We start from the raw sequence: 55461 nt of genomic DNA, 5'->3' as shown, positions 1-55461 counted from the left end.
AGAGCTGATTTGATTGCTTCTCCTGTATTTGAATTGATTACTTGGAAGATAGAGTTTAATTTCTTACCCTCTTCATATTCTTCTACACTTGGAGAGGCAACAATTTCAGCTTGAACCTTGTTGATAGTAATTTCGATTGTACTATTTAAAACATAAGGTTCATGGCCTCTGAAGGTTAAATTATAGTTGCCTGCATACAAGAAATTCTCAAGAATATTATCATTATAAAAAGTGTTGTTGTTTTTAATCACAATAAATCCGTTTTCATCAGTTGTGAAATCCTTTGAACCGAAATTGTATGATGAGTCTCCTGTTTTAGTAACAAAGATTACTCCACTAACTGTAATGGTTACATTTGATAAAATCATAGTTTGAGTACCATTATCATAAGCATCAAATACTTGGAATTTAAATTCACCATCCTGATAATCTGCTGAAACGTTTATAGGAACAATATAAGCTTCAACAATTCCTTTTAATGTTACAGTTTTATTAGTTTCATTTAAAGTACCATTTCCATAGATGATAGTTAATTTAGTACTGTTTAACTGTTCGTCAGTAATAAGGAAACTAATAGTATAATTACCATTATCGCCATTCAATTCAAAATCAGTGATAGTAAGATTATCAGTTCCATTATTATAAGCCAATACTAAAACAATGTTATCTTGTGTGAGATTCAATACAGTTACATTAGTACTGTTCTTACCATCATAACTAATGATAGTAGTATGATTTACACTAATAGGAATAGTCACATTATGTGTGTGATTGTTCACATTTATAGTGCCATCAGCAATAATGGTGTTCTTATCAACAATCTTAATGATATTACTTGTTTCATTTAAAGTGCCATTAGCATAAATAACAGTTAATTTCACATCTTTAAATTGAATAGTATCATTTGCAAAACTAATTGTATAATTGCCATCTTCACTGATGAAATCAAAATCATCAATGTAGACAGTTTCATAATCAGTTCCATTATAATAAACTAACTCTAAAGTAAAGTTTTCTCCAGAAAATTCTATTGCATTTCCGTTATTATCTATAACAATAGGAATAGTAATGTTTTTAGTTTGGAAATCTACACTTACATCACCAAAAATTATAGTGTTATTTTCAAGAATAGCAACAGAAACTGTGGTATTAGATGGATTACAATTCTGATTGCCTGTATATTTTATTTTAATAATGTAATTGCCAAATTCCTGACTAAAATCGATTAATTTTATGCCACCACTAACTTTAGTGTAGTTAATTTTCTCTTCGATATCATCGTGAACCAAATAAACTTCCAACCTTGTTTCATTGTAGTTTAGAGTCTTATTGGATTCAACATACATGACAAGAGGAATTATTACATCATCCCCGATCTGAACTTTCACATCACTTGCATTGATTCTAGTATCAGATGGGGTGATATTTAAGGTAATGTTGGTTTCTGACTCTCCATAAGCAAAACCGTCTCTTGTTGCACCTTTAAATCCAATATTAATAGTATAATTGGCTACAGGAAATGTCTTATTTGTTGCAAAGGATATCACTATTTGAGATTCATTATTTAAAGTGAAAGTTATATTTGTAAAGTTTTCATCAGTTCCATTTTTGTAGCTAACCCATAAATCAGATTTTTCGAAATCAATTGCATTACTTTCATTATCCTTTACAGTGACATTTAATATGATATTGTCTCCAAAGGTATAAGTTTCATTATTTGATTCAATTGAAGTATCCATTGGAATAGGTTCCTTGATCTTTAAATCAATGGTAGTATTTGATTCTCCATAAGCGATACCATCTCTTGTTATTCCGTTAAATCCGATTTTTATAGTATAATTTCCTACAGGAAATGTATTTGTGGAAGAAGATATCACTATTTGAGATTCATTATTTAAAGTGAAACCTATGTCTGTAAAGTCTTCATCAGCTTCATTTTTGTAGCTAACCCATAAATCATCTGCTCCAATATCACCAATAACATTGCTTTCATTATCCTTTACAGTGACATTTAATACAATATCGTCTCCAAGGGTATAATTTTCATCATTTGATTCAATTGTAGTTTCTATTGGAATAGGATCATCATCATTGATTTCACCATCTCCCTCATCCCCATATAGTTCAGGATCATCAGAGATGATGTTATTATCTGCTTGAGATAAACCATTAGCATGATTTACATCATCATTATCAATATCCCAGACACCATCAATATCTGCTGCTAAATCAGAGCCAGCATTATCTGCAATATCTGCAGCTGATACCGCACTCATACTTAATAATAAAAATATAGATATCAATGAAATCAATAGGATATTTGATTTTTTAAATTTCATAAATTTTGTATCCTCCTTAATTAATTTCAGTCAAATACATAAATTCTTATTAGTTTGAATTAATTCATATATTTCTAATTTTCTCATATTATATAATTTAAGTGATTATTAGTTTTTGGATTTAGTCCAAAATCCTCACTTATAATTAATACATTATATAATATTTTTATAATATTATATATCATTTTTGCTTTAATACATATAAACTTAACTTAAGTTATTAATATTCTAAAATGAAAATAGTTTAAAAAATACATACTATTATAAGAAATAAAGCTAAAAGTATATTATGAAAATTACCTTTAAAACTTAAATTAATAGGTGCAAAAATGAAAGAATTCAAACTTAAATCTCCATATAAGCCACTTGGTGACCAGCCACAAGCCATTGAATCCCTTGTAAACGGCATTAAGAAGGGATATCATGAACAGACACTATTAGGTGTCACCGGTTCTGGAAAGACCTATACAATGGCTAACATCATTGAAAAGGTGCAAAAGCCAACAGTGATCATATCTCACAACAAGACATTGGCTGCACAATTATACGAAGAATTCAAGGTGTTTTTCCCTGAAAATGCAGTGGAATACTTTGTCAGCTATTATGATTACTACCAGCCAGAAGCTTATGTGCCAAGAACAGACACATTCATTGACAAAGAGGCATCAATCAATGAAGAGATAGACATAATGAGGCACTCAGCCACCCAATCACTTTTATCCAGAGATGATGTGATCGTTGTTAGCAGTGTAAGTTGCATCTATGGTATAGGTTCACCTGAGGATTATGGAGAATTTGCATTTTCCATCGCTGTAGGAGATATCTATGAACGCAGCGACATTTTAAGAAAGCTTATTTTCATGCAATATGAGAGAAATGACATTGCATTTGAAAGAGGTCAGTTCAGGGTAAGGGGAGATGTTATTGAAATCAATCCTGTTCATGGAACACCTCCAATAAGAATTGAACTCTTTGGTGATGAAATAGATGCAATCAGCTTGATTGACCCTGTTACAGGGAAAAAGGAAGAGCCACTTCAAAGATATATGATATTTCCAGCAAAGCACTTCGTTGTAGGTGCTGACAGAATGGATCAAGCTTTAAAGGACATCAATGAGGAGCTTGAAAGCAGACTTAGGGAATTGAATCTCAATGGAAAATATGTGGAAGCTCAAAGATTGGAGCAAAGAACCCGTTTTGATATAGAAATGCTTCAGGAAATGGGCTATTGTCCAGGAATTGAAAACTATTCCATGCACCTATCTGGCAGAAATTGGGGAGATATGCCTTATTCATTGCTAAAATATTTCCCAGATGACTACTTGACAATAATTGATGAATCCCATGTAACAGTTCCTCAAATTAGAGGAATGTACAATGGGGACAGGTCAAGAAAGGAAACACTTGTGGAATACGGTTTCAGATTGCCTTCTGCAAAGGAAAACAGGCCACTTAGATTTGATGAGTTTGAAGCAATTCAAAATCAGGTTCTTTATGTTTCAGCTACTCCGGGACCTTATGAAATGTCCAGAAGCCAAAATGTTGTTGAGCAAATCATCAGACCAACTGGACTGGTTGACCCTAAAATCACAATCAGACCGGTTCAAGGGCAAGTTGAGGATTTGCTTGCTGAGGTTAGAAAGAAAGTGGCAAAAGACCAAAGGATCCTCGTCACTACACTTACCAAAAGAATGGCTGAAGACTTGACCGATTACTATGCCAGAATCGGAATCAAAGTAAGGTATCTTCATTCAGAGATTGATACATTAGAGAGAGTGGAGATCATCGATGATTTAAGGCGTGGAGAGTTTGATGTTCTTGTTGGTGTTAACCTGCTTAGAGAAGGGCTTGACCTACCTGAAGTGGGACTTGTAGCTATTTTGGATGCAGATAAGGAAGGATTCCTAAGGTCTGAAACATCTCTTATCCAGACAATAGGAAGAGCTGCAAGGAATGTAGATGGTGAAGTTCTTATGTATGTTGATGACATGACAGATTCAGTGAGGAATGCTGTTGACATTACTAACAAGAGAAGAAAGCTTCAAATGGCATACAATGAAAAGTATAACATCACTCCTCAATCAACATACAGAACTCTTAAGGACAAGAAGATGTCTACCAAGAAGACGCCTTCAAGAGATGACCTTAAGGGCATGCCTAAGGATGAGCTTAAGCTATTAATCAAGGACTTAGAAGCAGAAATGAAAGAGGCTGCTAACGATTTAGACTTCGAAAGAGCAGCTGTTTTAAGAGATCAAATTGTTGCCTTGAAGAGTATTAAAAAGTTCTAAAATAATCAATAATTATAAAAAAATGTGAAAAATAGTTAAAATGATATAAATTCTATTACAATATCTCTAAAATTTAATAAAAAAAGAGTTGTAGGAACTTTCCTACGACTTAATTTTCTTCTTTTTCTAACGCTTCTATAACTGTATGCCTAAATACAAGAACAGCTTCATCATCGGGATTTAATTCCAATGCATTATCCAAGCATTTTAAGGCATCTGCATTGTGATTTAATTGACTTAAAACCATTCCTTTGTATTTCCAATATACAGGATTGTGAGGATCTGCATTTACTGCTTTATCAAAACAGGAATTCGCTTCATTGAAACGATTGACAGCAAATAAAGTCATTCCCTTTAAAAACCAGGTTTGCTCATTTTCTAAGTCAAGTTCCAATGATCTGTCAAAACATTCAATGGCTTCATCGGTTTTTCCTAAAAGACCTAAGGTACTTGCTTTCATATTCCAAGCTTCAGTACGTCTTTTATCAGCCTTCAATGCAGCTTGATAAGCATCTAATGCTTCTTCATACTTGTTTTCTTTTCTTAATTGATTTCCTTTCTCCATCAATTCATCGAATCCCATAGAATCACCTGGATAAGAATAATTTTAAATTTAAAAACTATTAATTAATATTTTTCCTGTTTTATATTTTGTTAACACGTGTTAATAAAATTTATCATTATATTTGAATTTTTAGATAATTAAATAGTAAAAAATAGTTGAAGGATTAAAAAATATTAGGAAAATAGTCAAAAAATTGAATAAAATATTAAAAAAATTAAAGAAAAAATTATAAAAACAAAGAAAAATCATAAAAATAAAGAAAAAATAGAGGAAGAATAAAAAAAGAATCTATTCCTTTGAAATTAAGATACGACCCCTTACAGGAGGTTCAGACATTGTAACAAACTTATAAACATCCTTGTTTATTTGATGCTGATAATAGATTATATCAAGCATGTCATCTGTTACATCATTTATCTTAATGAATTTCCTAAGTCTTGGTTCATCAAAAGGATTGTCAATTTCTATTTCATCTCCAGGACTGTAATTGTTTTCCAAGTGATTATCCAATATTTCTTGAGCGGAAATCATTTTATCTCTTATTTCCTCTCCTTTTAATTCACCTAATAGGAATTCCTGGTCTAAATCAAATGTTAAATATTCATATTGATCATTGAATTTTAAATTGCTACCTGTTTTCATAGTCATGTTATCACTCAAATCTTTCAATATATAATATATTGAATATGTTTAATAAATTTTTATGAATTTAGGGAAAATAAGAAATAAAAATAAAGGAAATTTAATAAAAAAAGATTAAAATTATTAAAAAATAAAAAATAAAAAATAATTAGAATAAATTAATTAAAATCAATTAATTTATTCATAAGCGCTTACAGAACGTGTTGCCCTTTTAAATTCATCAAACAAATGGTCAATATCATCATCTGATTCAGTGTCAACTTGAGAAATGTTGAGAACCAATTCTTCAGACAGTTTATCTAAACCTTTTATAATCGAATTTAAGACAAGAAGCTTATTCTTAAGCTCGTCCTCTACTTTTGTGCTGTATTCAGTACTTAATTCAAGAATATTATATCCTGCATTCAATTGGCTGTAGAAAGTTTCATGAGAATCATCAACAACTCTCTTGAATCTTGAATAAGTCAATTGAGGAGGAGCAAATCTCTTTTCAATTAGCTCCATTGTACTTTTCTCTTTTTTAGGATAAATTCTTTCCAATTCATTGAACTGTTTCTCATAGAATTTAAATGCTGAAATTACTCCTTCGCTATTTTCACTGATTGTTTCTTCTTCAATTATAACTTCTTTTACATCATTTGATTTGATATTTGATTTAATCTCTTCAGCGATTGATTTCCTAAATTTATATAATGGCTCAGGTTCAGTGGCAACCATTATGGATCTGATTATGGATACAAAGTAGAAAAGAACTGCAGCTTCAAATGCAACAAATCTGACCTGTGAAAATCCTATGCCTAAAATTCCAACTATCCAAGGAATCTCATAGAGAATTCCCTCAAGATACCAGGTTTTATTTGGAGCATTTTTACCTTTATAGACCAAACCAAGACCATTGAATAATGGAATGAATGAAATTAAGACCCATAAGGAATTGATGATGCCATCAATCTTTTCATCCAAGCTTGTTTCTATAATATTGGATTGATCCAAGTCCTTTTGAAGTGTATAATCTACCATAAAACTTCTGATAATGGAAACCAATGATGCTAAAGTACCAAAAATGAACATTGGAGTTGATACCGTAAGATTTGGCAAAGTCAACAATCCCAATATAAGAGGCAATTCATAAAGTATTCCCTCTGCAAACCATTGGGCATTTGCATATTTGTTTCCAATATAGACAAATCCCAAACCATTAAAGAATGGAATAAAGGATACCAATACCCATAAAGAGCTTGTAATCTTTGAAAAAATAGTTCGTGTCATAACCCCCACCTACAACTTTTTCAAATATTTTCTTTATTTCTTTAAATTTTTAATTAAATATTTAATTAAATTTCAGTTTCTATTAGTTTCTAATGTATTTGTTAGGATATTTTCATATCCTAAAGTTACTATAATATTTTTAGTATATAAGTTTTTGTATTTATTTTTTAAAAATGTATACTTTTTTTGAAATTTATAAAAAAATTAGGAAAAATTTATATGATTTTAGATATTTTGAATATTCATGAAAATTTTAAATAAATTTATAATGAATAAAACAATAATTTTAATTAGGAATGAAAATTTTTTAAATTCTTTGCAAATTAAAAATTATAAGAGAGGCAAAACATGAGCTTTTATCAAAACAGCAAGTTTAATTACTTTTTATCAATATTGATTATATTAGATCTAATCTTGATTACACTAACATTGATTTCAGATATAGGGGCTGACCTATATTTCAGCATAATTGTCTTTGATACAATCTTATGTATTATCCTCTTTATTGACTTTTTTACAAGATTATCTGATAGCGATGACAAGAAGCATTTCCTAATCAAGAACTGGACAGAACTGATAGCTGCAATTCCATTTGATTTGATTATGCTACCATTTGTCTTGAATGGTTCTCTATTAAGAGTGTTCAAGGTTTTAAAATTCATCAAGGTAATTGCTCTCTTTTCACAATTCTTTGAAACAATTGACTTTTTCCTTAAAAAGACTCATCTAGATGAGATTTTTGGCATAACACTGCTTGTTGTACTTGCTTCCACACTTGGATTATATCTCTTTGATCCAAGCATAAACAGCTTATTTGACAGCCTATGGTTTGTTCTTTCAACAATTACAACAGTCGGTTACGGTGACATATTGCCTCAATCCGGTGCTGGAAAGATAATTGGACTCATTACCTTGATTGTTGGAGTATTGATCTTCAGTACAGTTACAGGAGCTATCGCTTCCTATTTTGCAAGAAGAATTTTGATGAATGAAGACTTCAACATTACAGAAAACGACACCAACATTAAGAATTTAAAAGAGAATCTAAGATTTAACAAGCAGAATCTTACTGAAGTTCATACTAAAGTGGATGGTATAGACCGTGATGTTGAGCAACTTAAAAATGAGATAAATGAATTAAAAGAGTTAAATAAGCAGTTAAATGATGAAATAAAAAGCTTAAATGAAAACTTAAAGAATTAAAATAATAAAAAAACAAACCTATTTTTAAAAAGGAAAAAAGGATTATTTACTTATAATCCTTTACAGAATTTATCAAATTATCCATATTTGCAAAGAGTTCCTTTAGGTCCTCTTCTGATTTTTCATTGTCACCATCATGAATGATAAGCTCTTCTATTAGATTATTCATCTCATGATTGATTGATTCCATAATGATTATTTTGTCTTTAACGGCCTCATCCAGTCTTTCACTGTATTCTGGAGCCATTTCAATAATGCTTGTAGCAGAATCGGATTGGTGATAGAATAGCTTATGGCAATTATCTATAACTGACATGAAACGATTATGGCTTAATTCACCACTTTCGAATCGTTTATTGATTAAGTCAGTGATATTCTCTTCCTTTTTATCAAATGCTTGCTTTTGATTATCTATTTCCGTCTTATATGGCTTAAACTCTGGAATAATATCAGCAATAGCATTTTCAACTGGTTTTGGACTGATATCAGGAGCAGGTGCACTGACTACAGGTTGAGGTGACGGATAAAATGAGAGGTTATCCATTCTTTTTTCCTCAAAGTAAATCATGATTGTTCTTGCAATTGACAATACCCATCCAATCACTGCTATTGCAATGAAAAAATTTATAATTCCATCATTAACACTATATGTAATGAAATATAGAACCCATAGGAATTCAAATAATGCACCTTCTAATATCCATCTTTGAACATTTCTTCTATATCCTACAATAATCAATCCTATACCATTCAAGAACATGATTAGAGAAAATACTACCCAAAAGGAACTTGATTTTTTCCTCATTGGCCTATTATTAGTGTCAATCTCTTTCTTATAGGTGAAAATGATATATAATGTTCTCAATAGGCATATGAACATGAATAATAAGCCGAAACCTGCAAATGTAGTGGCAAGATCATCATTTTCAGCAAATAAAAATTGTAAAAACCAAGGAATTTCATAGACCAATCCTTCAATAATCCAGTTCTTACTGGATTCTTTTGACCCCATATAGACAAAAGTCATCCCATTTAAAAAAGGAATGAATGAAACTATTATCAAAAAAGTTTTTTCTAATGTGCTAAAAGCAGATTTTTCCATATGATTCCCCCTTATTGAATTAAACATATAATTATATGTTTTCAATTAATATAAAATTTTTTAAATAATATTTAATTTTTAAACAAAGATTTATAAAAAATAAAAATCATTATAAGTTAAGAATAATCAAAATAGTATTAGTAAAACAATTGAAACTATTTAAGCAATAACAAAATTTAACAATATTCATTAATTCAATAATTATCAAGGTATTAAAATGTCAACTAAAGTTAACTCACCAGATGAACTTCCTAGAAAGCCTGGAATATACATAATGAAGGACAAGAATGAGGAAATCATCTATGTGGGAAAGTCAAAATCACTTAGAAGCAGAGTGAGATCCTATTTTCAAAAAAACCTTGATAGGCCTAAGACTCAAGTCCTGATGAGTCATTTCAACAGCCTCGAGTACATTGTAACAAATACTGAAAAAGAGGCACTTATTCTTGAAGCGAACCTAATTAAGAAGCATAAGCCAAGATACAATATCAACCTAAAGGATGACAAGAGGTACCCTTATGTAAAGATAACAGATGAGGATTTCCCTAAAATAGTCATTACAAGGGATATAGGTAAAAAAGGTTCATATTATGGTCCTTTTACAGATGTTACTGCAGTAAGACAAACAGTAAAGTTCCTAAAGCAACTGTTTAGAATAAGAACCTGCAAAAGAATGGACGGACCATGCTTGAACAGTCAGATAGACTTATGTTACGCTCCATGCAATGGAAGCATTTCCAAAGAGGAATATCATGAGCATATCAAAAAGATAGACCTTTTCTTCCAAGGAAAGTACAATAAGATCATAAAGGACCTTGAATCCGAGATGAAAGAGGCTGCTTTAAATCAGGAATTTGAAAAGGCAGCAGTCATAAGAGACCAAATCAGTTCCATTGAGGAAGTCATGAACAAGCAATTCGTTGAATTGAACAATGAGCTTGACCAAGACATCATAGCCATTTCATACACCACTCAAAATGCAGTTGTAGTTGTTATGAATATCAGAAACGGCAAAATCATTGGAAAGGATGATTTCCTAATGGACGGTTCCCAACATACAACTTCTGATGAGGTCATTTCAGCATTCATCAAGCAATTCTATGGAATAAATAGGCATATTCCTAAGGAGATTTTAATCGAAGAGGAAATACCTGATGACAAGCTTATTGAAGAATGGCTAAGTGACTTAAGGGGAAACAAGGTGTCTATAAAAGTTCCTCAAAAGGGAAATAAGCTCAGATTAGTTAGAATGGCAAGCAAAAATGCTGACATTATTAAAAATCAAAAGCAAAAGATGGAAAACTCCATGATAGAGCTTAAGAAGTACCTCAAGCTTGAAAAGCTTCCAAGAGTGATTGAAGGATATGACATTTCAAACATTTCAGGTAAATTGGCTGTTGGATCCAAGGTTTCCTTCTTAGATGGAAAGCCAAATAAGAAGCAGTACAAGAAATTCAAGATGAATACACCAGGACCTAACGATTTTGCAATGATGCAGGAACTTCTTGAGAGAAGATTAAAGCCACTTAAGGAACATTACGAAAAGATAAGAATCAATGAGGAACACTTGAAAAAGAACGAAGCAGAAACTGAAAGAATCGTTCCATTAAAATTAGGAGAAGAGCCAAATCTTATCGTAATTGATGGTGGAAAAGGACAATTAGGCATGGCTGTTGATGTATTGAAAGAATATAATCTTACACATATACCTATAATCGGTCTTGCTAAGGAATTTGAAGAAATTTATATTCCAAACAGCAGTTTCCCAATAAGAATTCCTCAAGACAATGAAGCTTTGCATTTGCTTCAGCAAGTTAGGGACGAATCCCACAGATTCGCTGTTACTTATCATAGAAAATTAAGGTCCAAAAAGATTGAGGAATCTCCATTGGATAATATTGTTGGAATAGGCAAAAAAAGAAAAATAGAGCTTTTAAGACATTTTGGAGATTTAGAATCTATTAAAAATGCAAGCATAGATGAAATAAAAGAAGTTAATGGAATGAATGAAAAAGCAGCAACTAATGTTTATGACTATTTCCATGATGAAACTAATGACTAAAGCTAATTTTTAACTTGCATAGTGAAAGCTTAAGATTGACTTGAGATATAATCAAAGAATAGCTCAGCCAAGTTCTTATTGGTGAACATGACCCTATAAGAGACATCATCACAGATCATATCCACTTTTTTCCCATCAATTTTACTATCCATGATACTGTCATAACTTATTTTTATATCTACTTTTTCTTTGAATATTATCTCTTTTTTAGTTAAATAAGCATTAGTGCGGATTCTTTTTGATTCATCGTTTTTTTGAAGAAGACATTTCAAGTCAAGGTTTAAGAACCAATCTGAATTTAGGAATTCATTTACAAGCTCAGGAGTGGTATGGAACTTATTGATTCCTTTCTTATCCATAAACATGTTCAAAAGGAATCTGTCTATATTGTTCTCCTTGATGATGATTTCAGCATCATTATGGGCTTTTAAGACTTCTTTAGACGGCTTCTTAACCATTAGATCATTGTTCTTTCTTCTAAATCTGCTAAACAACATGTCTTTATCGTTTATTTAATGATTATGGGTTGGGTCATCACAATCAGGATCATCACATTCCTCAAAGTCATAAAGCTCAAGAATAGCTTCTAAAGGAAGCTCTACAGCATTTTCATGGAATGGATTGATCACAACTCCATCAAAATCATCATCTTCAATATCAGAGAGTAGCATAGCAAGGTCTTCAGTTGAAATAACTAGACCGAAAATATCGAAATCCTCTTCTTCAGCTAATTTTTCAAGCTCATCATCATCGGTGTAAATTGGGAAGAGAACATTTCCATCCTCATCTTCAAGCCTCATGATTTCTAGGTCTATCTCTTCATCCAAAGCTATTTCCTCGTCGGTTTTTCCTTCAAGAGCTTCAATATCTGAGTTCAATTCAGCTGGAATGATAAAGGTAGCTTCCATAAATGCATCTACAAAAGCTTCCAATTGCTCTTCAGTCATTTCTTCAGGTTTTGTTTTCATGATTTCCTTAAGTTCAGGATTTTCAACTCTTTCATCCATAAATATTTCTCCATAGGATTTGTAAAAAAATTCTTAAAAATTTTAATTAAATAAATAAATCATTAAATAATTAACAATTAATTATAGTTTATAATTTATCATATAAATATAATACAACTAAACACCTTTACGGAATACATTTACTATAATTTTATTAATCAATTTAACTATAATATTAAACATGATACCTAAAACTCATCCACGTTATAAATCATTATTATTAAGAGATAAAGTGAAAAATGCCTTTAAGGAAGGTTATTTGGCAGATTCCGGCATGATTGCCCATGGAAGAGGGGAAACATTCGATTACTTGATTGGAGAGAAAACAACTGAAACTGCTAAAAAGGCATGTGAAGCTGCTGTTGCTACAATATTGCTTGCTGAAAATCCTGTCTTGTCAGTGAATGGAAATACAACTGCACTGGCTATTGATGAAATCATAGAACTTGCTAAGGCAACTGATTCAAAAATAGAAATCAATCTGTTTTATAGAACTCCTGAACGTGTTGAAATCATTACAAGAATGTTTAAGGAAAAAGGTTGGGAAGACATTCTAGGTACAAATGATGAGGAATTGGCTTATATTGATAATCTTAACAGTCCAAGAGCAACAGCAAGCAAGGAAGGAAGCTATATCGCTGATGTCATGCTTGTTCCTCTTGAAGATGGTGACAGGGCAGAGGTTTTGGTTCAAAATGGCAAGAAGATCATATGCATTGACTTGAATCCTCTCTCAAGGACTGCTAAGATGTCCACCATATCAATTGTAGACAATGTTGTAAGAGCTGTTCCTTTAATGACTGAAATAGCTAAGGAATTCAAGGCATCTGGAAAAGCAGATGACAAGGAATTTTTAGAGAATATCGTTAATAATTTCTCCAACGAACAAAACCTAAAGGATTCATTGGCTGCGATTAAATTGAAATAATCTTAGAATAACTTTAATTTTTAAGATAAACTTAATAATAATTAAAAATAAAGATATATTTTTCTAAAACTGATATTTAAAAACAATTGAAAAAATAAAATCAAATGGGATAGAATGAAAGTAATAGGAGTAACTGGTTTGCAAGGATCTGGAAAAAGTATTTTTTTCGACACTGCAATGGAAAAAGGTGCACTCGTAGTTAGTATGGGTGACATAATTAGAGAAAAGGCTGCAGAAAGAGGGGAAGATACAGGTACAACTGCCAGAACTTTAAGAGAAGAATTTGGACAATATATTGTGGCTGAATTAACTGTACAAAAAATAAAAGATCTTTTTGAAGAAGACAAGAATATTAAAACAGTTTTGATTGATGGAATAAGAAGCCCATATGAAATTGAACTTTTTAAAGAAAACTTTGACGATTTCATTTCTGTTTCCATTTATGCAAGTCCTCAAACCAGATTCAAAAGAATTTCTTTAAGAGGAAGAGAAGACGATACAACTGATTTTGATGAGTTTATGGTAAGAGAAAACAGAGAATTAGGTTTCGGTATAGGTAATGTTGTATCAACTACCGATTATTTAATCGAAAATGAATGCTCTCTTGAAGAATTCAAACAAAAAGTTGCTGAATTTATAGAAAAAGAAATGGATTAAATCCATTTTATTACTTTTTTTATTTTTAATTTTATTAATTATTTATTGACTATTTTTATCTATTTTTATCTATTTTTATCATTTTTTATCTATTTAAACTTATTTTAAAAAAAGAGTATGCAATTATTCTAATTTTTTTGGTTCATTCAATAGCTTTGAATCCAATTCATCTAAAATAGTCTCTATTTTTGCAAATATTTCCTCTGGAGAATCATCTGCTGGAATCACATGCCAATTGTATAAGACCGGCTCTGCCTTTTGCCTTACTTTAACAAATGCCTCATAATTTTCAAACATCTCTTCCTTTTCATTTCTCTTCTGTACACGTTCCACTAGCTTTTCAGGAGAAACATCCAAATAGAAGAAATATTCAGAAACAGGAAGCGCAAAGCAAACAAGCTTGTAGACAGGTACGGAAATTGCCTTGTTCAAGTATGAAACAGCCAATGTATACCTTACAAAAATAACTGTATCTGCCTTCCCATAATATTTTATAACAGATCTGATTGCATCAGCCCCGTAACATAAGGTAGCTATTATCTTATTAAGCTTTCCACCCCTTTCGAGAGCTGCCTTAGAGTTACGACCAAAAAAGTTGTCTGATGTTGGATGAGAACGAATGACGACAGTTCCTTCCTTTTCATATTTCTCTTTAATGAGTCTAGCTTGCGTATCTTTACCAGAACCATCAAGCCCATCTATAGCAATAAACCTCTTCATTGTAACATCTCACAGACAATTAAAATAAATGATTATATGATTATTTAAAATGTATTTTAAAATGATTACTATTAAAATTATTAAACATTATTTTATTTTAATTAATTGTATTTTCAATCCAATTTTTTCTAAAGAATTGATATCATATATAACTCAATTAAGTAATTATATATTGATAATACATTATAAAGTTTTATAAAATTATTGGATTGGAAGAAGAGAAAATAATTAAAATAAAATATACTTAAAAATTTTGATAAAAAAGAGTAAATTAATAAAAAAATAAGCAAAAAATAAGTAAAGAAAGTAAAAAAGTAAAAAAGTAAAAAAATAAAATTAAAAAAGAAAAGGTAGATTAATCTATTCGATTATAACATCACCTAAATAGGATTCATCAGTTGCACCAATGAATACAATATCCCCATTTTCTTCATAAACGAACATGTACACAGGTTGTTCTGTTGCCATTAAGGCGGAACTGTCGGAACTGCTTTGTTGAACTAAATATCCATCTTTACCATTAATGGTTTTCTTTTCATAGTCCATATCATCTAAAACATATTCGATTATTTGATCAGTTACATTATAATTTCCATAATCTCCTACTAAAACATAAATTGCATTTTGTTTTGAAGCATCTTCATAACCAGCAGCAGACATGTAATAGTCAACTCCAGTGGTGGAGCTACTTTTTTCATTTTCCATCTTGTAATCTTCGTTTTCAGTAAAACCAGCAGGAATATTGAAGTCAATACCACCTACAGTTATTTGTTGAGGTTCACTGTCACCACCAGTTAAGAAACCTAAATCAAATGCAGATGCAGAACCTGCTAAAACAACAGTTAAAATTGCCAAAATAGCTATAATTGCAATCCTATTAAATCTCATTTTCATTCCTCCTTAATTTAATAAAATAATAAATCATAGACTTATTAGATTATTTAAATTAATTAATAATAGTTTATAAAATTAGCAATAAATAATTTTTGATATTTTTTTAGATTTTCTATAAAAATTGCAAGATTGTAAAATAAAAAATGAAAATTTTATGAAATTTAAACAAAAAGAAAAATAATTATTAAATAATATATTAATTTAAAATAAAAAAAGAAAAAAAGAAAAATAATTTTAGTGATTTAGACCACTAAATTACTTTAAATACTAAAATTAAAAATGCTTAAAATGCTATTGAACAAACCATCTAAGGAAAATCCATCCAGGGAAAATCCATTTCCAGAAGATGAACTGTCTACAAAATCGCTTATTTGCTCTTTGTATGCATTAGCATCATCTTGAACGGATTGCACTTGTTCAATGGTATTTGCGAGGTTTTCTATATCATTATCAGAAATGTTGATATTGTAAGTTGTACTGTAATCATTGATAATGTTTACAATGGTTGCATGATCTGTAATGTTTTCCTCATTAACCTTTTCCTTAACATCATCCACTAGTTTGGATAAGTCATCTGCACTGACATTTGAATTGTTTAGGATTTCTGCTTGAGTTGCAATCTCTTGATTTGCTGCCTCTTTTACATTATCCGGAATTTCCACATCAGTAGCTTCCTCATAACAATCCATAATACCTGCAAGAGCAGATTCGCCAGTAGCGCTTACTGGACTAGTCACATAGACATGTCCTCCTTGAATACCTGCAGACTTAAGTGCTGACATGTACATTTCAGGAGTGATAGTGGTAATTGAATCATCCACCTCTACGGTAATTTCCCCATTTTGGTTCAAGTCAAGAAGAGCGGATGAGAAAATTTGGTTTGAATTGTAATATTTTCCTGAAAAACCACCGGAAATCTTGTTTACATCTCCAGCAGTGATCACTTTTGATTCTACATCATTTAAATCTACATTAGTTTTGCTTGCAAAATAATTGTCAACAATTGATTTGTATTGCTGATTCATATATGCAGTTTCACCATAGGTTATTACAACTTGATCTGAATTGTCTGCAAATCCAGTTGGAATAACAGCAAATGCCAAAAATATGGCAAGGCATATAGCTAGAATTCTTTTATGCATTTTATCACCTCTTATAAATTCATAATCTTATTTTGTTAAACTAGTATATAAATGTAATCTATTTTTTACATAATCGAAAGTTTTATAAGGTAAATGGCTATTTTTTGTAAAAAATCAAAAATTTATGTAAAGTCTTTAGTGCATAGATTTGATAAAAAAATGATTTAAAAATGATTTTTTAAAAAAAAGAATGATTTAGCAAATTATTCTTTTAATCAATAAGTTTTTAAGAAAAAGACACATAAATATTACTTGAAAAAGTACAAAATATTTTCTAAAATAAAATTTATAATGTGAAAAAAATGAAATGCTCAATAAGAAAAAAGGATTATATGAAAATATATAATATGACCAATAATGCATCTCCATTAGGCAAGTTCAATTGCGGAGAATTATGCAATTCCATTTGCTGCACTGTTGAAAATGGTGAAAGAAATGATGTGATGGAAGAAATGGTTTTGTATTTGCTTCCTGGTGAAGAGGAGATGCTTGAAAATGAGTCTGATTGGTTTGAAATGTTTTATGAAACAACTGATGAGATTGAATATCCAGATTCTTGGGATGGGGAGGTCTATTATATAAAATGCACCAATCCGCCACACTGCAATAGACGATTAAGGCCAATTCAATGCAGATCTTTCCCTTTAAGCCCGCATTTCGATAAGAACAACAACTTGCATTTGATCTATGATGTGGATGACATGACATACCAATGCCCAATCATAGCTGAAAAAATGGATTTGAATGAGGATTTCCTAAAAAAGATATATAAAATGTGGGAAAGCTTAACCGAAGATAAGTTAATCTTTGACCTTGTTAAAATGGATTCTCTAAAGAGAGAAAAGAATAAAATAGATTATAAGATTGTTTTTTAAAAAATAAAAAATTTAAAGCTTATTTTAAAAAATATGGATGAAAAAATGATTTTACCATCTGTAATTATAATATGACGCATCATCAAAGGAATCATCAAAAGAGTCATCATAAGCATCTGATTCATAATATGCATCATCATCGAAATCATATTCATTGCTGTGGTATGGCTTATAATCCCTTTGAGTGATGGATGAAACCACATGAGATACTCTTGGCCCCCTTATGTGCAAATAAATCATATCATCTTCGGATGCAAAAACAAATGTCTTTACTTTATTCCTTTTATTGTAAAATCCAGTGATTCCAGAAATTGAAGTCTTATGCAATTTTAAATCATTCAGTTTAAAGTAAGCGAATCCATCCATTATGTTCTTATTAAAGCTTGTAGAATGTCTTTCCAAACTGATGTTTACATAATTTTTTCCTTTTTGAAAGTTCATGTAATTCAAATGATTAATTTCATCCCATCCTTCATTAATCAGTTTATATGAACTAGGGACATTAAATCCATATCCTCTCATATAATAAGTTTCAAAGCCCTTTGGAACATTCTCTTCAGCAGAAATTGAATCCATAATTATCACTGATGATAAAAGAATCATTAAAACAAGTGAAATAGTGAAAATACTTTTTTTAAAACCTTTTGCTATACTTACACCCCCATTAGCTATACATATAGATAATCATTCTTATATATAAATATTTGCAATTATTCATATCAATCAATTTTTATTAATGCTTTTCAATAAACTGAAATCAATCTTTATCAACCAATTTTTATTAATGCTTTACAATAACTGAAATCATTCCTTATCAACCAATTGTGCATTTGTTATATTATATGTACCATTATCATGATGCCAATCTATATCTGCATCCAATATTTCAATTCTTTTTTTAAAGATAGGTCCATCAATTACTAATGTTTCAGCCTCTCCACCTTCAAATGCAAGATGCAGATAAGTCTTTTCACTGATTTTTTCAAGTTCTGCCAATGCCTCATAGTCAATGAGTCTGCCTAACCATAATTCATCAAGCCCATCAGCAAAAACACCACTGATTATAACCTTAAATCCAGAATCAATCACCAAATTCATATATTCCTTTGGATCTGCATGCCAATATGGTGAAATGGCTTCAATACCAAGTTCATCTGCTAATCTTTCTATTCTGGATTTTTGATAAGTGGAAAACAATGCACCTGTGTAGATGGCTTCAACTCCAAGGTTTTTCAATTGCTTAAATCCCTCTTTTAAGTCTTCAAGCTCCTCTTCCTTTACACCTGCGGTTTTCACTTCTATGATAGGGATGCCAATAGCTTCTGCCTGCAAATCAGTCAAATGAATATTTGGAACGTGAAACATATAGGACTCATCATTTTGAGACTTGATTGAAAGAAGATACTTAACATCATCTCCATTGTTTATAGCATAATTTAAAGCCATTACACTATCTTTTCCACCTGAAAACAAAACAGCAGATTTCATTATTTACACCATGAATAATTTAATAAAAAAAGTAATTGAATTTCAATTTTCAAAAAAGTCAGTGAAGCCATCACTGCCACCATAACTTAAATAATCGGAATCAGAGTCATCGTAATAATTATTGGAATCTTCAATAAAATCAGAAAAACCATAACTGCTTGAACTTTCCATAAATGAAGTCAAACCATCATCAGAGTAAGGTTCACTTTGAGTTGCTTGACTTATCATACCTATAAGGGCCAGTATAATTAAAAGTAAAGCAAATGCTAAAAAGCATTTATTGAATGTTAAATTAGATAAAAAATCGTTATTTGATGAATTGGACCTATTGGTTTTTGCAGTCTTTGCACTAGAACCAGAAGAAGCAACAGTAGTTTTAGAACTAGAACTAGCAGGACTTTTTGTACTTGTACTGGAAGAACTTTCAGTGCTTGCAGATGTACTGGAAACAGAACCTTTAGCTTTGGATACACTACTATCATCTGAACTAATAGGGACAACTATACTAGAATTGTCAGAATCTTCTGATTTGACGTTGCTTTCCAATTTAGAAAAGTCAAAACCGCAATTGGAACAATAACGATTATTGTCACTGTGTTGTTCGAAACCACATTCTGGACAGAATTTAGCCATATTATCCCCCTTTAATAAAACTAATTAACGTCTCCTTCTTCTTCCTCTTAATCTTTCAGATTGGTCTTTTTTAAATCTTCTAGTGAATTTGGTTAAAGGCTCAACAAAGACTCCTGCAATAGCTACAGCCACTCCAACAAGTCCTGATATAAACATTATAATATAAGTTGGAGCCAAATGATCTTCAACATAATGAATTGTATTTTGTACAGGTCCTTCAATAGAAATTATATTGTAATCGTTTTCTTTTAGATAATCTCTGACATCCACTACATCATTAGAATTTACATGCACCTGTATATGAACATAAGCGAATTCAGAACCTACTCCTGCCCTATTGCTTAACCAATTGACAAGAGATCCTAATGTAGTAGTTGAACTTGCAGGATTCTTTAAATCCACAGCAACTGAATTGTTGGTTACTTTAAATGATTTAACCTCAGGATCAGCCCTTAAATGATTTTCAACATAAGTCTTGGTGCTGTTCTTTATGAAGCCCGTTTTAAGCTCAAAACCATTTGTGGAAACTGAATTTACACCATTCAAATTATTGATTTTATATGTTATGTCACTGATATTTGAAGTTGATGGAATATTAAGATTAATTACTTCACTATCCAATGTAAAAAGCCCTTGAGCATTACCTACAATATATGGACTTTCATCATAAATAGGGTCAATGAAGAAGTATCCTCCTATAGCGCCAAGAACAAATCCTATTAAAATTATGGATACTATTTCCTTTCTACCTACATATGGAGACAGAATACCCATTGAAAAGGCAAATACCATAATAATAAGGAATAGGATTATATATATAATTCCAGTAATTAAATCCATCATAATCAACTCTTTTAACAATTTTCCATATAAATTTACCGTAATCAGTTTATAATCAGTTAAATAAATTTATAATTAAATATTACATTAAAATAAGTCCTAATTTTTAAAATAAAAGAAATTTATCCAATTTATTTAAGTTTTTAAACAATTTCATTATAAATATTGTAAAATTAAGAATTATTTTTCTACATATTATATATAAAAAACTTAATTTATATATTTTATGAAAGAGATTTTTTATATAAAAAACTTAATTTATATATTTTATGAAAGTGAAATTTTAAAAAAAAAATTAAATGTGGATAAAAAAAATAGTTAAAAATAGACATTAAATTAATCTTTTTACTTCAATCACATTAGAATCCTCATCCCATTTTACTGCAATTTTATTGAATCCCTTTGATAAATGAATATTTTCATTTAAAGCATTATAATCATAAGAACTTGTGATTTCCTTTGAATTATCTGATAGATTCAAATTTATTGATGCAACACCCTTTTTTCCATCATTATAGAATCTTATATCCACATCTCTATTAAAATCTACAAACACTATTCTTTTAGATCCCTTACCCGATGCATAGCAAAAGTCAATGGCATCACTTATTTTAGACAATTCACTTTTAGAATTGATTGAATCTATAATATCATTGGAATAATCCATTGCAGTCAATAAAATTGGAACAGAGATTAGGCTGATAATTAGGATTACTATCATGGAACTTAAAACATATTCAAGTGATAATTGACCTTTATTGTCCATTCTAATATTTTTCATTGTCTTTACCTAAGATATTAAATTTAATTTAAAAAAATATTTTTATAAATCCTGAAATAATGGCTATAAAGTCTCCCAAGATTAAAAAACCCATATATCCAAGTGTAATGAAAGGCATGAATGGAATCTCAACCTTAATATTAAACTTAGGATTCTTGATTATATCCATTTTGTATAATGCATTTATTAATTTTATATCCTCTTTTGTCAATCCCATTCTGTTCAATGAAGAGAAATAATAGATATTCTCCTCTTGAATTGCATTCAAATTGATGTTTGAATTGCTCTTATTCCTTTCATCATTAATCCTATCATATGCAATCTGATTTTTAAAGTAATATTCATTTAACACCATACCTTCCTCTAAGCTCTCAATAGAAACTATTTTAGAAGTCAATTGACTAAATGCTAAGTTAGAATTTAAAATTGATAATCTTGTAAATGATTTAATATTTTTATTCCTTATTGCATCATAAATGATTGATATGAAAATCAATGCAAAAGCCATTAAAATACCATTTAAAAGTATGGAAATCACCTTTGGATATAAAATCAATTGATTAAGGATTGCTAGATTTAGATTTGAAAAATAATTTAAATTGATTAAATCCAAATCCAAAAAGGATAATGATAATGACAATCCAATGAAGAGCTTAAGGTCTCCACCTCCCCAAAAGCCAATATGCCATAGGAAAAATGAAATGACAGTGGTTAAAGCTGTTAAAGCTATGGAAAATATGAATATGAATGGATTGCTAAAAGATATGCCTAAGATTAAATTAAAAAATAAACCGTATATTAATAGGATTAAGCTTAATTTATTAGGAATTATTCCAAATTTCAAATCATAATAATCAGCAATCAATAGAATTAATAGTATTAAGAACAAATGTATTTGACATGATTTTATTAAAAGATGAGAACTGCTAAAATAATGATTCACTAATAAATCCAGAATATTCCCAATAAAAATACAAGCATACAAGAGGAAACCTCCAATTTATACTATTAATCTTAAAAAAACTAATTTAATTAATTTAAATTGTTTTTATAAGACAATTATTAATTATTTTTTCATTATATTTAAATATAATAGTTTTTAGAATAAAATAAGTACCAATTGATTGTTATATTTATTTTTAAATGTAAATTGATGTTAAATTAAAAAAATAAAGCCACATTGGAAAAATCTATCTAATTAAAAAATTATAATCAAAATGTAAAATAAAAAAATTTTAAAAAAAAATAAAATGAGTTATTGAAAATTAATGCTATTTAATAAAGGAATAGGCCTCAGATAGAATTACTGAAGCGTTTTCCACTACAATACCATTATTTTTAAAAATGGATTTATAATCCACATTGTGCCTTATGCTAATGAATTCATAATCTTTGGATCTTGATTCCACAATCAAACGTTTTCCATCTAGTTTATAGACATGATTATCAACTTTTGAGCATTTTTCATTATGATTATCAATTCCTCTTTTTTCAAAGAGTTCCTCATTAGAAATCTTGACTATTCTTCCTTCTTGAATAAGGTCATTGAGGATATTTAAGACCAATTCAAAATCCAATTCCAAATCAATGGCTATCTCATCTAAAAAGCAATCATTATATTTTATAAAATAGCTTAAAACTTCTTTTTTTGCATCAAAATAATTTATTTCTCTGAAATTGGCAATCTTATAAGTCTTCAACTGTTCCCTTATCGCTTCCCTTAAGAAATCTGAAATGCTTAAGTAGTCGCCATTTTCTATTAGATTTATCAATTGATTATGTATATTTATTGGAACCTTTGTAGCTATTGTTTTTCCAATTTCTTTATTGTTTTTACTTATTTCGCTCATATTACCCCTTTAATAATTTATTTAATTGAATATGTTATTAAATAGGTCTTGATTCAATATAAAATGATTTGAAATGCGAAAAAAATAAAAATATCAATTGCACAATTGCACAAAATCACAATCGTGTAAAATCATAAAAATAGTTAAAAGTATAAAAATAGTTAAAATGATAAAAAATGTTAAAAAAAGAAATTAAAAAAAGTAAGAAATAAAAATATTATTTCTTATTATCAAAAGATGCCTTTACAAATGAAGCAAACAATGGGTGAGCATTATTTGGTCTTGATTTAAATTCTGGATGGAATTGACATCCAATAAACCAAGGATGGTCTGGCAATTCCACGATTTCAACCAAGAAGTCATCTGGAGTTGTTCCTGCAATGACAAGACCGTTTTCAGTTAAGACATCCCTGTATTCATTATTGTATTCATATCTGTGTCTATGTCTTTCTTGAATGAAGTCCTCTCCGTATGCCTCTTTTGTTTTGGTGCCATCAATCAATTTACAGTCATAAGCACCTAAACGCATTGTTCCGCCCATGTTCTTGATTTTCTTTTGCTCTTCCATCATATCAATAACTGGATATTCAAGGCCATCTTTGAATTCACTGCTGTTTGCACCATCCATTCCTATTCTTCTTGCAAATTGGATTACCATACATTGCATACCTAAACATATGCCGAAAATAGGAACTTCATTTTCAATTGCATAATCAACTGCCTGTAGCTTACCTTCCACTCCCCTATCACCGAATCCTCCAGGGATAAGGATACCATCAAGCTTGGAAAGCTCATCTTGGAAAGTTTTCAATTCATCTTCATTATCCACATCCACATCAGAACTAAGGTAAACGATATTCATTTTAGTTCCGTTTTTAGCTGCTGCGTGGTGCAATGATTCTCTTATGCTTATATAAGCATCTTCCAATTCCACATATTTTCCTACAATACCAATAGTTACTACTGGATCTTGAATCTTGAGTGAATCCACAATTTCTGCCCATTCATGTAGAGTATTCTTGTCATTTTCAAAATCAATTCCTAAATTAATCCTGTCTGAAATGAATTGGCCAGCGTTTTCCCTGTCCAATACCAATGGGACTTCGTAGATTGATTGAGCATCAGGAGTGTTTACAACAGCATCAAAGTCTACGTCACAGAAGTGAGCGATCTTTCTCTTAATATCATCGTCAATATGCTCTTGGCTTCTTAAAACAATCATATCAGGGTTGATACCCATACTTCTGAGTTCTTTTGAAGAGTGTTGAGTTGGTTTTGTCTTGAATTCACCAGCAGCATTCAAGTAAGGAACAAAGGTTACGTGTACAAACATCACATTTTGAGAGCCTTCCTCATTTCTCAATTGCCTTAATGCCTCGAGGAATGGCTGACTTTCAATATCCCCTACAGTACCTCCCAATTCAACAAGGACAACGTCGTAATTGTCTTTAGCAGAGATTTCACGAACCATTTCCTTGATTTCATTGGTGATATGAGGGATAATCTGTACACAAGCTCCGAGGAAATCACCTTTTCTTTCCTTGGAAATAACTGACTGATAAACCTTACCGGTAGTGATGTTAGATATTCCTGGAAGCTCTACATCCAAGAACCTTTCATAGTGACCTAAGTCAAGATCAGTTTCCATACCATCATAAGTTACAAACACTTCCCCATGCTGATATGGGTTTAAGGTACCAGAATCCCAGTTTAAATATGGGTCAATCTTAATTGCTGCAACATTCAAGCCGTATGAACGTAATATACGACCAATGGATGCAGAAGTAATTCCTTTTCCTATGGAACTAACTACTCCACCAGTTATTATAATATATTTTGTCAGACAAATCCACTCCTAAAAAATTTAATATTGATTTTTATATGAATTTTTCATAAAATTATTATAAAAAAATCCATAATGAATACTCAATAAAATATTAGTTTAATTTATTATATAAAACTTATCTTATGAATCTAATATTTGAAAAATTTAAAGGAATTATGATTTTAGATAAGCATATAAAAAGAGCATTATTAAGGCTTAAAATTTAAAATAAAGACAAAATAAGATTTTTAAAAATAGTTAAAAAAATATATTAAAAAAAAGAAAAGAAAAAAGGTTAAAAAAAGTGAAATCATAAAATGTTGTTGAAGAATTTTCCCCATTTGATTCCACGTTTATGTGCTTGAATCTTCATTTCATAAGAATCATCAAGTGGAGAATACTCTTTTTCCAAGATTTTCTCTTTAGCTTCAAAGTCATATGCAGTATCTTTTAATTTGTCAATGACCTCCATTTCAGCAGTTACTTTTTGTAATTCTGCAGTTAAATCATTGCCAGATTTTTTCATTTCATCTTCTAATTCAGATTTTTTGATGATTAACTGTTCAAGCCTATCTTCAAGAAGCTGATCATTGCGAACTCCATATTGATCACGTAAATAGAAAATCAAGTCTATAGCTTCACCAATGCTTAATCCATTTTCTTGCATGATTTGATATCTTTTAAATTGTTCATCATTTAATTCTGCAGTAATTTCATTTGCCATGTTAAAACCTCGTTAATAATCACAAAAAATTTTTAATTTATTAATTATTTATAATGTTTATACTTTATTGTATTTAACTATGTTTAATAATTTTCATTATTTCATTGTTTTTGATGACTTTCCAAAAATGAAGATGCAGCCAAAACATTCTCCTTGAATTGTGGATTTATCTCAGTCAAGAATCCCATGAATGACTCTGCAATGTCTTCATTTTCATAGTCTATCTCATATTCCTTTTCAATGCCTAAGAAGTCATTAATCCACTCTTGGGGAACGTTTATAAATGGAAATATGATGTCCTTATCCTTTAAGTCCAAATCATAAATATTAGATAAGTCTAATTTCCTATCCCATTCAATTCCCTTTCCATCAAAGATATCATTAAGGATATGATTTACTTCCTGATTCAGGTTCAGTGGGGAAATGACTGAATCAAAGTCATCTGCACAGGTATTTTCATCATATTCAATAAATCTTATGCCATATTTTCTTGAATAAGGCTCGATCACTATGTATAAAAACTTGTTGTAATCATTATCCATTCTTGGAATGAGAATCCTTTCCTTTGGGCTTAAGGACTCTGCCAATGTCTTTGAAGACCTTGAACAGATCTTTTGAAAAAGAGATGACCTTACAACCTCCATATCGGGATAATGCTTGTTGAAGGTTTCTCTTCTTTTTTTGGAAAACTTTGAAAAGCGGAGATTTTCTATATAAAGCTTAATGTCTCCTTCATCATCAAAGAAGCTAACAAAACGGGTGTCAACACCTATTTGCTTTAAGAACTTCATAACATCCTTCTTTGAATCGGACAGTTCCTTCTCTTCATCTTTCAAAACAAAATTTGATAGAAAATCATCCATAATATCACTGAAAAATTAAAATTAAAGTTAAAATAAAAATTAAAATCAAATACCTAAAGCATCCAATAATGCCTTTTCCATAACATCCACTGGCGCTTCACGACCTAACCAGATTTCAAAGCTTCTGATTCCTTGATACAATAGCATCTTATATCCATAAACAACTTCAGCATTGGCTTTTAATGCCTCCTTTATCAAGGATGTTTCCATAGGAGTGTAAACGATATCATTTACAACAAGCTCCTCATGAAGCATATCTGCACTTGCAATTGCCTTATCATCCACATTCGGATACATTCCAATAGGTGTTGTGTCTATAAATATGTCTGAACTGTCCAATTCCCTTTTCAGATTCTCAATTTCACAGCTATTTATAGTTATATCAATACCTGCTTCACTTAAATTGGATTCCAGATCATTTGCAAGTGATACAGCTTTTTCGAAATTACGATTCAATATTGACAGCTCATCTATTCCACTGCTTGCTATCTGAAATGCAACTGCTCTTGCTGCTCCACCTGCACCTGTGATGGTAACTTTTTTGTTATTTATTGAAGTTTTTTCCTTAATTGCACGGACACATCCATATCCATCAGTGTTAAATCCTTTTGTTGTAACACTTGTTTCATTATTTTGATTGGATGACTCATTATTTTCATCAAAATTAAATTGAATGGTGTTTACTGCACCAATCATTGAAGCTACTGAATCGATATCATCAAGGTGTTTCATGACATTGGTTTTATGGGGTATTGTTACATTCAAACCTTCTATTCCCATAGCCTTTGCACCTTGAATGCATTCACCTAATCTGTCTTCCTTAACATGGAAGGGAAGATAAATGTAATTAAGACCTAATTCACTAAGTCCTGCATTATGCATAGCTGGAGAGAAAGTGTGTTCAATAGGGTCTCCAATAACTCCCAATATTTTTGTTTTTCCATCTATCACAATATCACCTATATTTAAAATCCAATTATCATCATCAAATTCAATGATTCCTTTAAAAATCCAACTGTTCTGCTATGCAAAGTCTGCACACAGAATTTGGAGTATTCATATTAGCCTCTTTAACTGGGCAATAATAGACTCCATTTTCCATAATGACCTCTAAAGAGCCAGGGAAAGGAGTTCCAATAGGATGAATAGGCTCATCAAGCACAAATGTAGTGTAAAGGGATACCACCAAATTAATTAGTGGGCTTTTGTTTTTTCTATCTGTAGAAATAGATTTGTAAATATCCTTTAAATTGTTTAGTTTTTCTACAAAGTCATCCCTATTGAAATAATCATTATAAACTGTATCATTACTTCTTATTTCCTTTACTCTATTTAGGAAAAAGTCTATATAGATCTTTTTGCTTTTTTCCTGATAGGATTCCTGAACATATTTGTTGTTTTCAATTATATCCGCAGATATTATCATCAAATCAAAAACAGACACATCAACAAGCTCTTCCTTTAAGACAATCATAAGATCGTCCTTTGATATTTTATCATCTTCACATATCAATGCATCAAACTTTTCAAACATCTTATCACAAAGTATATATGACTATAAACCTCTTATTTTTAAAAAATCATAAAGTGTAAAATTATAGGACTATATAATGCTTATTTTTAAAGAATAATCCTTAACTGCTTGCATTCAATTTAGGATCATAATCTATCTCACGTGAAATGCAGATATTGCAAACAGCTCCTTCCGTATTCTTTTGAGTTGCCTTAACAGGACAATAATAAAACTTACCTAACTTTTTTATCTTCAAATTGCCTGGGAAAGGAGTATCCAGTGAATGAATAGGCTCATTCAATATGAAAGTTGCATATAAGGAAACCAAACAGTAAATAAGCTGTACCTTATCCTTATCAAAATCCACACCATCATAAACATTATGCAAATCCTCTAATGACTTTTCAAACTGTTTTTTATCAATCCTATCCTTTTTGCCCCTGCTGTCATAATCGGTATTGTCCTTTTTAATATTGTTTATATGGCCAATGAATTGCTTGACATAAGCTTGACGGAAGTCATCTTGATATTTATCCTGTACAAACTCCACATCCTGAAGTATATACTTATTGGCATCCATCAAATCAAAAACAGATATCTTTTGAGCTTTTTCCTTTAAAATAGCCAACAGCTCATTCTTTGAAATCTTTTTATCCTCTAACAGTTCATGCAATTCTTCAAACATAATTCACACTTAATTTTTTTATAATAATTTATAGTATTTTATCATTTAAAATTTTATGTATTATTCATTATAATTTATTAAAAATTCATGTAATTTTTCTTATTCAATAATTTAGAACTTAATTAAATTTAAAAAAAGAAAAATAAATCTAAAAAAATTAAAAAAGATAGGCAAATCTAAGAAAAAATTTAAAAAAAGAAAAAGTAGTAGATGTTATTAAACATCTACCTAATGGTTATTTTTGCCTTTTTGCTTAATTTGTTGTAGTATTTGTTTCCTGCAAATTTGATGACTGCATTATATTTGCCTTTTTTGGTTAATTTAGTGATTTTAAAGGTTGCTTTTCCTTTGCTGTTGGTTGTTGCCTTGTAGGTTTTTTTGCCAACTTTCAAGGTGAGCTTGGTCTTTTTCATCACTTTCTTAACATTGTTTTTAAGGGTAACAGTGTACTTTTTGGTTTTCACATTAACCTTAAAGGTCTTTGCTTTTGCAGTCATTTTAGGAGTTGCCTTTTTGACCACAACTTTTACGGATTTTGAAGCAGCCACATAGTAAGCATTTCCAGCATAAGCGATTTTTACTGTGTAGGTTTTTGGCACTAATTTAGCTACATTTATTTTTATTTGACCGTTTTTATCGGTTGTGTATGTTTTTGCAGTACCTAAGTTTACGGTTACCTTTATACCGCTTAACACTCTGTTTTTACCATCTTTTAAAGTGATGACCAAATATTTGTTGTTGTTATAAATAGCAGTAACTGAACTTGCTATTAATTTAGCAGGGTTTTTAGCAACTGTAATTGTTGCACTTGCAGGTGCTACATTAATGTTTGTAATGCTTAATATAGCATTGTATGTTCCTACAGGCAAATTAACAACCCAACCTTCTCCAGTCAATACAGAGTAATTGCCAACAAATGTACCATTTTTATAAATGCTGATTACAGCATTTAAACCATTAAATAATTGATTGCCATCTGCAAATTTGAATGTGAACTTTTCACCATAATTATATACAGTGCTAAAGTCAGAAGCACTTAATACCGGAGTAAAGGACTTACAATTATCATCTTTCATAGTTTCACTAGAATCATTAGTGCCTTCAACTGAAGCAGAATTCAAAGCAAAAGTACAATTTTCAGCAGCACCATTGAACATTGCTCCACCTTCATTACCTGCGGTGTTGCCTATGAAAGCACAGTTGGTTGCATCAGAATAATACATTGCTCCACCAAGAGTTTTTGCATTGTTGCTGATGAAGTTGCAATTGCTTGCACTACCATATTCTATTGCTCCACCAACACCTGTGGTTGCTTTGTTTTCTGTGAAGTTACATTTGATTGCAGTACCATAAAATATTGCTCCTCCATCAGAAGCGGTATTTCCTATGAAGTTACAGTTTTTAGCAAAATTACTTGCATCATCAACCCCACGGAAAGCACCTCCAGAAGAGCTTGCTCTGTTTACTATGAAGTTACAATCGGTTGCATTACTTTTATAAATAGCTCCACCTTCATTAGTTGCAGAGTTGTCTATGAAATTACAATTGATAGCAGAGGAATTAACCATTGCTCCACCATTATCTGCATTATTATTAATGAAAGTACATTTCTCAGCATTACCCTCTAAAATAGCACCACCCTCAGTAGCAGAATTACCAGTGAAAATACAATTAGTTACATTACCTCCATAAAGAGCACCAGCTTTTTCTGAAGTATTATTAATAAAATTACAATATATAGCATTACCACAATCAATAGCACCACTATACTCTCCTGCAGAATTATCAGTAAAATTACAATTTTTAGCAGTGCACTCAGCATAATCATCAACACAAATAGCACCACCCCATTCGCCAGCAAAATTACCAGTAAAAGTACAATTTATAACAGTACCCTCACTTTCATAATAATAAAGGGCACCACCACGATCTGCAGAATTACCAGTAAAAGTACAATTTATAACATTACACTCACCATCAATACCTGTAGCAATAGCACCACCATCATATTCTGCAGAATTATCAGTAAAAGTACAATTTATAACTGTAACATTACCAAATGAACAAATAGCACCACCATAGTTGCCAGTATTTACACAATCAGAAGCATTAGCATCTACGAAATTAATGTTTTTGAATGTTACTATACAACCTGATTCAACAAAGAAAATACGTGCTTGATTATTTCCATTAATTGAATGGCCATTTCCATTAATAGTTAAATCACGATCAATGTAAATACCCTCTTTGAAATCAGTTTCATCAAATTGGTAATAATCTATAGATAAATTAACCTCATCACCACTATCCCCAATAGTCTTATTTAACATGGAAAAAGGTCTAGGAATTGGAGGAAGAGGAGGTGTATCCCCATCAGTTAAAATGTTCTCATCGCTTTCAATATCTCCAAGATCAGCATCATCGATGCTTTCCTCTAATATAGGTTCATCAATTGTATCAGCAATCACATCACTTGCTGCATCATCTGCCGCACTTACTGCAGATAGACACAGTAAGCTAACAAGGAATATCATTGCTATAAATAAAAACTTCCCACTCTTCATAAAAATCCTCCTAAATAAAATTTAGAGTTAATACTATGTTTATATAAATGATTATATAATTTTATCTAAAAAAATGGATATTATTTAGTATTCAATTAAATATCTGAATATTTTTCAAATCTTAACTGAATTAACTCCAATGGATTTAAGAAAATATTAAAATATCATTATAATATCAACAACTATTATATAAAATAAATATTAAATATAATATTGTTAAATGATTAACTATTAATAAAAATATACATTTATTATTGACACATTAATCTGATAAAAATTATTTAAAAACATTGGAGAGTCTATAATTGAATTTGAAAGACCAAGAGGAACAAGGGATTTCCTCTTCGAAGAAATGAGAGAAAGGAAACAGGCGGAAGACATCTTAAGAAATGTATTTGAAAACTATGGTTTTGGTGAAGTGCAGACACCTTTATTTGAAGACTTGAAATTATTCACTACAAAATCAGGAGAGGAAATTGTAGATCAATTATACAACTTCAAGGATAAGGGAGACAGAGACCTTGCACTCAGACCAGAGATAACTGCCCCTATTGCAAGATTATACTTAAATGAATTACAGAAAACCTCAAAGCCAATCAAGATTTACTACTATGGAAGCTGTTTCAGATATGAAAGACCACAAAAAGGCAGATTCAGACAATTTTGGCAATTCGGATGTGAATTGATTGGTGCAAAGACTCCAGAAGGTGAAGCTGAAGTAATAGCTATGTGTAACAATGCTATTGAAGAGCTTGGAATCACTACTGCAGAATTCAATGTAAACCACTTAGGAATCATTAGAGGATTATTCGCTCACTTTGATATTGATACTGCTACACAAAGAGAAATCATGGTTGTCATCGATAAGGGAGATAAGGATCTCCTAAAAGAATCATTGATTGGAGAAAACCCTATCATCAAAGACAAGCCAGAATTAAACAAAGTATTGTTCAAGCTTATGGATATGGTTGGTGACTCATCAATTATCACAGATATTGAAGAGCTCGTATCACCTTACGAAGAAACCAAGGAAGCTCTTGAAGAGTTCAAGGAACTTGTAAAGACCCTTGAAAGTTTCCAAGTCTTCAATTACAAACTTAATCTTGGAGTTGCAAGAGGACTTGACTACTATACTGGAATAGTGTTTGAGGTATATGTGGAAGGACTTGGTGCACAAAAGCAAGTGTGCGGTGGAGGAACTTACAATCTCGTTAAATTATTTGGAGGAGAAGACGTTGTCTCTACAGGATTTGCATTAGGATTTGACAGATTAATGAATGCAATCGAAGAGCTTAATGGAAAGCCAGAACTTGAACCTATAGTAAGCACTTATGTTGCAGCTATTTCAGACTCTACAAGACAGGATGCATTCAGCATAGCACAGGATTTAAGAAAGGCAGACATTCCAACTGAAGTTGACTTGTCCAGAAAGAAATTCAAGAAGATCTTGGCTTATGCAAACAAGACTGACGTTAAATACACTGTTTTAGTTGGAGAACGTGACTTGGAAGAAGGAAAAGTTACCGTTAAGGACATGCTCTCTGGAGAACAGGAATTAGTTGATATTGATAATGTAGTAGATTACATTAAAGATAAATTATACAATTAAGAAAAATATGCAATTTTAATTATTAATTTTTATTTTATAATAAAGGTGTGACAATGGAATTGAATTTCAGACTTAACATGGGTGGAGAAGATTTAGTAATCGGTATTGCACAAGATTGGCAAACAAACGAAGTCTTGATGGTGGCTTTCATGAATAAGGAAGCTGTAGAGCAAACCTTAAAGACCAAAAAGGCACACTACTACTCCACTTCAAGACAAAAGCAATGGCTAAAGGGAGAAAGCTCTGGAAATGTTCAAACCGTTAAGGAAATGTACATTGACTGTGATGCAGATGCAATCATAATGAAGGTTGAGCAAATCGGTGCAGCATGCCACGAAGGATACAGATCTTGCTTCTTTAGGCAATTGGACATAGATAAGGAGAATATTGACATTGACAATCTTACAGATGATGATATTAAAATAATCTCAGAAAGATTGTTTGATCCAAAGGAAATGTATGGATAATATTTAAAATTATTAAAATAATTGATAAACCTCAAAGGAGGTGAAAATATGGATTTTAATGAATATGAATACAATAGCGATTATAATGATGAAGATGACTTGAATGATGAAATAAAGAGAATCGTACCGGATACAAGTGCAATCATAGAAGGAAATGTGGAAAAGATAATAAATGAAAAAGGATTGAACTATCCTGAAATCATCATACCAGAAGCAGTAATCGCTGAACTTGAACATCAAGCTAACAATCAAAGACCTACAGGAATCAGAGGTCTTGAAAATATTAAGAAACTTCAGGATTTAGCTGAAATCGGCAAAATGTCCATAAGAATAACTGGCCGAAGACCTACTAAATTTGAAAAGGACAATGCAAAACTTGGAGAAATAGATGGATTAATCAGAGATGTTGCAAAGGATGAACTTGCACTACTCTTAACAAGCGATAAGATTCAGGCTAAAACTGCAGAAGCTCAAGGAATACCTACCATTTACTATGCACAGGAATACAAGGGAGCAATAGATTTAAAGATAGCTAAATTCTTTGATGAAGACACAATGAGTGTTCATTTAAAGGAAAATGTTGTACCAATGGCTAAAAAGGGAAAGCCAGGACATATTGAACTTGTAAAGCTTGCAGATGAGAAATTCACTTACAAGCAATTGGAGCTTATTGCAGAGGAAATCCTTGAAAAGGAAAGGTATGATCCTAAAACATACTTGGAAGTTGATAGGCAAGGGGCTATTGTAGTGCAATCAAGAGACCTTAGGATATCAATAGCTAGACCTCCTTTCTCTGAAGGATTGGAGATTACTGCAGTAAGGCCAGTAGCTGAAGTTTCACTTGACGATTATCATTTATCAAGTCAATTGATTGAAAGATTGACCAACAGTGCAAGAGGAATATTGATATCCGGTTCACCTGGAGCGGGTAAAAGTACATTTGCACAGGCAATAGCTAAATTCTATGATGAAGACTTGAACAAGGTAGTTAAAACCATGGAATCTCCAAGAGACTTGCAGGTTGGAGATACAATAACCCAATATGCCCCTCTTGAAGGGGATATGGAAAACACTGCAGACATATTGCTATTGGTCAGACCTGACTTTACAATCTATGATGAGCTTAGAAAGAACCATGACTTCAAGATATTTGCAGACATGAGACTTGCAGGTGTAGGAATGATTGGAGTTGTTCACGCTACAAGGCCTATCGATGCTATTCAAAGGATTGCAAGCAGAGTTGACTTAGGTACCATTCCATCAATCGTAGACACTACAATCTATATTGAAGATGGAGAGATAAGCGCAATATATGAAAACAAGCTTACTGTAAAAGTTCCAACAGGCATGGAAGAAAGAGACCTTGCAAGACCTGTAATTGAAGTGAGAGACTTTGAAAGCGGAACTTTAGTTAACGAAATCTACACTTACGGTGAACAGACTATCGTAATGGACATTGGAATGGTTGAAAAGTCCAAAAAGGCAACTAAGAAGGATAAAACACCTGTACAATTGATTGCTGAAAAGGAAATCCTAAGGACCATGAAAAGAATAGCTCCTAAGGCCGCTATTGAAGTGAGCATGGAAAACGACAGAAGGGTCAACATTTACATGAGTGAGAAATACATTCCTAAAATCATTGGAAAAGGCGGAAAGAGAATCACCGAACTTGAAAATGAGATTGGAATTAGCATGAATGTTGAACCTCTTGAAAAGGCACCTGACAGCTTTGCTGAAAGACTTTCAAAAAGGTCTAAAAAATCTAAAAAGGATAAGAAAGACAAGCATAAGAAGTCTAAAAAGTCCCAATTGAAAGAGTATAATGATAATATTGATGATTACATTATCGATGAAGGAAAGAAGGATTACAGCAAGGACAATTACTTTGACTTAAGTGAAGATTCAGATGACTACGATGACGATTATGATGAAGGAGAAACATCTGAATTTTATTATGAAGTCTTTGAACTCTATCCTGAAATAAGAAAAGACCATCTCGTATTGCCTATTGGCAAAAAATACATTGGCTGTGCTTTTGACATTCTTTTGGAAGATAAATATTTATTCACAGCAACAGTAGGAAAAAGAGGTTATGTAAAGCTTCATAAGAATCTTGACCTGACTGAAGAGATAATGGAAGGATTAGATCAAGGATTAAGAGTTGTTGCAAGAGTTAGAGATTAAAAGGATGATAACTGTTGCAAAATTAAATATTATTTAAATATTAGAGGTAAAATGATGAAATTAGGAGCTTCAGTATTCCCAAGAAAGATGATTCCTATAGAAAAATCATTGGAATACTTCGAATCAAACAGGTATATTGACTATATGGAACTCTTTCATGACTATCCTAACAGGGATATGAATGAAGAAAAGGACTTAATAGATAAGATGAACTCCTATGACTTGAAATATACTGTTCATGCTCCATTCATTGAAGTGAATCCTGCCTCTGTCAATCCGGCTCTTTCAAAAGCGGCAATTGAGGAGATAAAAAGATCAATAGACCTTGCAAATACACTTGACAGTGATATAGTTGTAATTCATCCAGGAAGAAGCATATTCAATAATGACAAGGAATACATGAAAGAAGTTTATGCCATAGCAGAAAAGAACCTTAAGACCATTGGTGAATATGCTAAGGACAATGGAGTGCATACCTGCATTGAGAACCTTCCAAGACTAAGGGGATTCATGTATCAGGACATCAATCAGCTCCATGACTCTCTGGAAAGAACTGATTTGCCTATGACATTGGATATAGGCCATGCTTATACAGCAGGATTTACTGTAGATGATGTATATTTTGATAACATCAAGCACATCCATATCCATGACAATGACGGTGTTCATGACTCCCATCTTCCTTTAGGAGATGGAATAATCGACTTTAAGAAGTTCTTTGAAATATTCTCAAAAAACAACTATGATGGAATCTATAACTTTGAATTGAGTTCAAAAGATTACATTGAAAAGAGCATCGAATATCTGAAAAGCTTAAAATTAATATAATATTTATAAATGATTAAAAATTGAGGTAAAAAAATGAAAATAGGGGCTTCAATGTTAGCAACAGAAGACAGAACAATAGAAGAAGCTTTAGAATACTTTGATAGCAATAAATATATTGATTATGTTGAAATAGTGCATGATTATCCTTATAGAGATATTAATGACAATAGTGAATTAATAGACCTTATTAACTCATATGACTTGAAATACACTGTTCACGCTCCATTCATTGACATCAATATCGCTTCCTTGAATCCAGCTGTTGCAGAATTTTCCGTTAACGAAATAGAGAGGTCTATCGATCTTGCAAACCTGATTGACAGCAATCTTGTAGTTGTTCATCCTGGAATTCTTGGATTCCATGGAAGAGGTAGGGAAGAGATTGTATATCAAATATCTGAGGAACACCTTAAAGTAGTTGGGGATTATGCAAAAGACAGTGGAGTTGATGCATGCATTGAAAATCTCCCCAACATCACTGACTTCATGTTCATGGATGTGAATCAACTGAATGATACATTAGTTAAACTTGACCTTCCTATGACTATGGATATAGGTCATGCCCATACAAATGGATTCACTCCAGATGAAATTTACTTCGACTCAATTAAACACATACATGTGCATGATAATCCTGGTGATGATGACACACACCTTGCATTAGGTGATGGGACTTTTGATGTAAATGGGTTCTTTGATGTTTTTACTAAGAAAAAGTATGATGGCATCTACATGTTAGAGTTAATGTCTGTAGATTTCATTGAAAAAAGTTTAGAATATATGAAAAATTTAGGATTAATTAAATAAAACTTAAAAAAAAATTAATTATGCAAATTAGCATATATAAAAAATAAGAAATTTAATTATAATCATAATAATTACAAAAATTCAAAAATTACACAAAAACAAAAAGGTTAGAATATGTGGAATGAAGAAATTGAATGCATGTCAAGAGAAGACATTTTTGAACTTCAGTTGAAGAAGTTGCAAGCTACTGTAAAAAGGGCATTTGACAAGATCCCATTTTACACAGAAAAGTATACCAATGCAAATGTTTTCCCTGAAGACATAGAAACCTTAAAGGATATTGAAAAGTTGCCATTCCTTACTAAAGATGATTTAAGAGCATGTTATCCATTTGGAATGTTTGCAGTTGATAAAAAGGAAATCATAGAGGTACACTCCTCATCCGGAACTACTGGAAAGCCTGTCGTAAGCGGATACACCCAAGGAGACATTGATAATTGGGGAGAAATCGTTGCACGAGGGCTTACTATGATGGGTCTTGATGAAGACGATATCATACAGAACACTCATGGTTACGGATTGTTTACAGGTGGATTCGGTGTTCACTATGGTGCTCATAGATTAGGAGCTACAATCATCCCTATTTCAACTGGACAGACCAGAAGACAAGTTGAAATCATGGCAGACTTCGGAACTACCTGCCTTATTTTCACACCATCCTATGGTATCTACCTTGGAGAAGTTGCTAAAGAGGAAGGAATAGACTTTGAAAAGCTCGGTCTTAAGGCAATTGGTTTTGGAGCTGAAATGTGGACAGCTGAAATGAGAGACCGAATCGAGGAAACATTCAAGACCAAAGCTTACAACATCTATGGACTTACCGAATTGATGGGTCCTGGAATCGGTATGGAATGTTGTGCACAGAACGGTTTGCACATTGCAGAAGATTTCTTCTATCCTGAAATCATTGACCCAAACACAGGAAACACCTTGCCTGAAGGAACTCACGGTGAATTGGTATTGACTAACCTTGAAAGGGAAAGCATGCCTATAATCAGATTCAGAACAAAGGATCTCACTGCACTTCACTATGACACCTGTGAATGCGGTAGGACACTTGCAAGAATGGAAAGGATCACTGGAAGGTCTGATGACATGATTAAGGTTAAAGGAGTGGCTGTATTCCCATCACAAATCGAAAAGGCACTTCTTAAGGTCAGTGACATCGAGCCTCACTATCAAATCATCGTTACAAGACCGGATATAATGGATGAAATTGAAATTAAAGTAGAAGCTTCAGAAGCTCTTTTCTCAGACGACATCAAAGAGATGATGGGTGTAAAACGTAAAATTGGTGAATACATTCAAAATGAGATTGGAATTGCAGTAAATGTTAGTTTAGTAGCACCTAAGAGCATTCCAAGAAGCACAAAAGGTAAAATACAAAGAGTGATTGATAAACGTAATTTACATTAATTAGGGAGTTTTAAAATGTATAAAATAACACAATTATCCATATTTTTGGAAAACAAAAGAGGGAATCTTTATAACACATTAGATTTGCTTGCTGCAAATGACATAAACATAAGAGCTTTATCATTAGCAGACACAACTGAATTCGGTATTTTAAGATTGGTTGTTCAAGACCCTATAAAAGCTAAAAAAATACTTGAAGAACACTGGTACATTGTTAAAAACACTCCAATCGTTGGAGCTGAACTCGATGATACCCCTGGTGGATTGTCTTCTGTCTTAAAGATATTGAATGATGAAGAGATTGATCTTGAATATCTTTATGCATTCACTCATGAAAAGACTGAAAAAGCTATTCTATTATTGCAAGCAGAAGATTTGGACAATCTTATAAACATTTTAACTGCTTATAAGGTTCCTCTTGTACCAGCTGAAGAAGTTTATAATTTATGATTAAATTATAAACTTATTTTTCTTTTTTTAAAATCAAATTAACCAATCCATACGAAAAATCTTTTTTAAAATATTAATTGATTAAAAATAGTCTAAAAGTAAAAAAAATAGATAAAAATAGTTAAGATAAATAAAATACTCTTTTTAAAAAAAATAGATAAAAATAGTTAAGATAAATAAAATACTCTTTTTAAAAGAATAGATAAAAAGAAATTATAAAAAAATATAGAAGTTAAAAAATTATTCTTCTTTTAGACTTTCTCTGACTTCTTCTGTAAGCTTTCCAATCTGTTCTGCAGCTGATTGGAACTTTTTAGTCTCATAATCATTCATATGAATAGGAACAATCATAGCATTTCCTTTCTTGGATAAAACAGAAGGAACACCTAAGGAAACTCCCTTGACACCAGCAATTTCACCATCCAAATACAAGCTTACAGTCAATATCTTATGGGAATTTGTAATGAGTGTAATGATCAGGTTTGAAATAGCATAGGCAGGACCATACTCAGTAGCTCCCTTCTTGGAAATGATAGTGTTTCCCGCATTTCTAAGGGTCTGAATGATTTCCTTGATGTCCAATTCCACCTCTCGAATAAAGTATTTCAATGGAATACCACCAATGGTGGTTGAACTTAAAAGAGGAACCATATTGTCTCCATGCTCACCGATAACCCTTGTATGGATTTCACTGCTGTTGATGTTCAAACGTCTTGCAAAGTAATTTTTGAGTCTTAAGGAATCCAAGTGGTTTCCTACACCAATGACCTTATCCCTATCGAAACCAGAAGCGTCCAAAGCGATAGTGGTCATTACATCCACAGGATTTGTAGCAACCAAAATAATGGCATCTGGCGCATGAATGGATATCTGCTTAGCATAATTGGAAACTATTTTAGCATTTACAAAAGCCAAATCCCTTCTGCTCATGCCCTCATGCCTTGGAGCACCTGCAGAAATCAATACAATGTGAGAATCTGCAAGATCTTCATAATTGCATGATGGGGTGAGTAAACAATCAATATCCTCAGCAGCCAATGCATCATACATGTCATAGCTTTGGCCCTTTGCCTTGTCAATGCTTTCAGGTCTTGCAAACAATACAACTTCACTTATTGTATCTGCTCTAGCCAATTTGAAAGTAACGTTTTTACCTATTACACCGGTTGAACCCATTACACTTACCTTTACCATAATTTGCCTCCTTAAGGTCAATTTTGATTAAAATAATAAATCACTTAATATAGTTATATTATTTTATTTCTAATAGAAATAGTTTACTAAAAATAAAACAAAATTAATTTTAAAATAATATAAAAAAAGATAGTTTTAAAACTTAAAGTATAAGAATTCAAATAGAATTCTTAACTTTAAATTTTTCCCATAAACCGGAGTTTGAAATAAACTCTAAGTAATATTATATTTTTAGAATATATAATCTTTACTTATTTATGAAGGGAAAAAAACTACCCAATGAAAATATTAAACAAAATTTTTTTTAAAATTCAACAGCAAGTTACAAATTTATTTCATTAGCAAAATGAAAATTTTCAAGATTTCTAATGAATATCCAAGAATGTCTTTAAAATGTTCTTTAAAGACTTCAAAAGAATGTTTAAGAATTTCTCCAATTTCAGTTTTCATTTTATGCCTCCGGTTTTGGGTATATTTTCTGCAGGCATAAAAAACCTTCAATTGATACTTAATTTTCATTATTAATAAGTATTATAGTTTTTTTAGGAGTTTACTTTCATTTTAATTGTTACATTATAATTATTCAATCAAATTGATGTTATTTCATAAAAATAAGAGATTAAATAATTGTTTAAATTTAGAGAAAAATAGTTTTAAAAATAGATAATTAGAAAAAATTAAAAAATAAAAAAAGAAAAGAATAGATCAAATCTATTCTGCAGTTCCACGACCTGCGAACTCTTCATTGAGTTTGTATAATAAAGAGTTGTCGTCGCCAGCTAATTTGAGTTTAGCTAAGTTTTCCATAGCGTTTTCTTCTTCTTCAACTTGTTCTTCTACGAACCATTGCAAGAAGTTGTTGGTTGCATGGTCTTTTTCTTCAATAGCTAAGTCAACTAAATCATTGATTAAGCCGGTAACCATTTTTTCGTGGGATAAAACATGTTCGAATGCTGCAAGTGGAGATTCCCATTCGGTTTGTGGAGCTTCAATTGCAGTAAGGGTTACGCTTGCCCCTCTTCTAATGATGTAATCATAGAATTTCATACCATGTTCTAATTCTTCTGCAGCTTGTACTCTCATCCAGTTAGCAAATCCTGCTAAGTCGATGTCTTCAAAGTAAGCTGCCATAGATAAGTATAAGTATCCAGAATATACTTCTGCGTTTAATTGAGCATTTAATGCTGCTTCCATTTTTTCATTTACCATTATAACACCTTAAAATTAAAAAAATAAAATTTTTATTAAATTAAACATTGAAATGATAATTTAATAATCATGATTAAAATTTATTTATTCTTCTACGAAATCTCCTTTTTCTGCACCGCATAATGGGCAAGTCCAGTCATCTGGTAAGTCTTCAAAAGCAGTGCCTGGTTCTACGCCATTATCTGGGTCGCCAGCATCAGGATTATATTCGTATCCGCAAATATCACATACAAATACCATTTTATTCACCTTCAATAAAATTAGAAGTCGTATACTAAAAAGTTTAAATCAATTATAATGCTTTAAACATAGTTTTTACTGCACCGCATAAAGGGCATCTGAAATCATCAGGTACGTCTTCCCATGCAGTTCCTGCTTCGACGTTTCTTCTTGATTCACCTTTTTCAGTGTCGTATATGTATCCGCAAACAGTACATTTGTATTCAGCCATAATTTTAACCTCCAATAATAATTAATAATATCTTTAATTCTAATAATATATAAATTGTTTTATTTTATTACAACTTATTTTAAAAAACAGAAAAAAGTAATAATTATTTAACTAAAATTACAGGGACTTTAGAGACTTTTAAAGCATTTTCTGCAACACTTCCAATTTTAGAATAATCAATATTCTCTTCCTTGTCCATAGACTTTCCAAAAGCTCCAAAGACAGCAATGTCCGGATTTATCTTTCTAATCATTGTTGCCATATCCTGAATCGGATCTGCAGTGATGATATGCTCAACTACAACAACATCCTTTTCCTTTCCCTTAGCTGTAATCTCATCAAGGACCGCTCCGCCAGCATCATCCAAGTCATCATATGAAAAGTCAAGAGCAAAATCCATAACATATAAAGCGGAAATCTTTGCACCGTATTTGCTTGCCAAATCAATAGCTAAATCAACTGCCTTGTCTCCACATTTGGAACCATCGCTAGCAACTAAAATATTCTTAAACATATTATCATCTTAAAAAGAATAAAAATCATTATTGAAAAAATAATTTAAAAAATTAAAAAATACTAAAAAATAAAAAATTAACTGATTACATCAAGTAATCAGCCTTACAGAATCCAATGAAGTCATCAACTAACCTGTCAACATCTTTAGTGTCATCTTTAAGAAGCCCTTGATCAATGAAGATAGCCCTGTTACTTAATTCCCTAATGAAGTCTGTATTGTGTGAAACCATTACAATGGTAGTTCCAAACTCCTTGCAGATTCTCTTAAGTGAATTGGTGACTGTTCTCAAGGTTTTTGGGTCCAAGTCTCCAAACGGTTCATCAAGTAATAAAATATCAGGTTTGGATACAAGCACAAGTGCAAGCATAGCCCTTACCTTTTGACCACCAGATAATTCAAATGATCTTCTTCCTAAAATGTCTAAAGGCAAGTCAAGTGCTTCAAAGAGGTCTGAAACTTGCTCTGCAATTTCAGTTTCAGGGAATTTAGGGAACAATTCATCTAAAATGCTTGGTTCAAGTCCAACTTGCTCAAGACGAGCTTTTGCTTCCCTTTCTGGAAGGTCTGTCAATTGATATAATGCATCAAGCAAGATGTCAGGCAATCCTTCTTCCTTAGCCCTTTCTTTTGCTTCCTGAACCATATCAAATCTTTTGTATCCTAATTTCTTAGCCAATTGGCTTTGAACGGTAGCCCAGTATACCAAAGCGAATTCCTGATGCATGAAACCGATGTTTCTTCTAACTTCCATCCTGTCAAGGCTTGCTTTTCTGATGTCTACCCATTTGGTTTCTCCATCCTTGTCAAGCTTGAAAAATACATCACCGCTGTCAGGCACATCCATACCACCTAACATACGAAGAAGAATTGTCTTACCTGCTCCACTTGGACCTACTAAAGATAGGACATCCCCTCTTTTTACTTCAAAGCTGATATCCTTCATGTGCAAAACATCTTTACCTTTAAGCAAATAGAACCTTTTATCCAAATCACATGCTTTAATAAGGGTTTCATCTGTAGATTCAAGTTTAATGTCAACAGGGTCTTCAATGTCTGATAGGAACTCATCAATGATCTCATCAACATCACCCTCTTTAGCAATTTCACCGTCTTCCAAAAGGATTACCCTTTCAGCTAAGAACTTATGAATCTCAGGCAAGTGTGATACTAAAACAATAGTGATGTTTAACTCTTCATTGATCTTTTTAACAGCATCCAAAATTTCCTGTTTTGTTTTAGGACATGCCATTGTAGCAGGTTCGTCAAGAAGCATTACTTTAGGCTTTTTAGCAAGCTGCCTTGCCATGATAAGTCTTTGTTTCTCACCACCACTTAATACGGAAGCCAAGTGACCAGACTTTTCCTTAAGGCCTACAAGCTCCAATAGTTCATAAGCTTCCTTATCGAATTGGTCATGAGCCAATTCAAAGTCGGTTCCTGCCTCATCACCGTATTTTGCACCGTATAGCTTTCTAACAACATTGTCAAGTACGGTTTCTGGCCAAATACCAAAAGATCTTTGCAAGTGAATTGCAGTTTCCTTTTTTACTTGATTGAAATAAAATTGAGTTGAATCCGGCTTTAGGGTGTATCTTTCTACTCTAACTTCACCTTCATCAAATTTTTCAACTCCTCTTAATATTCTTAAAAGGGTTGTTTTACCGGAACCGCTTGTTCCTAAAATACCTACGATTTCTCCTTCTTTAACTTCAAGATTAATGTTATTTAGGGCTTTCACTTCTTCCCCATTATCTAATTTGTATGATTTAGAAAGGTTTTTAATACTTATCATTATACCACGATTTAAATTTTTAAATGATTATTATTAATTGGAATAATTAATTTAATAATTTTTTTAATTTTAAATATATTAAAAATATTTATACATTATATAATATTAAATTACCTATATTTAAAACCTTTTCAAAATTCCTGAAAAAATTGAAAATAACGAAATCAAAGCAATATTGACTGTAAAATAAACTTAATTCATTCATAATTGATAAGATTTAAATAATATAAATCTTAAAATAAGATTAAGGGTTTACACCTTTATGTAAACTCCTTTATTGGGAAATTGAAACGTTGAAGAATCCTCCTTTTTGGATTCTTTTAACGTTAACTATTACTTGCTATTTTTTTATAATTTAAAAATTTTAACATACTCTAACTATTTCTCAAACTAATTTTTAAAAAAAATACTATTTTTACATAATTCAATTTAATATAAATATTCAAAAAAGATTGTTTTTTACAAAATAATATCAATATAGTAATTAAAATGTAAATAAAAGGCATAAAATTGGTTAAATTTATAAATAATTAATTTAAACTAATATCAAGGTTTCGATATCTAAAACAAATCCTCAATTTCCCAAATTAAAGGAGGTGAAATTATGGTCGTGACTTTGAGACAAGTTTTGCTTGTTATCCTTTTCATAATTCAAATGATCTTAATTTTCATTGAATAAACTGTAGTTTCACGATAGTCGAATTTTACAAAAAGTTAACAGGTTTGATTTGCCTTAGATATACTTTCATCCTTGTTAAAATAGTAAAATAAGTTAAAAAATACTAAAAAAGTAAATTAGAATTCAATTGGATAGAATTCTGTATAAGTGGAGTTTCTTTCTATTGGATCTCTTCCCAAGTCATTGACTAATTTAGTTAGGTCTCTGATACTTGCATTCACTCCATCTGGAGCTCCAGAAGCTTCAGACAATTCATCCCCGCCTAAAGTTCCACCTAAGTCATTAGCACCTGCCAAAAGAGAAACTTGAGCAAATCTAAAGCCCATCTTTACCCAAGAGACTTGAATATTAGGAATGATGTCTCTAAACATCAATCTAGCAACTGCATAAAGCTTTAAATCTTGAGTACCAGTAGCTCCCAAATCCCTTTGTCCTTCAAGGAATATTGGTGAATGCTCATGCATGAATGTCATTGGAATGAATTCATTGAATCCGCCTGTATCAAGTTGAATCTGTCTAAGAATATCCAAGTGTTCAACCCTTTCTTCCATAGTCTCTACATGACCGTACATCATTGTTGCAGAACCTGTGATTCCTGCTTTCTGAGCTATCTTAATGACATCAATCCATTCTTGAGTTGTAACTTTCTTTGGACAGATGATTTCTCTTGACCTATCCGTCAATATTTCAGCAGCGGTTCCAGGCAATGTGTCCAAACCTGCCTTTTTCAATATCTTGAACGCCTCATCTACAGGTATTTCACTATTTAATGCAGCATCTCTAATCATTGTTGGTGAAAATCCATGGATTTCAACTTTAGGGTAATGTGACTTAAGCAATTTCAAAAGATGCTCATAATACTCGATTGTTGCATCTTCAAGCACTCCACCCATCAAGGTGAATTCACGAGCACCATCACGATAACCTCCTTCAGCCTTATTCAAAATGCCTTCATCATCCAATAGGTAAGCTTCAGGATCATCCGGGTCCTTACCGAAAGCACAGAATCCACAGCGTACATGACAGATGTTTGTGAAATTGATATTGCAGTTATTGATGAAGGTGACCTTATCACCAACAATCTCTTCACGGACTGCATCTGCAGCAGCTAAAAGCGGATAAATTTCTGAACCCTTTAGGTTCATTAAGTAATTCCCATCTTCAACTGAGATAGGCTCATCAAAAGCGCTATCTAAAATCTTCTTAGTTTTGGATGCCACATTAATTCTATCGTACATAATTTTAAATCAGTTCTATATAACATATAAAGTTTTCTATGGATTGAAAAAAATAATTAATTTCGATAGGTTAAATGATTAGATTTTAACTAAAAACTGATTAAATTATTAATAAAGAAAAGAAAATATTTATTAAAGAAATTAAGTAAAAAATCAGACATTTTTAGATAAAAATGATTAGTATTATAGATTATCAAATCAATAGGATTTCATAAATAAATAAAATCAAATAATCAAATATTAATATTATAAGGGATATAAAGAGATACAATGAAGAAAGTAACACGTGGCTTATTAATTGGAAGAATGCAACCTGTTCATAATGGCCATATCCAAATTATAGAAAAAACATTGAATTTTGTTGATGAAGTTGTAATTGGTATTGGAAGCGCTCAGTTAAGCCATGAGCTAAAGGACCCATTTACAGCAGGTGAAAGGATTATGATGATGACTCAAGCATTGGATGATGCCGGTATCGATCCTAAAAGGTATTACATCATTCCTATTGAAGATATCAATAGAAATGCATTATGGGTTGCTCAAGTCAAGATGCTGACTCCTCCTTTCTGTAAAGTCTATAGTGGAAATGCACTTGTGAAACGATTGTTCAAGGAAGAAGGATACGAAGTCTATCAGCCAGAGCTATTTGATAGGGAAGTCTTATCAGGTACCGAAGTTAGAGATAGAATCCTGAATGATGGTGATTGGAGGTCTCTTGTTCCTAAAGCTACTGCTGATGTTATTGAAGAGATAGATGGAGTATGCAGAATCAAGGAATTGAGCAAAAAGGAATTAAGTGAAAAATAATCATTTTTTTCTTATTCTATTTTTTTAAAATAATAATATAACAATCGTTATATTTATTAATAAAAAAATTAAATATATTAATGGAATAAGACAAAATAACTTTAAGTATCAAACTTAAATTTATATAATTCATTATTTATTAGGATGATAAAATGGTAATAAAAATTATAGAAAAAGACGACGAATATTTCACTATTGGAGATTTAATTGAAGATATTAAGAAATCACAAAGAGTTGACGAAGCTGGAGCTATTTACAGTTTTGAAGGAATTGTAAGGGGTACAGAAGAAAACAAGACAGTAGATAAACTTACATTAACTCTTCCAGATAAGGAAAAGGCATTAGCAGAAATAGAATCCATTGTAGAAACCGCTAAAGTAAAGCATGGAGTATTTGAAATAAGTGTTATACATTACATTGGAGAGTTCTACACTGGAGATCAATTGTTCTTGGTTGTAGTTCTCGGACCACACAGAGGAGAAACCTTAGAAGCTCTTACAGAAGTTATAGAAAGAGTGAAACATGAAATTGACTTTAAGAAAGAAGAGCTTTCCAATCAAGGAACTAAAGTTATAATGGCAGGAGGATGATTCTGTCATTAATACCACCATTTTAAAAAACACCATAGGAAAACCAAAAACCAATTTTAAAATAATAAAAAAATAAAAATAAAAAAAGATAGATTGATTTTAAATCCCTAGAATGCAAAATTAAATTTTGCTAATTAAACTTATTTTATAACAAATCTATTTAGCAACCATTATTTCAGTAGATTTAATAACTGCTTTTACTTCATCTCCTTCTTTTAATTCCAATTTTTCAGCAGATTCTCTAGTAATTATTGCAGTAATTATGCCGGGTTCGTCTACAGCAATCTTAATGCTTGCCATAACTTCTCCTAATTTTACATTTTCAACTTTTCCTTTTAATCCATTTCTTGCACTAATTTCCATAATAATACCTCTTGAAATTAATAAGTATACAATTCGATAATTGTATATATTATAATTATGCTTTATATTATTTAAATATTACAGTTAAAATAGTTTTTTACGATAATTATTTTATATATATCGATAATAATATAATCTTTAAAAAAAGACAAATTTTATGATTTTTTTATTCGAATAAAAAAAAGTTCAATTAAAATATTATTTAATTTAAGAATTATTTCAATGAAAACAATATTAAAATGAGATTAAAAATTTCAAATAAAGAAAAATATTGATTAAAATTAAAAAATTATAATTAAACTCTCAAAAAAATAGGAATAAAAAGCTTAAAACTATCTAAATATTAGAAAACTTTATTAAATAAGTCTTTTATAAATACCATTAGATAATTATTGAATATTTTAAGATTTAATAATCAAAAATGAATGAAAATATAAAATAGAGAATTAAAAATAAATAATTTTTAAAAATTCAAAATAACTAAGATGTGTTATTATGTCACGACAGAAATTCATCAGAGACAGCATACATGGAAACTTGCCACTAAGTGAATTTGAAGTGGAAATATTGGATTATCCGCAAGTTCAAAGATTAAGAAGGGTGAAGCAATTAGGATTCATTTCATTGATTTATCCTGGAGCTAACCACTCCCGTTTTGAGCATTGCATTGGAACAATGCATCTTGCATCAAAGCTTGCTGAACAATTGGAATTGGATGAACATGATAAGGAATTGGTTAGAATGGCAGGATTATTGCACGATGCAGGCCATGGACCATTTTCACATGTTTCAGAAGCTGTTTTTGAAGTTCCACACGAGGAATTGACTGGATTTGTTGTTAAAAAAACAAGCTTGGCAGACAAGCTTTCTGAGAAATTTGACACACAGGAAATCGTTGACATAATAAACGGTAAAGGTAGGTTAGGCCCAATAATCTCTGGTGAATTGGATATGGATCGTATGGATTACCTCATTAGGGATTCACATTATACAGGTGTGGCTTATGGAGTAATCGATACCGAGCGTATCATAAGCAATTTAAAGCTAAAGAGAGAATTGATATTGGACATCAAAGGGGTTCAAGCTGCAGAAGCTGCTTTAACAGCTCGTTATCTAATGTATCCAAGTGTTTATCAGCATCACACTACAAGAATCATCAATGCAATGTTTAGAAGATGTCTAAGGCATATGATAAGCCAAGATATTGTCAATCCTAATGAGATGTATAAGTACGATGATTCAGACATGATAAGCATGTGCAGAAGCTCTGAAGGATTTTCAAGAGACATTATGGAGCGAATTGACAACAGGCAGCTATTGAAGGTAGCTAAATCAGAACCTGTAAACGGATTTGAAAAGCCAGAGCAAATATTTAAAATCGAAAAGGAAAAACTGGCAAAGGCCGAAGAGGAAATCAGTGAAGACTTCGGTTTGGATAGAAATTATGTTATTCTAAATGTATCAGAATATCCAAGCTTTGATGAAATGAAAACCTGGGTTTCCTTTGGAGAAAACCTTTATCACCTAAATGAAATTTCAAGTATAGTAGGTGCATTAAGCAGTGCAAGGTTCAATTCAGCGGATATTTCACTTTATGTCCCTAAGGAAGATATGGAAAAATTAAATAGGTTAAAACTAGACAATTACATTGATTTGCCAGAAAGAGTGAATAAATTTGATACAATCCATTTTGAACAGTCAACATTGTTTTAAATCAAAATTATAAAATTATAAATTTATTATTTTTAAGAGAGGAAAACATGATAGTAATAGCTATTACAGGTGCAAGCGGAGTAATCTATGGAGTGGAACTGCTTAAGGCATTGAAAGAACTGAATATTGAAACCGGATTATTGATTAGCGATCCTGCTAAGATAGTGATTAAATATGAACTTGAAGACTATGACTTAGATGAGATAAAATCATTGGCAGCCCATTTCTTTGAAGCTAATGAAATAGATTCATCAATAAACAGCGGTTCATTCAAATTCGATTCACTGGTAATAATTCCTTGCTCCATGAAAACAGTCTCTGCAATAGCTAACGGCTATGCATCCAATTCCATTACCCGTGTAGCAGATGTTGCATTAAAGGAAAGAAGAGACCTTGTCTTAGTGCCAAGGGAAACTCCATTAAGAAGCGCTCATCTTGAAAATATGCTTAGAATATCTAAAGAGGGAGGCATAATATTACCTGCAATGCCTGCATTCTATCATAATCCTGAAAGCATAAATGACATTACTGATTTTATAGTTGGAAAAGTATTGGATGTCTTGAAAATAGATAATGAAATGTTTAAAAGATGGGAAAAGCCATAATGACCCCCATAATCTCTTGAGTGGAAATATGATTAATGACTTCGATTTTTTAACAACATGTGACATTTCAGGATTTTTAAAAGAAGAAATCCGTTCCATCCTAATCTATAAATCTGATGTGAAGGATTCAGATATTGTTTTAGACATCAATTGTGGTGTTGGAGAGATATCTTCAGAATTTTCCAATCTTGCTCAAAAGGTATATGCAATTGATGAAAGTCCCCAAGCCACCACAATAAGCCAAGAGAATATTAAAAAGCATGGAAATATCGATAATGTTGAAATAATTAATGAAGATGGATTATCTGCAATTGAAAAAATAGAAAATTTTGATATTGCTATCCTGCATGCTAAAAATGGCAATTGCAATGAATTTATAGATACAATCCATGAAAAAATCAATGCTAAAGGCAGAATGCTATTTTTAACCAATTTCCTTGACATTGAAGTGAATATAATTAATAAATTGGATGAACTGAATTACAACCCACAAATCACTCAAGTAAACATTTCAAAAGGACAATTATTGTATAAAGGAATAAAAATGGAAAGTCAAGATCCAATGACTATCATTTTTGCTAAAAAAAGATGATTGTAAAAAATAGCTTTTAAAAAGAAATTTAATTGAATTATTCTAAATCTTCAAGATCTTCTTTTCTGTTGAAGTTTCTAAAGTCCTTTTCAAAAAGAACTTTATTGTCCACTTCTATAAAACAAGGATTTTTCAAGCCTTTAATGAATGATTTGACATATAAATTATCTTCTTTTAAAAGCTCATCAATATTATTCAAATTCTCTTTTTTGTAAATTGAATGCAATGGCTCAGAGTTTGCTATTTTCATATCCATTGTCATTTCACTTGCATCATCAAAGTTAAATTCCTCAGTATCCTTGAACTTCTCCTTATTTGATTTTATGTGAAATGGAATGATTGCATCAATATGAGATTCCAATTTTTCTTCCAAGAGATTAAACATGGAATCTATAAAACATTCACTTATAAAAGGTGAATCAGAAGGCAAAACAAGTGCATAATTTGTTTTTATATTCTTGAGCCCAGTCATGATTCCTGATATTGGACCCTTTTCCTTGATTTCATCTTCAACAAAGAATAATGAATAATCAAAATTGTCTTCAATATTTCCTTCACAATACTGGTTAAGAAGTGATTGATAATCAGCTATTCTTTCTGCATCATTTAAAACGATTACAGCGTCATTTATTTTATAGTTTAATCTATCAAGTATGTGTAAAATCATAGGTTTCTCTTGAATAATCATAGATCCCTTATCTTGACCCATTCTTCTACTCTTTCCTCCTGATAAAACTATGCAAGAATACAATTTTTGACCATTCATAATAATCATCTTTAAAATAAAAGTAAAAAATTAAAAAAAGAAAAGTGTTGATTAATTGAAAATATCAATTAACCATAATTAAATAAATCTATTCATTTACATGAACATCAGCTTCGCTGTCAAATGGATTGGTACGAATAGCGAGTGAAATCATGTAAGGATAATATTTTTTAAGGTATTTTAAATAGTAAACCCATTCATATACCAATTTAGAGTAAACTCTCTTCATGTCACCGTTTAAGTGATTGAAATCAGCATCTTTTATGTCTGAGAATTCACCTCTACGGGAAAGTTCCTCATCCAAATGCAATAAAGCAAGCAAGAGTGATGAGAATTCATCTTTTTCCAATAGGTTAGGGTTATTGATGAGGTTTACTAAAAATTCTCTTTTTTCCATAAGAAGAGAATGGATATTTGTCAAGAACTCTTCCCTTTCCTCTGGCGGAATGTCGGCTTTGAAGTCAAGGCCATTTTCTTTCAATTCCTTCATCTTATTATCGAAATCCTTTTCTTCCCAGTTCCTGATATCCTTTAGGTTTTCAGTGTTTATCTTGTTTTTATTGACTTTGCTGAGCTCAGCTAAAAGATCATTTCCAATTTCTGAGAAGAAAGTACCCATAAGCATGTCTATTTTCTCTAAAATAGCTTCGTGTTCCTTTTTGCCCATTATTCCTTCAAGCAAGAATGCGACAATCAATATGTCAATTGGAATGAAACCTATATGTTTCCAAAGATAAGCAATAATCTCTTCACCATCTCCAAAGATGAGATATCTAGCTAAAAAGATGACAACAGCCAAGACAAACATGATTATTGCAAATCTGATTTTCCAACTTCTTTCGTTGTTTTCTCTCATTTCATTAACTCCAAAAAACTATACAAATTAATAATCACTATAAAACTTCTTAACAGTATAATTGTTAATTAATTTATAATAGTAGTTTATTCCTTTAATTTAATAAAGTATTCGTTTTAAGAAATATAAATTAAATTCGTTAAGTAAATAATTCATAAAACATTAAAATAAGAAGAATTAATTAATTGAATGAAAAAATAGAAAAGATAGGCAAATAAGTAAAATAAGTAAAATAAGTAAAATAAGTAAAAAAAGAAAAAAATGAATAATTTTTAAAACTAAAAAATTATTCAAAGTTTGGATAGTTTGGACTTTCGTTAGTAATCATCAATTCATGAGGATGTGATTCCTTAATACCACTTGCAGTGATTCTAACGAAACGAGCAACTTCCTTCATGGTTGGAATGTCACGAGCACCACAGTAACCCATGGAAGACTTTAATCCTCCAACCAATTGGAAGACAACTTCAGCTACAGTTCCCTTATATGGAACTACACCTTCCACTCCTTCAGCTACCAATTTTGAATGTTTCATATGGGTGCCTTTATCCAATTCTTGGAAGTATCTGTCAGCTCCACCACCGGATCCGCCAGTCATAGCTCCAATGGAACCCATTCCACGGTAGGTCTTGTATTTTCTACCATTCATGGTAACAATGTCACCAGGAGCTTCCAAGGTTCCTGCAAGCAAGTTACCAAGCATTACAACATCTGCACCTGCTCCAATAGCTTTTGCAATGTCACCGGAGTATCTAAGTCCCCCATCCGCAATGACAGGAATTCCAGCTTCGCTTGCAACATCAGCAACTTCTGAAATTGCTGTTACTTGAGGCACTCCAATACCTGCTACAATACGGGTAGTACAAATGGAACCAGGACCAATACCTACTTTAAGACCATCTGCACCATGAGCAATCAAGTCTTCTGCAGCTTCACGGGTTGCAATGTTACCCATACATAAGTCTGCATCAATATTGTCCTTAATGGTTTCTGCAAATTTAACTACATTCATGTTATGAGCATGAGCACAATCAATTGAAATGATGTCTGCACCAGCTTCATCCAATGCCATAGCTCTGTCCAAATCAAAAGGACCACAAGCTGCTGCCACTAAATATTTGCCTTTCTTATCAAGTGCAGCATTAGGATGTTGATCTTGATTTAAGATATCCTTAATGGTAAGAATACCTACCAAATCACCATCTTCACTAACAACAGGCAACCTTTCGACCTTGTTTTCATAAGCAATATCCAATGCCTCTTCAGAACTTATGTCCTCTTTAATTGTAACAACTTCAGAAGTCATAATGTCTTTAACTAATTTTTTAGCATCAGATTTCAAAAACGGTCTGACATCTCTTTTTGAGATAATTCCTACAATCTTCTCATTTTCTATAACTGGAAGACCGCTAACAGATTCATTTTCCATAATATCTTGGACTGTTTCAATGGAAGATTCAGGACTGATTGTCACTACATCACGTACAGTAATATCTTCAGCGCTTTTTACTTTCTTAACCTCTTCCACTTGTGCCTCTTGAGTGATGTTACGGTGAATTACACCGATTCCTCCTTCCTGAGCAAGTGCAATAGCTAAATTAGCTTCAGTAACTGTATCCATTGCAGCACTCATAATAGGTATATTTAATTGGATGTCTTTAGTTAAGTTTACTTTAGTTTCCACATCTTTTGCTTCAATCCAGGAAGCATTAGGAACTAATAAAAAATCATCATAAGTGTAACCAGGTTTTGCATTATATATCTTATCTGAAAATTGCAATTTTTTTCCTCCTAAAAATTGTAAAAAAATAAAAATTATAATTAAATTAATGAAAATGATTTAAAAAAAATTATCCTAATTTAAGAAAATTAAGATAATTATTAAGCATCTATTGAATAAATATTTGAAATTATTCTTCAAATGATTTGACCAATTCTTTTAATTCAGCTACAGCAGTTCTGTCTATGTGACCGGTGTTTCTGTCTCCACCTACACAAGCAGCTCCTCTAACACCTACGACATCACAGCCGATGTCATATAATGGTTTTAATTGATCTTTTTTAACTGAGCCTGCTAAAGCAACTTTTAAACCGTAACTGTGAGCTTCTTCAGTGAATTTTTTACAATCATCAATATCTAAGTAATCAAATAAAGTATGTCCATCTTTAACAGCAGTGTCTAACATAGCTAAATCTGCTCCAGCATCTTTTGCCACTTTAGGAATATCCCATGGACTTACAGCTCCTACTCTATGTGCATCAGCATAACCGGAAGCAACAACAATAGCATTAGGATCTGTATCCTTTACAGTTTTAACTACATTTTCCATTACTTCTAAAGCTTCTTCATAGTTACTTGGACCGTATAATCCTACTTTAATGTAATCTGCACCGGAAACTAATGCACCCATAGCAGCTAAAGATACGGTACCAGGTTTATATGGAACATCTCCTAAAGTTGCACTTACAAGCATGTCGCGAGGAGTGAGTTCTCTGATATCCTTAATTACCCAAGGGAAATTAGCTCCAAGGGAACCTTCTTTAGGATTTTTTACATCAACTATGTCTGCTCCACCTTCAATGGATTCAATAGCTTCATCATGATTTATAGGACTAATTAATAAAAGCAAATATATTCCTCCAAACTATATAATTTTCATTATTTGTATTATCTTAATTTAATTAATATTTAATTGTTATATTTAATTAATTTTTTAATTATTTAAACTTATCTAAATTTTTTTATTTCTAAATGTTTTTGAAATTTTTATTATAAATATTATTAATTTTATAAAAAATAATATTATATAAAATATTTTAGATTATTTATACTTTTATAAATAATAATATAAATACTTTTAATTTT

Annotated in this window: 54 protein-coding genes; 18 read left to right on the top strand and 36 right to left on the bottom strand. The window is 31.4% G+C overall.

Translation table 11 applies throughout. From position 1 onward, the window contains the following. Positions 1 to 2339: hypothetical protein (locus tag IJI80_RS07985; protein WP_292789225.1), on the bottom strand; the 2339-nt coding region annotated here is incomplete at its 3' end. Positions 2340 to 2668: 329 nt separating this feature from the next. Between IJI80_RS07985 and uvrB the strand changes: the two genes are divergently transcribed. Then, entirely contained in the window at positions 2669 to 4630 is a 1962-nt protein-coding gene (gene uvrB, locus IJI80_RS07980) for an excinuclease ABC subunit UvrB (RefSeq protein ID WP_292789222.1), read from the top strand. Between the two features lie 109 nt (positions 4631 to 4739). Here the strand turns inward: uvrB and IJI80_RS07975 are convergent, their stop codons facing one another. The 3 genes from IJI80_RS07975 to IJI80_RS07965 form a co-directional block, all read right to left on the bottom strand. Then, positions 4740 to 5213 carry a tetratricopeptide repeat protein gene (locus IJI80_RS07975; RefSeq protein ID WP_292789219.1) on the bottom strand — a complete coding sequence of 158 codons (474 nt, stop codon included), beginning with the start codon at positions 5211 to 5213 and terminating at the stop codon, positions 4740 to 4742. 270 nt (positions 5214 to 5483) lie between these two features. After that, on the bottom strand, positions 5484 to 5843 hold the full coding sequence (locus tag IJI80_RS07970) for a hypothetical protein (RefSeq protein ID WP_292789217.1): 360 nt from the start codon (positions 5841 to 5843) through the stop codon (positions 5484 to 5486). 171 nt (positions 5844 to 6014) lie between these two features. Further along, positions 6015 to 7106 (bottom strand): hypothetical protein, encoded by a 1092-nt coding sequence (locus tag IJI80_RS07965; protein ID WP_292789214.1) that lies wholly within the window; start codon positions 7104 to 7106, stop codon positions 6015 to 6017. A 348-nt stretch (positions 7107 to 7454) separates the two neighbouring features. On the opposite strand from IJI80_RS07965, the gene IJI80_RS07960 reads away from it, so the two are divergent. Further along, positions 7455 to 8309: an ion channel gene (locus tag IJI80_RS07960; RefSeq protein WP_292789211.1), complete on the top strand. Its 855-nt coding sequence runs from the start codon at positions 7455 to 7457 to the stop codon at positions 8307 to 8309. Positions 8310 to 8355: 46 nt separating this feature from the next. On the opposite strand, the gene IJI80_RS07955 is transcribed toward IJI80_RS07960, so the two are convergent. Next, positions 8356 to 9411, bottom strand: coding sequence for a hypothetical protein (locus tag IJI80_RS07955; RefSeq protein ID WP_292789208.1), 1056 nt, complete (start codon positions 9409 to 9411; stop codon positions 8356 to 8358). A gap of 217 nt (positions 9412 to 9628) precedes the next feature. Here IJI80_RS07955 and uvrC point away from each other — a divergent pair, with 217 nt between their 5' ends. After that, complete coding sequence (uvrC, locus tag IJI80_RS07950) at positions 9629 to 11473, top strand: excinuclease ABC subunit UvrC (protein WP_292789205.1); 1845 nt, start codon at positions 9629 to 9631, stop codon at positions 11471 to 11473. 29 nt (positions 11474 to 11502) lie between these two features. On the opposite strand, the gene IJI80_RS07945 is transcribed toward uvrC, so the two are convergent. After that, positions 11503 to 11970, bottom strand: coding sequence for a hypothetical protein (locus IJI80_RS07945; RefSeq protein WP_292789202.1), 468 nt, complete (start codon positions 11968 to 11970; stop codon positions 11503 to 11505). Between the two features lie 15 nt (positions 11971 to 11985). Then, a complete protein-coding gene (locus IJI80_RS07940) occupies positions 11986 to 12480 on the bottom strand; it encodes an SseB family protein (RefSeq protein ID WP_292789200.1) in 495 nt (164 codons plus the stop codon). 181 nt (positions 12481 to 12661) lie between these two features. On the opposite strand from IJI80_RS07940, the gene IJI80_RS07935 reads away from it, so the two are divergent. Together IJI80_RS07935 and IJI80_RS07930 are read left to right on the top strand one after the other, a co-directional pair. Further along, entirely contained in the window at positions 12662 to 13408 is a 747-nt protein-coding gene (locus IJI80_RS07935; protein ID WP_292789197.1) for a 4-phosphopantoate--beta-alanine ligase, read from the top strand. Between the two features lie 114 nt (positions 13409 to 13522). Next, on the top strand, positions 13523 to 14065 hold the full coding sequence (locus IJI80_RS07930; protein WP_292789192.1) for an AAA family ATPase: 543 nt from the start codon (positions 13523 to 13525) through the stop codon (positions 14063 to 14065). A 123-nt stretch (positions 14066 to 14188) separates the two neighbouring features. On the opposite strand, the gene IJI80_RS07925 is transcribed toward IJI80_RS07930, so the two are convergent. The 3 genes from IJI80_RS07925 to IJI80_RS07915 form a co-directional block, all read right to left on the bottom strand. Then, positions 14189 to 14785, bottom strand: a complete 597-nt coding sequence (locus IJI80_RS07925) for a thymidylate kinase (RefSeq protein WP_292789189.1) — start codon at positions 14783 to 14785, stop codon at positions 14189 to 14191. Between the two features lie 360 nt (positions 14786 to 15145). Further along, on the bottom strand, positions 15146 to 15673 hold the full coding sequence (locus IJI80_RS07920) for a hypothetical protein (protein WP_292789187.1): 528 nt from the start codon (positions 15671 to 15673) through the stop codon (positions 15146 to 15148). 266 nt (positions 15674 to 15939) lie between these two features. Next, positions 15940 to 16821: a DUF1002 domain-containing protein gene (locus IJI80_RS07915; RefSeq protein ID WP_292789183.1), complete on the bottom strand. Its 882-nt coding sequence runs from the start codon at positions 16819 to 16821 to the stop codon at positions 15940 to 15942. A 332-nt stretch (positions 16822 to 17153) separates the two neighbouring features. Between IJI80_RS07915 and IJI80_RS07910 the strand changes: the two genes are divergently transcribed. Beyond that, a complete protein-coding gene (locus IJI80_RS07910) occupies positions 17154 to 17696 on the top strand; it encodes a hypothetical protein (protein WP_292789181.1) in 543 nt (180 codons plus the stop codon). A gap of 51 nt (positions 17697 to 17747) precedes the next feature. Here the strand turns inward: IJI80_RS07910 and IJI80_RS07905 are convergent, their stop codons facing one another. From IJI80_RS07905 to IJI80_RS07840, 14 genes are all read right to left on the bottom strand, one after another. Continuing rightward, the gene (locus IJI80_RS07905; RefSeq protein ID WP_292789178.1) at positions 17748 to 18272 is read right to left on the bottom strand and encodes a hypothetical protein; all 525 of its coding nucleotides are present in this window, start codon (positions 18270 to 18272) and stop codon (positions 17748 to 17750) included. 228 nt (positions 18273 to 18500) lie between these two features. Next, positions 18501 to 19184 (bottom strand): TIGR00289 family protein, encoded by a 684-nt coding sequence (locus IJI80_RS07900; RefSeq protein WP_292789176.1) that lies wholly within the window; start codon positions 19182 to 19184, stop codon positions 18501 to 18503. Between the two features lie 42 nt (positions 19185 to 19226). Continuing rightward, entirely contained in the window at positions 19227 to 19817 is a 591-nt protein-coding gene (locus IJI80_RS07895; protein ID WP_292789173.1) for a zinc ribbon domain-containing protein, read from the bottom strand. Between the two features lie 24 nt (positions 19818 to 19841). Beyond that, on the bottom strand, positions 19842 to 20657 hold the full coding sequence (locus tag IJI80_RS07890; RefSeq protein ID WP_292789168.1) for a hypothetical protein: 816 nt from the start codon (positions 20655 to 20657) through the stop codon (positions 19842 to 19844). A 331-nt stretch (positions 20658 to 20988) separates the two neighbouring features. Then, entirely contained in the window at positions 20989 to 21438 is a 450-nt protein-coding gene (locus tag IJI80_RS07885; RefSeq protein ID WP_292789165.1) for a hypothetical protein, read from the bottom strand. Between the two features lie 28 nt (positions 21439 to 21466). After that, positions 21467 to 22423, bottom strand: a complete 957-nt coding sequence (locus IJI80_RS07880; RefSeq protein ID WP_292789162.1) for an A24 family peptidase — start codon at positions 22421 to 22423, stop codon at positions 21467 to 21469. A gap of 286 nt (positions 22424 to 22709) precedes the next feature. Further along, positions 22710 to 23288 carry a ribbon-helix-helix domain-containing protein gene (locus tag IJI80_RS07875; protein ID WP_292789157.1) on the bottom strand — a complete coding sequence of 193 codons (579 nt, stop codon included), beginning with the start codon at positions 23286 to 23288 and terminating at the stop codon, positions 22710 to 22712. A gap of 217 nt (positions 23289 to 23505) precedes the next feature. Next, positions 23506 to 25131: a glutamine hydrolyzing CTP synthase gene (gene pyrG / locus IJI80_RS07870; protein ID WP_292789237.1), complete on the bottom strand. Its 1626-nt coding sequence runs from the start codon at positions 25129 to 25131 to the stop codon at positions 23506 to 23508. A gap of 292 nt (positions 25132 to 25423) precedes the next feature. Continuing rightward, on the bottom strand, positions 25424 to 25837 hold the full coding sequence (locus IJI80_RS07865) for a hypothetical protein (protein ID WP_292789155.1): 414 nt from the start codon (positions 25835 to 25837) through the stop codon (positions 25424 to 25426). Positions 25838 to 25938: 101 nt separating this feature from the next. After that, entirely contained in the window at positions 25939 to 26700 is a 762-nt protein-coding gene (locus IJI80_RS07860; protein ID WP_292789152.1) for an ATPase, read from the bottom strand. Positions 26701 to 26745: 45 nt separating this feature from the next. Next, positions 26746 to 27651 (bottom strand): shikimate dehydrogenase, encoded by a 906-nt coding sequence (gene aroE, locus IJI80_RS07855; RefSeq protein ID WP_292789150.1) that lies wholly within the window; start codon positions 27649 to 27651, stop codon positions 26746 to 26748. Positions 27652 to 27703: 52 nt separating this feature from the next. Further along, a complete protein-coding gene (locus IJI80_RS07850; RefSeq protein ID WP_292789147.1) occupies positions 27704 to 28234 on the bottom strand; it encodes a DUF2115 family protein in 531 nt (176 codons plus the stop codon). A 100-nt stretch (positions 28235 to 28334) separates the two neighbouring features. Continuing rightward, complete coding sequence (locus IJI80_RS07845) at positions 28335 to 28898, bottom strand: DUF2115 domain-containing protein (RefSeq protein ID WP_292789144.1); 564 nt, start codon at positions 28896 to 28898, stop codon at positions 28335 to 28337. 224 nt (positions 28899 to 29122) lie between these two features. Continuing rightward, positions 29123 to 31462, bottom strand: a complete 2340-nt coding sequence (locus tag IJI80_RS07840) for a hypothetical protein (RefSeq protein WP_292789141.1) — start codon at positions 31460 to 31462, stop codon at positions 29123 to 29125. 304 nt (positions 31463 to 31766) lie between these two features. Between IJI80_RS07840 and hisS the strand changes: the two genes are divergently transcribed. From hisS to IJI80_RS07805, 7 genes are all read left to right on the top strand, one after another. After that, positions 31767 to 33071 (top strand): histidine--tRNA ligase, encoded by a 1305-nt coding sequence (gene hisS / locus IJI80_RS07835; RefSeq protein WP_292789235.1) that lies wholly within the window; start codon positions 31767 to 31769, stop codon positions 33069 to 33071. 53 nt (positions 33072 to 33124) lie between these two features. Next, a complete protein-coding gene (hisI, locus tag IJI80_RS07830) occupies positions 33125 to 33538 on the top strand; it encodes a phosphoribosyl-AMP cyclohydrolase (RefSeq protein WP_292789138.1) in 414 nt (137 codons plus the stop codon). A gap of 111 nt (positions 33539 to 33649) precedes the next feature. Then, positions 33650 to 35722 carry a PINc/VapC family ATPase gene (locus tag IJI80_RS07825; RefSeq protein WP_292789233.1) on the top strand — a complete coding sequence of 691 codons (2073 nt, stop codon included), beginning with the start codon at positions 33650 to 33652 and terminating at the stop codon, positions 35720 to 35722. Between the two features lie 54 nt (positions 35723 to 35776). Then, complete coding sequence (locus IJI80_RS07820; protein ID WP_292789135.1) at positions 35777 to 36550, top strand: sugar phosphate isomerase/epimerase family protein; 774 nt, start codon at positions 35777 to 35779, stop codon at positions 36548 to 36550. Between the two features lie 51 nt (positions 36551 to 36601). Next, positions 36602 to 37357, top strand: coding sequence for a sugar phosphate isomerase/epimerase (locus IJI80_RS07815; RefSeq protein ID WP_292789133.1), 756 nt, complete (start codon positions 36602 to 36604; stop codon positions 37355 to 37357). 114 nt (positions 37358 to 37471) lie between these two features. Further along, positions 37472 to 38773, top strand: a complete 1302-nt coding sequence (locus tag IJI80_RS07810) for a phenylacetate--CoA ligase (RefSeq protein WP_292789130.1) — start codon at positions 37472 to 37474, stop codon at positions 38771 to 38773. Between the two features lie 15 nt (positions 38774 to 38788). Continuing rightward, entirely contained in the window at positions 38789 to 39223 is a 435-nt protein-coding gene (locus IJI80_RS07805; protein ID WP_292789127.1) for an acetolactate synthase, read from the top strand. A gap of 240 nt (positions 39224 to 39463) precedes the next feature. Here the strand turns inward: IJI80_RS07805 and IJI80_RS07800 are convergent, their stop codons facing one another. From IJI80_RS07800 to cofH, 7 genes are all read right to left on the bottom strand, one after another. Next, positions 39464 to 40417 (bottom strand): malate dehydrogenase, encoded by a 954-nt coding sequence (locus IJI80_RS07800; RefSeq protein WP_292789125.1) that lies wholly within the window; start codon positions 40415 to 40417, stop codon positions 39464 to 39466. Between the two features lie 711 nt (positions 40418 to 41128). Next, on the bottom strand, positions 41129 to 41626 hold the full coding sequence (locus IJI80_RS07795; protein ID WP_292789123.1) for a ferritin: 498 nt from the start codon (positions 41624 to 41626) through the stop codon (positions 41129 to 41131). Between the two features lie 84 nt (positions 41627 to 41710). Further along, complete coding sequence (locus tag IJI80_RS07790; protein WP_292789120.1) at positions 41711 to 41866, bottom strand: rubredoxin; 156 nt, start codon at positions 41864 to 41866, stop codon at positions 41711 to 41713. A 52-nt stretch (positions 41867 to 41918) separates the two neighbouring features. Continuing rightward, positions 41919 to 42077 (bottom strand): rubredoxin, encoded by a 159-nt coding sequence (locus IJI80_RS07785; RefSeq protein WP_292789116.1) that lies wholly within the window; start codon positions 42075 to 42077, stop codon positions 41919 to 41921. Positions 42078 to 42180: 103 nt separating this feature from the next. After that, positions 42181 to 42591, bottom strand: coding sequence for a universal stress protein (locus IJI80_RS07780; RefSeq protein ID WP_292789115.1), 411 nt, complete (start codon positions 42589 to 42591; stop codon positions 42181 to 42183). Between the two features lie 85 nt (positions 42592 to 42676). Further along, entirely contained in the window at positions 42677 to 44386 is a 1710-nt protein-coding gene (locus IJI80_RS07775) for an ATP-binding cassette domain-containing protein (RefSeq protein WP_292789114.1), read from the bottom strand. Between the two features lie 795 nt (positions 44387 to 45181). Next, positions 45182 to 46303: a 5-amino-6-(D-ribitylamino)uracil--L-tyrosine 4-hydroxyphenyl transferase CofH gene (gene cofH / locus IJI80_RS07770; RefSeq protein ID WP_292789113.1), complete on the bottom strand. Its 1122-nt coding sequence runs from the start codon at positions 46301 to 46303 to the stop codon at positions 45182 to 45184. 270 nt (positions 46304 to 46573) lie between these two features. Between cofH and IJI80_RS07765 the strand changes: the two genes are divergently transcribed. After that, complete coding sequence (locus IJI80_RS07765; protein ID WP_292789112.1) at positions 46574 to 47110, top strand: nicotinamide-nucleotide adenylyltransferase; 537 nt, start codon at positions 46574 to 46576, stop codon at positions 47108 to 47110. 152 nt (positions 47111 to 47262) lie between these two features. After that, on the top strand, positions 47263 to 47700 hold the full coding sequence (locus tag IJI80_RS07760) for a molybdenum cofactor biosynthesis protein MoaE (protein ID WP_292789109.1): 438 nt from the start codon (positions 47263 to 47265) through the stop codon (positions 47698 to 47700). Positions 47701 to 47856: 156 nt separating this feature from the next. Here IJI80_RS07760 and IJI80_RS07755 read toward each other — a convergent pair whose 3' ends face one another. Next, positions 47857 to 48063, bottom strand: a complete 207-nt coding sequence (locus IJI80_RS07755; protein WP_292789107.1) for a TOBE domain-containing protein — start codon at positions 48061 to 48063, stop codon at positions 47857 to 47859. Between the two features lie 492 nt (positions 48064 to 48555). Between IJI80_RS07755 and IJI80_RS07750 the strand changes: the two genes are divergently transcribed. Genes IJI80_RS07750 through IJI80_RS07740 form a run of 3 tightly spaced genes read left to right on the top strand, consistent with a single transcriptional unit; the run spans position 48556 to position 50973 of the window. After that, the gene (locus IJI80_RS07750; protein WP_292789230.1) at positions 48556 to 49776 is read left to right on the top strand and encodes an HD domain-containing protein; all 1221 of its coding nucleotides are present in this window, start codon (positions 48556 to 48558) and stop codon (positions 49774 to 49776) included. A gap of 47 nt (positions 49777 to 49823) precedes the next feature. Beyond that, on the top strand, positions 49824 to 50381 hold the full coding sequence (locus tag IJI80_RS07745) for a UbiX family flavin prenyltransferase (RefSeq protein ID WP_292789105.1): 558 nt from the start codon (positions 49824 to 49826) through the stop codon (positions 50379 to 50381). A 28-nt stretch (positions 50382 to 50409) separates the two neighbouring features. Continuing rightward, positions 50410 to 50973, top strand: a complete 564-nt coding sequence (locus IJI80_RS07740) for a methyltransferase domain-containing protein (protein WP_292789103.1) — start codon at positions 50410 to 50412, stop codon at positions 50971 to 50973. A gap of 37 nt (positions 50974 to 51010) precedes the next feature. Here IJI80_RS07740 and IJI80_RS07735 read toward each other — a convergent pair whose 3' ends face one another. The 4 genes from IJI80_RS07735 to IJI80_RS07720 all read right to left on the bottom strand — a co-directional run bounded on the left by IJI80_RS07735 (position 51011) and on the right by IJI80_RS07720 (position 55225). After that, on the bottom strand, positions 51011 to 51739 hold the full coding sequence (locus IJI80_RS07735; RefSeq protein ID WP_292789101.1) for a molybdenum cofactor guanylyltransferase: 729 nt from the start codon (positions 51737 to 51739) through the stop codon (positions 51011 to 51013). Between the two features lie 88 nt (positions 51740 to 51827). Next, complete coding sequence (locus IJI80_RS07730; RefSeq protein ID WP_292789099.1) at positions 51828 to 52595, bottom strand: hypothetical protein; 768 nt, start codon at positions 52593 to 52595, stop codon at positions 51828 to 51830. A gap of 286 nt (positions 52596 to 52881) precedes the next feature. After that, positions 52882 to 54375 carry an IMP dehydrogenase gene (gene guaB, locus IJI80_RS07725; protein WP_292789097.1) on the bottom strand — a complete coding sequence of 498 codons (1494 nt, stop codon included), beginning with the start codon at positions 54373 to 54375 and terminating at the stop codon, positions 52882 to 52884. A gap of 130 nt (positions 54376 to 54505) precedes the next feature. Then, positions 54506 to 55225 (bottom strand): (5-formylfuran-3-yl)methyl phosphate synthase, encoded by a 720-nt coding sequence (locus IJI80_RS07720; protein ID WP_292789095.1) that lies wholly within the window; start codon positions 55223 to 55225, stop codon positions 54506 to 54508. Positions 55226 to 55461 lie beyond the last annotated feature (236 nt).

The sequence above is a fragment of the Methanobrevibacter sp. genome, from assembly GCF_017432245.1.
In the GTDB taxonomy this organism is placed as follows: domain Archaea; phylum Methanobacteriota; class Methanobacteria; order Methanobacteriales; family Methanobacteriaceae; genus Methanobrevibacter.
This window is presented reverse-complemented; position numbering and strand designations above follow the sequence as displayed.

What these genes read in the sequence shown, in the direction of transcription:
- uvrB (WP_292789222.1), top strand. Translation starts at nt 2,669, where the DNA reads ATGAAAGAATTCAAACTTAAATCTCCATATAAGCCACTTGGTGACCAG.
- IJI80_RS07975 (WP_292789219.1), bottom strand. Translation starts at nt 5,213, where the DNA reads ATGGGATTCGATGAATTGATGGAGAAAGGAAATCAATTAAGAAAAGAA.
- IJI80_RS07970 (WP_292789217.1), bottom strand. Translation starts at nt 5,843, where the DNA reads ATGACTATGAAAACAGGTAGCAATTTAAAATTCAATGATCAATATGAA.
- IJI80_RS07965 (WP_292789214.1), bottom strand. Translation starts at nt 7,106, where the DNA reads ATGACACGAACTATTTTTTCAAAGATTACAAGCTCTTTATGGGTATTG.
- IJI80_RS07960 (WP_292789211.1), top strand. Translation starts at nt 7,455, where the DNA reads ATGAGCTTTTATCAAAACAGCAAGTTTAATTACTTTTTATCAATATTG.
- IJI80_RS07955 (WP_292789208.1), bottom strand. Translation starts at nt 9,411, where the DNA reads ATGGAAAAATCTGCTTTTAGCACATTAGAAAAAACTTTTTTGATAATA.
- uvrC (WP_292789205.1), top strand. Translation starts at nt 9,629, where the DNA reads ATGTCAACTAAAGTTAACTCACCAGATGAACTTCCTAGAAAGCCTGGA.
- IJI80_RS07945 (WP_292789202.1), bottom strand. Translation starts at nt 11,970, where the DNA reads ATGTTGTTTAGCAGATTTAGAAGAAAGAACAATGATCTAATGGTTAAG.
- IJI80_RS07940 (WP_292789200.1), bottom strand. Translation starts at nt 12,480, where the DNA reads ATGGATGAAAGAGTTGAAAATCCTGAACTTAAGGAAATCATGAAAACA.
- IJI80_RS07935 (WP_292789197.1), top strand. Translation starts at nt 12,662, where the DNA reads ATGATACCTAAAACTCATCCACGTTATAAATCATTATTATTAAGAGAT.
- IJI80_RS07930 (WP_292789192.1), top strand. Translation starts at nt 13,523, where the DNA reads ATGAAAGTAATAGGAGTAACTGGTTTGCAAGGATCTGGAAAAAGTATT.
- IJI80_RS07925 (WP_292789189.1), bottom strand. Translation starts at nt 14,785, where the DNA reads ATGAAGAGGTTTATTGCTATAGATGGGCTTGATGGTTCTGGTAAAGAT.
- IJI80_RS07920 (WP_292789187.1), bottom strand. Translation starts at nt 15,673, where the DNA reads ATGAGATTTAATAGGATTGCAATTATAGCTATTTTGGCAATTTTAACT.
- IJI80_RS07915 (WP_292789183.1), bottom strand. Translation starts at nt 16,821, where the DNA reads ATGCATAAAAGAATTCTAGCTATATGCCTTGCCATATTTTTGGCATTT.
- IJI80_RS07910 (WP_292789181.1), top strand. Translation starts at nt 17,154, where the DNA reads ATGAAAATATATAATATGACCAATAATGCATCTCCATTAGGCAAGTTC.
- IJI80_RS07905 (WP_292789178.1), bottom strand. Translation starts at nt 18,272, where the DNA reads ATGGATTCAATTTCTGCTGAAGAGAATGTTCCAAAGGGCTTTGAAACT.
- IJI80_RS07900 (WP_292789176.1), bottom strand. Translation starts at nt 19,184, where the DNA reads ATGAAATCTGCTGTTTTGTTTTCAGGTGGAAAAGATAGTGTAATGGCT.
- IJI80_RS07895 (WP_292789173.1), bottom strand. Translation starts at nt 19,817, where the DNA reads ATGGCTAAATTCTGTCCAGAATGTGGTTTCGAACAACACAGTGACAAT.
- IJI80_RS07890 (WP_292789168.1), bottom strand. Translation starts at nt 20,657, where the DNA reads ATGGATTTAATTACTGGAATTATATATATAATCCTATTCCTTATTATT.
- IJI80_RS07885 (WP_292789165.1), bottom strand. Translation starts at nt 21,438, where the DNA reads ATGAAAAATATTAGAATGGACAATAAAGGTCAATTATCACTTGAATAT.
- IJI80_RS07875 (WP_292789157.1), bottom strand. Translation starts at nt 23,288, where the DNA reads ATGAGCGAAATAAGTAAAAACAATAAAGAAATTGGAAAAACAATAGCT.
- IJI80_RS07865 (WP_292789155.1), bottom strand. Translation starts at nt 25,837, where the DNA reads ATGGCAAATGAAATTACTGCAGAATTAAATGATGAACAATTTAAAAGA.
- IJI80_RS07860 (WP_292789152.1), bottom strand. Translation starts at nt 26,700, where the DNA reads ATGGATGATTTTCTATCAAATTTTGTTTTGAAAGATGAAGAGAAGGAA.
- IJI80_RS07850 (WP_292789147.1), bottom strand. Translation starts at nt 28,234, where the DNA reads ATGTTTGAAAAGTTTGATGCATTGATATGTGAAGATGATAAAATATCA.
- IJI80_RS07845 (WP_292789144.1), bottom strand. Translation starts at nt 28,898, where the DNA reads ATGTTTGAAGAATTGCATGAACTGTTAGAGGATAAAAAGATTTCAAAG.
- IJI80_RS07840 (WP_292789141.1), bottom strand. Translation starts at nt 31,462, where the DNA reads ATGAAGAGTGGGAAGTTTTTATTTATAGCAATGATATTCCTTGTTAGC.
- hisI (WP_292789138.1), top strand. Translation starts at nt 33,125, where the DNA reads ATGGAATTGAATTTCAGACTTAACATGGGTGGAGAAGATTTAGTAATC.
- IJI80_RS07820 (WP_292789135.1), top strand. Translation starts at nt 35,777, where the DNA reads ATGAAATTAGGAGCTTCAGTATTCCCAAGAAAGATGATTCCTATAGAA.
- IJI80_RS07815 (WP_292789133.1), top strand. Translation starts at nt 36,602, where the DNA reads ATGTTAGCAACAGAAGACAGAACAATAGAAGAAGCTTTAGAATACTTT.
- IJI80_RS07810 (WP_292789130.1), top strand. Translation starts at nt 37,472, where the DNA reads ATGTGGAATGAAGAAATTGAATGCATGTCAAGAGAAGACATTTTTGAA.
- IJI80_RS07805 (WP_292789127.1), top strand. Translation starts at nt 38,789, where the DNA reads ATGTATAAAATAACACAATTATCCATATTTTTGGAAAACAAAAGAGGG.
- IJI80_RS07800 (WP_292789125.1), bottom strand. Translation starts at nt 40,417, where the DNA reads ATGGTAAAGGTAAGTGTAATGGGTTCAACCGGTGTAATAGGTAAAAAC.
- IJI80_RS07795 (WP_292789123.1), bottom strand. Translation starts at nt 41,626, where the DNA reads ATGGTAAATGAAAAAATGGAAGCAGCATTAAATGCTCAATTAAACGCA.
- IJI80_RS07790 (WP_292789120.1), bottom strand. Translation starts at nt 41,866, where the DNA reads ATGGTATTTGTATGTGATATTTGCGGATACGAATATAATCCTGATGCT.
- IJI80_RS07785 (WP_292789116.1), bottom strand. Translation starts at nt 42,077, where the DNA reads ATGGCTGAATACAAATGTACTGTTTGCGGATACATATACGACACTGAA.
- IJI80_RS07780 (WP_292789115.1), bottom strand. Translation starts at nt 42,591, where the DNA reads ATGTTTAAGAATATTTTAGTTGCTAGCGATGGTTCCAAATGTGGAGAC.
- IJI80_RS07775 (WP_292789114.1), bottom strand. Translation starts at nt 44,386, where the DNA reads ATGATAAGTATTAAAAACCTTTCTAAATCATACAAATTAGATAATGGG.
- cofH (WP_292789113.1), bottom strand. Translation starts at nt 46,303, where the DNA reads ATGTACGATAGAATTAATGTGGCATCCAAAACTAAGAAGATTTTAGAT.
- IJI80_RS07765 (WP_292789112.1), top strand. Translation starts at nt 46,574, where the DNA reads ATGAAGAAAGTAACACGTGGCTTATTAATTGGAAGAATGCAACCTGTT.
- IJI80_RS07760 (WP_292789109.1), top strand. Translation starts at nt 47,263, where the DNA reads ATGGTAATAAAAATTATAGAAAAAGACGACGAATATTTCACTATTGGA.
- IJI80_RS07755 (WP_292789107.1), bottom strand. Translation starts at nt 48,063, where the DNA reads ATGGAAATTAGTGCAAGAAATGGATTAAAAGGAAAAGTTGAAAATGTA.
- IJI80_RS07745 (WP_292789105.1), top strand. Translation starts at nt 49,824, where the DNA reads ATGATAGTAATAGCTATTACAGGTGCAAGCGGAGTAATCTATGGAGTG.
- IJI80_RS07740 (WP_292789103.1), top strand. Translation starts at nt 50,410, where the DNA reads ATGATTAATGACTTCGATTTTTTAACAACATGTGACATTTCAGGATTT.
- IJI80_RS07735 (WP_292789101.1), bottom strand. Translation starts at nt 51,739, where the DNA reads ATGAATGGTCAAAAATTGTATTCTTGCATAGTTTTATCAGGAGGAAAG.
- IJI80_RS07730 (WP_292789099.1), bottom strand. Translation starts at nt 52,595, where the DNA reads ATGAGAGAAAACAACGAAAGAAGTTGGAAAATCAGATTTGCAATAATC.